Raw genomic sequence first — 49,275 nt, 5'->3', positions numbered from 1 at the left:
GAAGTGGGGGATGCGGGGGGAGCGGGGGTGATGCTCGCCCCTTTTTTGTGCGGCTGGGGCCATGGTCAGGCGGCTGAGGGGGAACTAGGGTCCGTTATTTTCGCAGATTTGGGCCATATGGTGGGTGTAGAGGAACTCTGTTCCTCTATTTTTCTTTTTTTGGCTTTAAACACGGTTGGATGGACAATTAAGACCCTGTAGTTCCACCTGGCAGTCGAAACTTGCTGATATTGCATAAATAGGGGACTCCAGTTCCCCATATGGGAGGTGGGCGATGCTGCTTCCGCGGAGATCCACGAACCCGCCTGGTCCAGGCAGTTTATAAATTTTTAAGAATTGTTTTAGGCGAGGTTAATAGCTGTTTTAGCGGCAATTAAGATCGGAGGGATAAGATGTATACATGGAAGCGTGGAACGCATCCAAATTAGATAAAGCGTGAGAAGACGCGGAGGCCAAAAGATATGAACAAGAAATTAGCAATGATAGGTTTAGGCGTGGCGGTAGGCAGCATGATGCTGGTGACATCTGTATATGCAGGCGTGGGCGATGCACCGGGATATGAGACTTTCAAATCAGCCGTGAAACAAACAGCAGCTGTGCATAATGTAACACGACAAGTAAATGTAACCCTGCAGGACAACGGAGCTCAATTGCTGAACGTAAAATCGACCATTAAGAGCAGCGGTGATAATCGCGCGGGAAGCGCAGAAGTGACCGTGAACAGCGGCACAGACGAACAGAAGATTCATTTCTACAACCAAGACGGCAAGCAAATTATAAAAACAGACGATTCCGACGTCTACAAAGTACTGGAAGGAAACGACAGAGGCGGCAAGTTCAAAGACCGTGAAGGCACTGCGCACACACCGGACCCGCAAGTCGTCAGCGAAGTGGAAAATGTGGTCGACGCCATCGTCGGCAACCTCAAAAACTATGTCACCATGGATGAAGCCGCGGGCAACGTGAAGGAGATTCATTTTAAATTGACAGGCAGTCAAATTTCTCCGGTTATAAACACGCTTGGCTCTCTGGTTATTAAGCACGGCACGCTCGAGAAGAACGACCGTCCGCTGCCGTCGAAAAATGATACGCTCGGTATCGATATGACGACGCTGAAGAACAGCCTTCCGCAGTTAACGTCTGATATCAAGATGGATGGAGTGGAAGTGAACGCCAGTGTAGATGCGGATAATCACATCACCAACCAGAACGCCCAAATTCACATCTACGGCAAGGATGCGCAAGGTCAAGCGCATGATGTCGTGCTGAGCGTGGATATGACGTTGTCCAGCCTGAACTCGACAACTCCGGATAAGGTAGATTTGACAGGAAAGCAGCTGGAAACCGTGAAGTTTGACCCTGAGAAGTCCCACAGAAACTGGAGCGACAAGCAATAGTACAAAATGGAGGTGGCGGAGGCAACCGCTGACCTCCATATTCTCTTGAAAGGCGGATCATCCATGAGGCCAGTCGTCGAAATCAAAAGTCTTACGAAAGTTTACAATAACCTGCGCGGTATTCACGAGGTCAATATGACCGTGCAGCAAGGCGATATTTACGGGTTTTTCGGCCCCAACGGCGCGGGGAAAACGACCGTCATGAAAATCATGACCGGACTGATCAGAGCGCAGCAGGGGGAAGTGAAGCTGTTTGGTCATGATGTGTCCACACACTATGAGCAGGCGATGGCGAAAGTTGGCGTGCTGATCGAAACAGCCGAAGCGTACACCTATATGAGCGGAAGGCGGAACTTGGAGCTGGCGGCGAGATTTTATCCCGGAACCGATAAGAAACGCGTAGACGAAGTGCTGGAAATCGTCGGGCTCACCCCTTTTCAAAAGGAAAAGGTAGCGGGCTATTCGCTCGGCATGAAGCAGCGTTTAGGACTTGCGTCGGCAATGCTGTCAAAGCCGGAGCTGCTTATCCTCGATGAGCCGACGAACGGTCTGGATATCGAGGGGATGGTTCATATCCGCGAGATCATTATGCATCTGGCCCGCGAAGAGCGCATAACCTTCCTGATCTCCAGCCATCTCATTCATGAGATGGAGCTGATGTGTAACCGCATGGGCATCATCCATCAAGGAAGGCTTGTCCGCGAAGGGCTTGTATCGGAGATTGCCAGCGGCAGCGCGACATTGGAAGAAGCATACCTGCGCGAAATTCAAGAAGTGAGGAGGCTCGCCGCACATGCATAGCTTAACGGCCAACATTTGGAACGAAACCATCAAAATCACATCCAAGAAGAAGACGATCTTCTTCCTTGCCGTCACCCTGCTGCTTCCGGTTATTGCAGGACTGCTCTTGTCCCAATTCCAAAGCGGCATTGGTATCGGAGCGATTGCGTCGCAAGATTTTCCCATTATTATGCTGGGTTTGCTCACGAGCATTTTCCTGCCTCTCTTTGTTTTCATGGGCGCTGCGGACGTATTTTCCGGTGAAATGGGAGACCGCACGATGAAGAACACGCTGACGCGGCCCATCACACGCTTCAAGGTGTTCGCCTCCAAGCAAATTGCGCTCGGCGTTTTTATTGCGCTGTACTTAGCTGCGGGTCTGCTGGCTTCCGCTATTTCGGCGTTGTTTTTCCAGCACCTCGGAGGCTTCGGGACCGTCGTAAATTGGCTCCTCGCGTATGGCGCGGCTTTTCTACCGCTGCTTGTGCTCAGCATTGCCGCAGTCTGTCTGGCGCAGTTCTTTTCCAATGCTTCCTCCGCATTGACGGTGAGCATACTGCTTTATTTGGCGTTTAAGGTGGCAGCTTTCTTTATCCCGCAGATTGCAACGTACTCGCCTACAGCCTATACGGATTGGCATATGCTTTGGATTGGCAGCAGCTTGGCGGCCGGCAAGGTGGGCAGTATCTTTATGTTTTTGATAGCGTGTAGTATATTGTTTTTTACAGCAGGATTTTATTTGTTCGATAAAAAGGAGATCTGACCACGATGTCGATTCGCTTACGGCTGGTACTTTCATATATCGCCATGCTGCTTGTACCTCTTTTCCTTTCAGGGATGGCCGTGATCCTAATCTCCATCGCAACGTTCGGTAGTTTGAAGTCCGGTTTTCAGGTCGATTTCTCGCAGGGCAACCCGATCAAACGCGTCGTTGAACAAGAACTCGAAAATGTCGCTTACATGAAAGCCAAAACAGAAACCGAGCCGGACGCTTTTCTCGATCCCGTATTTGTTAAGGACTTGGAGGACCGGTTCCACAAAATCAATATGGGTATTATTATCCGCAAAGATAAAGAAATTACGTATAGTTCTCCCTATCTGAAAGAGGCGGAGGCGCAGAACAGCTCCAAGCTTCCTACTTTCGGCACCTCATCCGGCAAATTTCAGCGCAATCAAGGTTCTCTGTGGATAACTCGGCAGCAGGATTTTCTGTTTTCCGATAACAGCAAAGGGTCCGTCTTTGTTTTTTTGGATGGAGGTCCTTTTCAGAAATATTTGCACCAGTTTTCAAAATCGGTCATTTTAACCTTTGTGCTCATTCTCGTCGGTACGAACGGCGTGCTGACTTTCTTCGTTTCCCGCAGCATTATTAAACCTCTGAGAGCGCTCAAACGAGCCGCGGAGGAAATAAAAGAAGGCAATCTCAACTTTGAAGTGGTGCCCCAGTCCGATGATGAAATCGGGGAGCTCAGCAGGGCTTTTGAGGAAATGCGGCGCAAGCTGAAGAAATCGGTTGAAGTTCAACTTCAATACGAAGAGAACCGCAAAGAGCTGATTACGAACATTTCGCATGATTTGAAAACGCCGGTTACGGCTATCAAAGGATACGCCCACGGCATTATGGACGGCGTCACGAATTCTCCGGATAAGCTGGAGAAATACATTCGCACCATTTATACGAAAGCGGAGGATATGGATCGGCTCATCGATGAGTTGTTTTTATTCTCCAAGCTGGATCTGGGCAAAGTTCCCTTTCAATTTGAAACGGTGGATCTGGGCCAATACGTGCAGGATTGCGCGCAGGAATTACAGTTCGATATGGAGAAAAAAGGCGTGCATTTCGCGCTCACCGAGCTGCCGAAAGAGCCTTTGATCGTAACGGCGGACCGTGATAAGCTAAGGCGAGTGCTGCTGAACATCATCGAAAACGCCATCAAATACAGTGAGGAAGGCAATTGCCGCATCACCTTAACACTCAGAGAGATCGACGGCTATGCCGTCATTCAAATAAAAGACCGGGGCCAAGGCATATCGGAGGAGGCGCTGCCTCATATTTTCGACCGGTTTTATCGCGCCGACCCTTCGCGAAACTCCGCGACCGGAGGCAGCGGGCTGGGCCTTGCGATAGCCAAACAAATCATGGAAGAGCACGGCGGACGCATCGGCGCCACCAGCATGATCGGGCAGGGGACGACCGTCTACATGGCATTACCGCTTAACAAGCAGGAGGAGAGTCAAGGATGAGTCGGATTTTGATCGTTGAGGATGAACAAAGCATTGCAGAGCTGGAGCGGGATTACCTGGAGATCAGCGGCTATGAAGTCGATATCGAAAATAGCGGAGATAAAGGTCTCCAACTCGCGCTTTCCACAGCGTATGATCTCATCATTCTCGATTTAATGCTGCCGAAGATCGATGGTTTCGAAATTTGCCGGCGCATTCGCAGTGAGAAGGACATTCCCATTCTGATGGTTTCCGCCAAAAAGGAAGACATCGATAAAATCCGCGGCCTCGGCCTCGGCGCCGACGATTATATGATCAAGCCCTTCAGCCCCAGCGAACTGGTGGCCAGGGTTAAGGCGCATCTTGCCCGGTACGAAAGACTGATGGGCCGGCGCGAGACCAAGAACGACGAGGTGCGTATTCGCGGCTTGATGATCGATAAAACGGCGCGCCGCGTCTTTGTGAACGAACGGGAGGTTATTTTCACGACCAAAGAATTCGACCTGCTTACGCATCTGGCGATGAATCCGAATCGCGTATACAGCAAAGAGCAGCTGTTCGATCTCCTCTGGGGGATGGACGCCATGGGCGAAATCGCGACAGTTACGGTTCATATCCGGAAGCTGCGCGAAAAGATCGAGCAGGACCCGTCGAATCCGCAATATATTGAAACGATCTGGGGCGCGGGGTATCGGTTCCGGATTTAATAGGAAGCCTTGCTGGAGTGTATAACTCTGGTCGGGCTTTTTCGTTTCTTGGTAAAGAAAACTGCTCTAAATGTAAATACTTGCCAATTCAGATGCGCTTACTGTAAAATCTATTAAAAAGGAAATTTTTTCATAATAAGGATTATTATTTCCGTTGTGAGAGGGCGGCCATATGAATATTTTTAGCGGGGAAAGGGATTCGGAGCACTTGTGGATCCGTCTATCGGAAATAGAAGCCAAGAAAATAGCACTGTGGAATGCGACATTCACCGAAACAGGAATAGACCGAGATATTTCGACTTTGCCGTTTCGCTTAGCAGAGATACAGAGTGAAGAACAAATTAAGAAAGAATTATCTCTTATTTTAGCTGCAAAGGAAGAGATAGCTTCTCTCTCGAAAGCGATATCGAATCCGCACTTAATCATTTTTACAAATCAGAACGGAGTGGCACTAGTCTTTACTGGGCCAGAAAATATAGTAAATACATTGGAGTCTATGAATGTTGGTATGGGGACATCCTTTGCTTTAGAGCATGCTGGCATTAACGCTATTTCTCTTTCTATGCAATTGAATGCGTTGGTAGCGGTACAGGGATTAGAGCACAGCTTGACGTTTTTTTCGAAATGGAGTTGTATGTGCTCTCCGATTAAGCATGGAAATGAAATAGGAGGTTACCTGAATATTTCCGTTTCACTGACTGAGAATCTAAGTTTTATTGCCTCGCTATTAAGACGGATGATAACCGATATAGAATCTCGAATGATGTTGGCTGACCCAATGAGTAGACAGGCACTGATCTATGAGCATTTTGATCTTTTTTCTCTAACAAAACGCGAAAAGGAAATTGGTTTTGGCTGGTTGCAGAACCAAAGTGCTTTGCAGATTTCACTTGCACTAGGCATTTCAGAGGCAACGGTGAGGCACACACTTAAGAAGGTTTATAGCAAGACGAAGTGTCATGATCGAGGGGGATTTATTAAGAGATTTATGATATGAAGTACCCTATTTGTGGTATTTAATTACAATTTAAATGAAGTTAATATAAATACTAACAGTATGAATAGTATGTTTGACGATCGTAGCAGCTCTCGTGGCTTTTGCAGCTTTGCTTGAGTTTAATTCTAGGGGATGAAATTCTGCAATGTTGGTTCATTGGATTAAATGGAAAATTTATATTCGCTGGAAAAACGAATGGAAGAAGTTAACGCCGACTTATATGCTCATACTTTTAGTTGATGTATTGAAAATGATGGTTTTTTTTTCTTTATCTCTGTTCATTCTGGATATTCTCATTTACCCGCCCGAAGAGGCATCTAAACTGCTTAATGACTATGCAGGGGGAATGGCTAAGGAACTACTGCAACAAGCACTGTATCTTGAGGCAGATACCAAGTTAGTCTATATTTGGACCTTATTGTTCATACAACTAACAATCATGTCTATTATTTCAGGCGTGGAAGCTTCTAAGTGGGAATTGAGCCACAAGGACGACCTGATCCTGCATAATCTGGCGTGCAGCGAAAGACAAAGAAAATTACTTTTATACACCGAACAAATCGTCTGGCGCTTCAAACAACTGATTACTGGATTCATGCCAATCTTACTAGCATTGCTTTTTCTCGTTTCATCCAGCTTTAGTCATTTTTTTGTCTTATTATTTATCATTTTCTTAACTTATTTCGTCCAGTCTCAATTTGTTTCTAACTTACATAATTTGACTACCTTCATAAAAATGAGAAAAAGAGAATATACCCAATTTATTATTTTCCAATCTTTTATCTTCAAACTGTCTGTGGCTGGTTTGGGCTATCTGTTTGGGACAACATTTATTCCATGGGTTAATGCCTTTCCGCTAATAGGCAAACAAGTAGATGTACAAGCCTTTAAGGATTGGCAACTAAGTGGACAACAACTTTTCTTGCAACAAGTGTCTGGATTTTTTCAGTTCTTCCTACATGATTACTGGCCGCATACACTATTAGCCAGAACTGCTGTTGACTCAGCTCATTTGCTTGGATGTATTTATTACATTTTCATTGTAACACTTCTGACCTTATTGCTAGCAATGTGCAACGCAAAAACAAATAAAGAACGCCAAATGAAAGATAACCCGGTTTTCGAGAAAATTTTTCTTGCTATTGGTAAATATTTAGGGATTTCTGATTCTTTGATTGCCACCAGGATTAAACTGATGTGCAGATCTCAACAATTGCTGCAACGTCCTGCAGTTTTATTGGGAGGAGCCATAACTTGGAGCGTTGTTGGGGTATGTGCAGCTCTGCTTAGTCATACAGACTCCGTAAAAGTATTTTATTTAGTTTTGACCCTATGTATATACATGTTGACTTACTTTCTCTCTACATTATTATTTGATGACTTGTCCAGCCAGTTTTCTTTTGATAGTGATGGCAGGCAGCTATCCCAATTTATTTTTGCCGGGTTCACATTATGGCACGTGTTTACACAAAAAATCCGAATATTTTTAATTGCTTCTGTGCCCATGTTTATACTAACTCAGCTCGTAATTGTAAGCAGCCTAACTCTTGTTAGTTGGAAGATAATTATTTTAATTCTGATAGTAACTATCATTAATTATGTTGCCTTTGCCTTTGTAAATTATATTCCAAGCATAACGCGCCCACATTTCGACTTTATGCATGTCGAACAACTGGATGATTATACAGATAGAGGGATGATTAAGGCCATCCTAAGAACGATGCTCTTGGGGTTCATAATACCCATTATGCTACTGCCCCTTGCTTTTTATCTGGCTAACAATATAAATGAGCATTCCTTCGTTTTTTTACAATTAATCTGTGTTCCTTTACTTACGATCGTGGCTGTTTGGTTAGGAGCCTGGTTGATAAAACGCAAACATAACCGTTTGTTTACGATTGAAGAATTAAACCTATAAGCAAAGAGGAAAACGCCAATGAATGAGATTCATGGACAGGCTCACACAAGTCTGAACTTTTGGAATGTTAGTAAAACCATTGGTTCTGCAAGCATCTTAACAGATCTAACTTTCAAAGTACCTGATAAACGTATCGTGGGCTTCTTGGGACCTAATGGTGCTGGTAAAACTACGACGTTACTAATTGCTGCTGGTTTAAACCATCCGACTTCAGGTCGTGTATGGATTAATGGAATTGATATGCAATCACAGTGGAAAGAAGCGAAAGCAAGGGTTGCTTTCATTGCCGAGCATCCTTTGTTATACGAAGAATTAACAGGGAAAGAGTTTTTGAGGTTTCATTGCGATTTATTTGGACTGCATATAGCCAAACACGACATTTCAGAGAAATCCGAACAGTTCCAGTTGACGAATGAACTCGATAAACACATCAAACATTTTTCACTAGGAAATAAAAAGAAGTTAGCGCTGCTTGCCTGTTTGCTGAGACAACCTAAATTGCTGCTCTTGGATGAATATATTTCTGGATTGGATCCAATAAGTTCACTGAACATCCGTTCCATTCTTACGGATTATGCAGCAAACCAAGGCTCCGTCCTGTTGTCCACTCATCAATTAGAGGTTGCCGAAAAATTTTGTGACGAATTTATCTTTATTGAAAAAGGCTGCATCGTCGATACAAGTTCTCGTAAAGATATATTAGCGTCAAATAAGTCCCTTGAAGATTATTTTATTCATCAAATCCACCGAATACGTTCAAACCAAGGAGACAATCGTTCTCATAAAAATCTTGATTAATGCAATGATTTTTATTATTGGCCTCCTTTCTCTGGCCTTTCAGTTCTATTATAGACACTGGTAATTGTCCATTTTCGTTCTCGTTTGCATGATTGTGATGCTCGTTACTACCAATTTAGCAATAAAGAAAAAAGTAGTTTGTAAAAATATGAAAGGGGGTGAAACAATGTTGGAACTTTTATTCGCTGATCTAACAACTTACGCAGGCATTTCTGCCACATGGGCTACTGTAATAGTTAATGCCATTAATGTAGGCTCCACCGTAATCGCTCTGGCTTCCATTTTTGCGTCTGCTGGCTTGAGCGCTGGGCTCATTTTAGTTGTTAAACAGTTTGTTGCAAAAAATGGAACAAAAGCTGCAATAGCTTGGTAATAAGGGTTACTAAGCTATCGTAAGAAACAGTACGAGAATGGGATGAGATAAGAGGTTGCTACCTTTATCTTATCCCGCTTTTATTTCCCAGTAAAGATGATAAGGTGCGGCTATGAAAATAAAACATTACTTTTCCAAGTTAAGTTACCTCTATTTTAGCTCAACTCTGCTGTTATGCATTGGAGTGGTAACTGGGGCATTGTTCATCTTGGCAACGTCAGGCGCAACCGTTATTGAATCAAAAAATATAATAGTAAATCAAGAATCTGGTTCGCAGGCAGCCATACACATATTTATAAGGAATAGTTGCGTAGCGCTTATACTTGTACTAGGCTTGTTTTTTTTTGCTTTGCCTACCATTGCTATTTTATTTATAAACGGGCTTTGGATTGGTGCAGTAATCACCAGTAAGCTAATCGATGGGGCTTCATTATTCGAGATTGGAATAAAGATTCTACCGCACGGCATGTTTGAAATCCCGGCTTTATTGCTTGCTGGGGCGATAGGTTTAAAAGGCATTTATTTTTATTATAATTCTGATAAGCAGTGGGCCATTCATCTAAAGTACCTCATTTACGTCATCTGTTTCTTGTTTGTAGGTGCTCTTGTGGAGGGCTTTATTACGGCTAAACTTTAATGATTGGAGTAGAACTAATGAGCGCAATCGAACCTACATCAAATATAAAGACTGCATCTGGCCAAAGTTTACTTGATCTTGTGGCCGTTATTTATTCACCAACACTTACATTCAAAAAAATAGATGCTAACTATCGAATCCGATGGGTCATCTTATGTTTATTTATTATCCATGCTTCATTTTATTACTTTGTTTCCAACCGATTAATTGCAACGAATGAAATTCAGACATTGCTGCATCAAGGGGAAATCGCAATACCAACTTTAGCTACACAGATACTCAAAATTGTAATTACTATTTTTTCAACTGGCATCTATTTTATCACTGTACTAGTCTCACATTTAGCATTGTATGTGGTTTCAAAAGTCTTCAAAACAACGATTCAAAAAAAGATGCTTTTTGCAATTATTCTAATCTCTCAAGGTCCCGTATTTATCGGTAAAATATCCAAATTATTCTATGCGCATCATCAGTCTAGCACTACCGAAATTGCATCAAGTCAATCAATCACAAGCTTAGGACTACTGGCGAGCCAATTTTCTCAAAATCAAACTTTCATTAAAGTGTTATCTGGAGTTGATTTGATGGAAATATGGACTTATTCGTTAATTGGTCTTGGAATAGCAACAGTAGCAAATAGTTCTTTAAAAAAAGGACTTTTAACTGCATTCACTGTTTGGCTAATCATCTTTATTATTAATGCTTCTGCAGTCATTGCGATAACATAGTTGGGACAACTAGGGAGATTTAGTTATTCTCTGTACTCCATTACTGAATTTTAGATGTACTCAAGAAAAAATAAGGAGTTCTTAGGCTTGGATAAGAAAACTGGCTTTCTCTTTTTGAAGTTTATGGCATTTTTAACTGTAGTTTCGGTTATATCTATGCTTTTACGAGGAACGTTTGATTGGAGTTGGTTTACGATATCTGTCATTTTTATTCCGGCGATCGTATTAAGTATCTTTGTAACGATTTTTATAAAAAGAAGATAATAAAGATCCAAAGCTAAAGGCGGAGTCTATGAAGAAAAAGTGGTTAGTAACCATCATTGGCATTGGCATATTAAGTATAGTGGGAGTAAATGTATATTTAATAACAAAATCACAAAACTCTCACTCTAAAGTGGCAAACGTACAGGTCATTAAAGTAAATATGCAGCAAATGTCAGATACTTTGATTGCTTCAGGAATTGTAACACCAAGAGAAGAAGAGCGGATTTTTAAAAATGAAGCCATGGGAACCGTTAAAGATATATTCGTTTATGACGGACAAGTAGTTAATAAGGGTACTGAGCTGTTTCGTTATGACGAAAATGAAATTACGAATAAGATAACTCTGTTGGAAATTGAGAGATCACGCTTATCCCTTGAACTTGAGCAGCATCGTGAAAAGCTGGATAACCTGGAAGCAGACTTTAAGCATAATTTAAAAGATACATTGCAGGTCGAAGAGTCTCTTCGCCAAATAGAGAAAAATAAAAACGAACTCGATCGACAAGTAAAATATACGATGTTATCCATGCAACAAAATGAAATGGAAATGGCTAGTCTCTTAAAGAAGAAGGATAACTTAGTTGTCAAAAGCACGATGTCTGGAATTGTTAAGAAAGTTGCGAGAAATGCCAATAAAACAGCGACAGACCTACAAGAACCTATCATTCATCTTGTGTCCAACGAACCTTATAAAGTTAAGGGCACAATTACGGAGTTCGATTCTGTCTTTGTAAAAGTGGGTCAGCCCGTAAAAGTGAAAGCGAAAGTATTATCAAATGAAATGTGGGAGGGGAAGATTGAGAGTATCCAATTGAGTCCTTCTCAAAGTGTCCTAAATTCAGGTCTTGAAAAGAACACATCGGTTACTTCTTACCCGTTCGAGGTTGCTCTCATAGATAATCACAAAGGATTGCAAGATGGTTATCATGTGTCCGTGGAAATACAAATAAAAGCAAAAGAGAATGCACTTATCCTGCCTCATGATGCAACCTTTGCAAAGGATAGTAAAGAATATGTCTTTGCTGTTGTAGATAACAGGCTGCAAAAGAGAGAAATAACGATTGGATTGATGATCAATGAGCTTAAAGAAGTGATTGCAGGTGTTAACGAAGGGGACATTATTGTCAGACATCCGAAAGTAGAATGGAAAGACGGAATGGAAGTGAAAGTAGATGCTCCAGCTTCATAATGTTTTTAAAACGTATAAATCGGATGCCATTCAAGTCCCTGTATTACATCATTTAAGTTTGTTGATTGAACAGGGTGAGTTTGTTGCTATAATGGGACCTTCCGGCTCCGGCAAATCTACGCTCATGAGCATTATTGGGCTGTTGGATACAATAACCTCGGGTGCATACTTTTTGAATGGAAAGGATGTCTCAGCAGCCTCGGATAATGAATTGGCCAAATACCGCAACAAGCATATTGGCTTCGTCTTTCAACAATTTCACTTGCTGCCGAGGTTGAATGCATTAGCCAATACAGAGCTTCCTTTGATTTATGCCAGGGAAAAGAAAAAAATAAGAATGGAAAAAGCGCATAAGGCTTTAGAAAAGGTTGGTCTTAGCGATCGAATGAATCATTATCCAAATCAGTTATCAGGTGGGCAGAAGCAGCGTGTCGCAATAGCCAGAGCCATCATTAATAACCCCGATGTGATTCTTGCGGACGAGCCTACGGGTTCTCTTGATTCCAAGACAGGTGAACAGGTTATGAATATTTTCTCTGCGTTTAATCGGGATGGCAAGACTGTCATTCTTGTTACTCATGAACCGGAAATAGCTCGGTACGCCCAAAGAACCATTCTTCTTCGAGACGGAATTGTCATAGAGGACCGGAGGGTTTAGGAATGGAGTTATGGGAATGCGTGAAGATGGCCGTCACATCATTGTATGCGCATAAATTAAGATCGCTGCTAACGATGCTTGGAATTATTATTGCAGTGGCTTCTATTATTACCATTGTCGCAATCGGGCAAGGCGGCGAAGCAGCATTAAAAAAGAATTTGGTTGGCAATGGAAGTAACTCGCTAGATATACTTTATCGCAATCTTGAGACAGATGAAGAGGTTGAACAAAGTTTCGATGAACCTGCTGTTAGATTTGATGAGAGTGATGTTTTTGATCTACAAAAGCTTCCTGAAATATCAAGCATTATTAAGATGAATTCAGCTCCTTCAGTTTTACATTATGCAGATAAAATCGTAAATTCTCAAATAGTCGGTATGACGGAAGGATATTACGACGTGTACCCTCTTGAATTGATTTCAGGGCGTCTTATGACAAAAAATGAGATTCAACAAGGTCGGAAGGTTGCATTGTTAAGCGAAGATGTAGTCGAGAAATTAAGTAGAGGAACAAGCATCGTAGGAGAGATTATTGAACTAGAAGGAATATCTTTTAAAGTTATAGGTATTTATAAGGAAAAAAAGAAGAGTTTTCTAAATTTTGGAATGAGGAAAATTCTTGTCCCTATCGCTGTATGGCCTACTTTGTTCGGTGAGGATAGCATTCATTCGTTAGCCATTCAAGCCAAAGATCAGAATAAACTTAATGAAGCCGGGCAAAAGGCTGTAGATCTGCTTAATCTAAAATATCGATATAAGAAAATAAATGGTGAATACTATATTTTTAATATGGAACAAATTCAGGAATCCCTCTCGATGATTACGAAGACCATGACAGCTATTATCAGTGGAATAGCGGGAATTTCACTGGTTGTAGGTGGTATTGGTGTAATGAATATTATGTTGGTATCTGTAACCGAAAGAACCAGAGAGATTGGCATACGCAAAGCCTTAGGAGCCACGCGGGGAAGTATATTACTGCAATTCTTAATCGAATCCATGACTCTAACAACTTTAGGAGGCAGTATAGGTATTCTCATTGGAACAGGAGGAGCCTATTTAGTGTCGATGTTAACTCATTGGCCACCGCTAGTATCAGTACCAGTAATTATTGGTGGTGTATTATTCTCTATGTCTATTGGTATTCTGTTTGGCATGTTGCCAGCCAATAAGGCCGCGAAATGCGATCCGAATGAATCTCTGAGATATGAATAGAGCCTGGCAAGAGTGCACAACTCTAGCCCGGCTTTTTCGTTTTTGGGCATAAAAAAGCAAATCTTCCACTCATGTTCATTTACAACTTCTAATTGTTAATATATTGTAAAATCTATCTAACATAGAGGAGACAACAACGATGACGCTGTCTGTGGATATGCATGATTTAATGAAGTTAGGAATCGCTGCTATTTTCGGTCTAATTATTGGTCTGGAACGGGAAATCAGAAATAAGCCTCTCGGACTCAAAACTTCTTTAATTATTTGTCTCAGCAGCTGCTTGCTGACGATTGTGTCTATTGAATCTGCAAATAAATATGCGGTACCAGGGCTGCATGTTATGGACCCTATGCGGCTTGCTGCTCAGGTGGTCAGCGGAATCGGATTTCTTGGCGCAGGGGCGATTCTCCGGAAGCATAATGATGTCATTATCGGATTAACGACAGCGGCGATGATTTGGGGAGCGGCAGGATTGGGGATTGCGGTTGGGGCCGGGTTTTATGTTGAAGCGTTTTTTGGATTGCTACTGATTATGGTGAGTGTTGTTGTTTTACCTTATTATATTAAAAAAAGAGGGCCAAGGCCGCTGTTGATGAAGGATCTGCGCGTCCGGCTCGTCGTATCGCATGAGGGCGATTTAACGATCATTATCAAGGATATCATTGCCAGAGGGTACAAAATGAAAAGCGTACACATTAAAGAGCTGAATCATGAGCTGCAAGAGCTCAATTTCATCGTGTTCATTGACCGCAAGTATGCTTCGGAAGTATACGCTGAGTTAAAAAGCATGGCATATATTGAATTCGCCGAAGTGGAGACGCTGTAGAAGCTAAGGATTGGAGCATCGGCCTAGTGCTGCGTTCTGATCCTTTTTGTTTGGGGCTTGATTGGGCCATGGGCGGAGCTTCGTTGCACAAAATGCAACGTAAGAGTAGGTTTTTGCTCTACGGAGAGCAGTTTGTTGTACAAAATACAACGATATCAGCCAAATGGCCGGTAAAAGGCAAATTTCCGCTAAAATGGTTGCACAATGTACAACGTGAGGTTATGACTATGCTTAATTTGAGCAATATGATTGTAGAAAGTGCAACATAGAAGAGATGAGCGAGTTTTGTATGGCTTAGCCGCAGTAATGTTGTAAGCACAAAAGCAGCGTACAGCCTTGCAGCAACAAGAAGCGAGCTCAGCGAAGCGCCAAAGCCCGCCAGCATGTTTTAGGCCGTAATTGCGACGGCAGCAGCGAATTTCGCACCCAACTCACGGCATAATTTCTTTTGCTCGCTGGTGGGATTAAATTCGATTTTCAAACCGTCAAACACTTTCTCCGTACCGAGCTCGGCAAGCTTAGCTTCAATGGTATCCACGGCAGCGCCGAAGTGCGTATAGGAGGAGTCGGCTGAACCGAATGCGCCGGATTTACGGCCTTTAAGATCCAAATCCTCTAATTCATCATAGAAATCCTCGAATTCGTCAGGCAGATCGCCATCGCCCCATGTATAGGCTCCAAGCAGAATGCCATCGTAGTTTTCCAGCTCTACGCCGCTTGCATCTACAACGGATTTTACAACCGGCTCAATGCCTGCCTCACGGATACCTGTCGCGATTTCTTCAGCAATTTCCTCCGTATTTCCTGACATGCTGGCGTACACAATAATGATTTTTGGCATGGTGTTCCCTCCACGGAATGGTTTTATAGGTATGTAGTCATCTTGTTAACGTCTTGGTGCTTCTAATCATTTTCATATTAAGTGATAATGATTATCATTGTCAACATTTAAATGAGAATGCAATGAGAATAAAAAGTTTTCGCTCAGATGCGCAGCAGGGAAGGACTATACGACTGTGAGGAAGAAATCATGATACAATATCGAAACATGAACTTTACGCGGCATACGGAAAAGGGGAACTGGCATGGAGGATATTCATCTGCATTTGAAAAATCTGGGCTTCACCGATCTGGAAGCCAAGTGCCTGCATGTGCTTGCTGAATGCGGTACGCAAACGGGCTATGAAATCGCGAAGCAGCTCGGCGTGTCGCGTTCGAATGTCTACTCCGCGCTGCAGAAGCTGGCGGAGAAGGGCGCGGTGCTCACCAGCCACGGTGAGCCGACGCACTACCAAAGCGTGCCGATCGAAGAGATCGGCGAGCGTGTGGAGGCGGAGCTTCAGGCATCGATCCGCTACGTGAAAGAGCACATGCCGAAGCAGGGAGCGCATCGTGCCGAGTACTTCAGCTTGGAAGGCGACGCCAAGGTTCTGGATCGCATCCGCACGGAGCTGAGGAAGGCGAAGGAGGAGGCGCTCTGTGATCTGTGGGCGCAGGAAGCGCAGCTGCTGAAGGACGAGCTGCGGCAGGTGCCGGCACAAGGCGTGCGCCTGCTTGTTTCGACGATCGGCGATAGCGGGCTGCCGAGCGGTGTGCATCAGTTTCCGCATAAGCGCGATGCGGCATGGAGCGACCGTAAAGGGCGGAAGTTTACGCTGCTCATCGACCGTAAACTGGCTATTGTCGGCACGCGAGGCGGCGATGAGCCGACGCTTGCCATGCTGACGGAGCATCCAGCGATGGTGGAGCTGCTGCTCAACAGCTTTTGGCGCGATGTGGTGATCCACGAGCTGCAGCAAGATATGGGCGCGAAGCTGGAAGATAAATACGGGAAAAATTTTAAGAAGATTATCCAGAAGTACACCGAGGGAAAAGAGAAGGATAATCAGCCGGGCGATGCCGGGAAGCTGTTAGAGGGCAAGCTAAGTGAGAGTAAGAATGGTGAGGGTAAGACAAAGGAAAGTACCAGTGGTGAAGGCAAGGTTCAGGAAGGCAAAGCTAGCGAAGAAAAGTCGAATGAAAGCAAATCCGGTGAAGGAAAGAGGAAGAAGAAGAAATGACGCAGCGTGACGGAGAACACTTAACGAGAGAACAGCAAGAACACATCCTGCTCGCGGCGGAGGCGCTGGTGAAGGAAAAGCTGGAGCGCGATAGCAGCGGCCACGACTGGTGGCACATCTATCGCGTCGTGAAGACGACGAAGCGCATCGCCGCCCAGGAGGGCGCCGACGCTTTCGTCTGCGAGCTTGCCGCGCTGCTTCACGACGTCGTCGACGAGAAGCTGAACGCCGATCCAGCCGCCGCGCAGCGCGAGCTGGAAGATTGGTTGGCCGCCAGCGGTACCCCGGCGGCCGCGGTAGATCACGTGCTGGAGATCATCGGCACGATGTCGTTCAAGGGCGGCGCACGTCCGCCGATGCGCACGCTGGAAGGGCAGGTCGTGCAGGATGCCGACCGGCTGGACGCGATAGGCGCGGTGGGCATCTCGCGCGTCTTCGCCTACTCGGGCTGGAAGGGCCGCCCGATTCATGATCCTACCGTCACGGCGCGCGAGCACATGACGGAAGCGGAGTATCGCGCGGGGAACGACACCGCGATTAATCACTTCTACGAGAAGCTCCTCAAGTTGAAGGAGCTGATGAATACAGCCTATGCCCGCCAGCTTGCGGATGAGCGGCACCGCTTCATGGAGCAGTACCTCGGGCAGTTTTACGCGGAGTGGGAAGGCGAGCGGTAATTTATGCTGCTACGAAATTAGGGCCGCATGCGGCACCCTGGATTCGCGGAAAGAATAAACCGTCTAGGCGAGAAGTACGCCTGACGGTTTTTCTGCATTTAAGCTCATGAAAAGTTGCTCCCAGGCATCTTAACTTGGTCCCAAACCCTGCCGTTACTACGCCTGCCAAATTGAATTGAACAGATTCAGTTTCGAGATCAGCTTTCGTCGGAATTTGTGGTAATATAGAACGAAGATGATGTTGAAATTCGAGCAGAAAGAGATGTTGTGACGATGAAAAAAGAAGCAAAGTATATAGCGACAGTCTCCTTAGGCGTGATGGGAGCAGGTTTTGTAGCTACACTTCCCGTAGCTTCCACGGTGTGGGGAGGATTCTTGCAAGGCGGCTTTGAAGCTGGCGTTGTAGGCGGATTGGCTGACTGGTTTGCGGTTAGCGCCCTGTTCCGTCACCCGCTGGGCATTCCGATTCCGCATACGGCGCTGCTGCCGAAGAATCGCGAGAAAATTACGAAAGCGCTTGTCTCCACGGTTGAGAACGAGCTGCTCTCCAAAGAAACGATCCGTGCCCGCTTGCAGCAAATTCGTTTTCTGGAGCAAGGGTTCGAGCTGGCGGAAAGCCATCTGGACAGCGAGGCGCTTCACAAAGGCCTTGGCATGCTTGCCAAACAAGCGTTAAACGCGATTGATCTTGAAAAATTAACGCCGCTGCTGGCGGAAGAGATCCGCAAAGCGCTCCAGGACCTGGATACGAGCCGTCTTGTGCGCGCGCTTGTCGATACGGTTATGGAAGGCGGCTATGATGGCAAAACGTTGGACTTTATTCTTGATAAAGTGGAAGCCTGGGCGTTCAAAGCAGAGACGCGCGATCAGCTCGGAGCGATGGCGCTCAAAGCTTTCGAGGGTCTGCAGTCCAATGGCTTCATGGCGTTCGCCGTGAACGCGTTTATCGGCATGGTCAATGAGGAGAAAATCGGTGGCATCATCCAGAACTTCTTGCTTTCCTACATTGAGCAAATGCGCATGAATCATCATCCGCGCAGGGAGGCCGTCCTTTCCTTCATCCGCAGCGAGCTGAACAAGCTGGAGAGAAATCCTAAGCTTTTGGCAGAACTTGAAGCGTTAAAAACCAAGCTCCCGGACATGTTCGATCTGGACGCTAAGCTGGCGGGATTGATTGTGCGGCTGAAGGCTAAAGCTGTGGACTTTGTGGAACAGCCTGATTTTGTACCTGTGTATGTGGTGCCGATGATTCGGAACGTGCTTGCGACTGTGAAGGCAAATGAAGCTTTGGTGCAGCGCGGCGAAATCTGGGTGCAGGAGCAGATTGCCGCTTATTTGGAGAAAAACCACAGCAAAATCGGCCAACTGGTCAAAGAGAATCTGGATAAGTTCGACAATGAGAAGCTGACGGAGCTTATGGAAGACAAGATCGGAAAGGATTTGCAGTGGATTCGCGTCAACGGGGCGATCTGCGGATTCATCATCGGGCTTGGCTTAGCCGGGATAAAAATGCTGTTTTAAAAGTGAACGACTTACGGGACATGCCCGAGGTGGAGGGATGCGCTTTGATCGAGATTAAAGGAGTCAGCAAGACGTTCGTGCAGCGAATCGGCGGCAATTACAAGGCGCTGGACAATATCACATTAACGATAAAAAAAGGGGAGTTCGTCTCCGTACTAGGGCCATCCGGCTGCGGAAAGTCGACGGTGCTGAACCTGGTCGCAGGCTTCGATACGCAAAGCGAGGGCACGATTGAGGTGAATGGCAAAAAGGTGACCGGCGCCGGGGCGGACCGCGTGGTCGTGTTTCAGGAGCACGGCCTTTTCCCATGGTTAACGGTGCTGGACAATGTAGCTTTCGGCCTCAAACAGAAGGGCATTCCCAAAAAAGAGCGCCACGAGCTCGCGATGGAGCAGATCAAAGCCGTGCATCTCAGCCGCTTCGCGGACCGCTATCCGCATGAGCTTTCCGGCGGCATGAAGCAGCGGGCAGCAATTGCAAGAGCACTTGCGATGGACCCTGAGATTTTGCTCATGGATGAGCCGTTTGCAGCATTGGATGAGCAGACTCGCCTTATTTTGCATAAGGAATTGGAAGAAATCTGGATGCGGACGCGTAAAACGATTCTCTTCATTACCCATAACATCCGCGAAGCGGTGATCTTATCGGATCGTGTCGTGGTGATGTCCACACGTCCCGGCACGATTAAGAAGGAGTTTGCCGTACAGGCCGCAAGACCTCGGGATATCGCAGATCCTTTGCTGCATCACGTGGAGAATGCGGCGCTGGACGCGCTGGCGGATGAGCTTGAGAAGGTGGTAAGAGAGGAGACGGGCGATGAGTACCGCATTAAGAAGAACGATTTTTCTGGTACTGCTTCTGATAGCTTGGGAGGCGGGATTTAGACTGTTTGGCTGGGGCTGGAAGTTCCCTTCGCCGACTCAGACGCTGCAAGCGTTTTATGACGGATTGGTGCATGGCGAGCTGTTGGAAGCTACGGTAGCCAGTATGATTCGCTTGCTCGTTTCCTTCGCGATCTCTTTGGCGATCGGAACGACGTTAGGCTTCTTGTTCGCCCGTTACCGTCTGCTTGATGATACGCTCGGCTTTTTGGTTGTATCGCTGCAAACGATTCCGAGCATTGCTTGGCTGCCTTTTGCTATTATTTGGTTCGGTCTTAACGAATCTTCGGTTATTTTCATTACGACGCTGGGCGCAACCTGGACGATGGCTCTTGCGAGCCGCACCGGGATCAAGAACATCCCGCCGATTTACTTGCGCGCTGCGCAAACGATGGGAACGGGCAACGGGTTCAGGCTGTTTGTGCAAATCATGATTCCGGCGGCTTTCCCGCATCTCATCAACGGTGTCCGTACCGCCTGGGCTTTCGCCTGGCGTGCTCTCGTTGCCGGGGAGCTCATCGCCAAAGGGGCGGGGCTCGGTCAACTGCTGCAGGACGGGCGCAATTTGGGCGACACTTCGCTCATGCTGTGTATCGTCATTATTATTGCTGTGCTGGGCACGGTCTCCGACCACTTCTGCTTTAAGAAACTGGAAGATAAAGTGCTGGAGCGCTATGGCCTCGCCGGCTCCAAATCTTAAGCAGGGAGCGGGTCGCATGAGAAAAAAAGCATGGATGCTGCTGCTGCTGCTTCTGTTCGTCGTTACAACGCTGAGCGCCTGTGAGGAAAAGCTCACGGCTTCCGGCAAGCCTCAAACGGTCAGGGTCGGAGTTTTTAAAAATGTCACGCATGCCGCAGCCTATATCGCGCTGGAGCAAGGGTATTTCGCCAGGGAGTGGGGCAACGACGTGAAGATTGAAGTCACGGCTTTCGATAACGGCTCCGACTTGTCCATTGCGATGGCTACGGGGGATATCGATGTCGGCTTCGTAGGTCCCGGGCCTGCCACAACGTTCTTTTTGAAAAGCGGCAACTATCGCGTTGTCTCCGGCTCCAACAACGGCGGTGCGGTGCTTGTTGCACGAAACGGCGCAGGAATAAATAGCGTTAAAGATTTAGTCGATAAAACGATCGCGATTCCGTCCAAAGGGAATACGAATGAAATTTCGCTTCGCCTGCTGCTGCAGCAGGAGGGCATCTCGCTTGGCCGCAATACGGGCAGCGCGCATCTCATTGTGCGCTCTCCGTCAGATGCGCTCATTTCCTTCCGTCAGAAGGAAATTGACGCGACGCTTGTCCCCGAGCCATGGGGGACACAGATCGAGAAGGCCGGACTCGGCAAGGTCGTGGTCGATTGGCAGGCGGTCCCGCCGAATCACGGCGATTATCCGACGGTGATTATGGTGGCGAGCGATAAGTTTATCGAGCGCCACAGGGATATCGTGAAGGGCGCGATCCGAGCCAATATGGACGGCATCGCGTTCATTCAGAACAACCCTGAGCAAGCTTACGAGCTCATCAATAACCAGCTGAAGCAGTACAGCGGCAAAGGGATGGACAAGAGCTTGATCAAAGCTTCGCTCAGCCGTCTGAAGCTTACCACCGACGTTGACATCAAGGTGATGGAGGAAATGGCGAAGGTCTCAATCGCCGCAAGGTATATTAAGGGCATCAAGGCAGAGGAGCTCGATCTTAGCAAGTTCGTCGATCTCTCGATGCTGGCCGAGGTGAAGGCCGGCAAGTAGGCGGGCGGGGCAGGCAGGGACATCATACTGCATGAATAAAAGACCAAACGAACCTCACGGGTTTGTTTGGTCTTTTTAATGTGCCTTCCTTGACGCAACCCTTGAACATCGTCCGCTCTGCTACTGCTTCCGACTACTCTCGGCTAATTCCCGCCCGAAACCGCCTGCTGCTCGCTCTTCTGCTGCTTATGCGCCTTGGCGTCGATGACTTTGCCGCTGCTGCCGCCTTTGTCGCTCACCGCTGCGATTTGCATCGCGCTGCTGCCTTGGAAAACGCCGCCCTCCTGAACGATGAAGGAGCGGACATCGATATTGCCGACCAGCACGCCGGAGCTGGTGACAATGAGCTTGCCTTTGGTGTAGATATTGCCTTTTACTTTGCCGGCAATGATGACATCGCGCGCCTGGATGTTGGATTGCACGACGGCGTTTTCGCCAATCGTAATGTCGCCTGCGCATTCTATGTCGCCATGCAGCTGGCCTTCGATGCGAAGGCTGGCCTCGGACATGATTTTACCTTCGCAAATGGTGCTTCCCCCGATCAACGTATCCGTTGTTTTCGCGTCGATGCGTTTCAATTTTGAGCTTCCAAGCATTAGTGTTCATCCTTTCTATCGGTTATCAGATAAGGGGTGGGGTCAATCGGGACGCGGTTCTTCTGTACCTCGTAATGCAAATGGGAGCCCGTGCTTCGTCCTGTGGAACCGAGCAGGCCGATCTTTTGGCCCTTCGTTACGGAGTCTCCGCGTTTCACGAGCATTTTATTCAGATGCATATACCCGGTTTGAATCCCGCGCGAATGATCGATAATGATACGATTGCCGTAATCGTTATCGAAGCTGGCTTCAATGACTTTGCCGGACGCCGTCGCATAGACGGCATCATTGAGTTCGCCGTCGAGATCAAGTCCCGTGTGCATCGACGGCTTACCCGTAAACGGGTCTTTCCGAATACCGAAACCGGAGGTGAGGCTGTGCGTCATGACGGGCCAAAGTGTCGGCGTGATGCTGCGCAAGTACTCGGCTTCCTGCAAGCGTGCTTCCGACTTACTGAGATTAACAAGCAGCGCGTTGATATCTCCGACTAAAGTAGAGAGCCCTTGTTTGGTAGAGCTAACAAGCTGAGTGACATCTTGCGATGTGACCGGGACCTCGTTGCCGCCGACATCCGAGCTGTACCCTGTCTCGTTGAAGGCTGACAGTTTTTTGCTTGTCCTGTTCGGTTCTTCCGATTGGGTCATCAATTGTATGACATGATCGATTTTCTTGATTTCTTCGAGCTTGAGCTTAAACTCATCTGCTTGCTGGGATAAGTCAATCAAATTAGCTTGAAGCTCTTCCAGTTCATTATCTTTAAGTGTAATTTGATTAACCAGTTGGCGTTCTTGTCCATCGAACGTACGCTGCATGTCATCTTTCGTTTGATGGGAGTAGGTATTCATTAAGTAAATCGTGACAAAAAAACCAATCAGCACGAGCAGGATCACGCTGGGCACAATATATAAACTACTGTGCGGAAGCTTGAATCTTACGGTTCGGCGGTTGGCGCCCGGAATGATCATTAAGGTGAATTCTTTTTTACCCCATATGAATCTCAACCGATCCTCTTCCTTTCCGTAACAAAGTCCCCCTCCTTGATTGGATTGTATTCATGAAGAAGATGAGTCATGCCTAATTTATTATTTGGCCGGAAGTCCGTAAAACAATCTCTCCTTCATAGGGCATACTAAAATTGGGAAGGGGCAACTTGTCCAAGGGCTCAACTTTTCAACGCAAAGCTGCGTCTATAGGGATGAACGATGCAGTTAAGAACAGAAGGAGTGAAGATGATGTTGAAAAAATATATGCCTGTTCTGGCGCTTGCCGTCCTGACGCTTGCAGGATGCGAATCGTCCGGAACGACGAACGGTGCCGCGAATGTTTCCGATTCGCCGCAGCCGACAGCGGCAGCAACAGCGCAAGCAACGGCGCAGGCCACCGTACAGCCGGCGGCGACTCCCTCCGCTAAGCCGGTGACAGGCACTAGCGACAAACCGTCGAAAGTGGCGATGACCGGGGTGACGGCTGTCCGCTTGGCGGATGCCAAATCCGGCTGGATTGGCGGTAAAGGGTGGATTGCCCACACGGAAGACAGCGGTGCGAAATGGCAGATTCAATATGAGGGCAGCGGTGAAGTCAAACAATTATTTGCCCTGAACGGCAAAGAGGCTTGGGCGAGCATCGGGAATGAAGGCAGCTTGCTGAGCACCAAGGATGGAGGCCAGCATTGGACATCTGCCGGTAAAATGCCGAATGCCGCGTTCTTTCATTTTGTATCGAAAGGGGAGGCTTTCAGCGGGAGTGCCCATACCGTGGATGGCGGCGTAAAGTGGACGCAAATGCCAGTGCCTGAAGGGATTACGGGAGATGCCTATTTCCATGATGCCAATAACGGCTGGGCGGTTAAGCAGGTGAAGGACACCGTGGAGGTTCTGCGAACCAAGGATGGGGGCAAAACCTGGAACAGCGCGATGTCCCGCAAAAATGAAGCTTCGCTCACGGGCGCCGTGATCCGCTCCGCGGGAGCGAACGATGCGTGGATCCTCCTTATCGGCGATTCGGGGATGACCCAAACTTCGTATTCCTTGTTCCACACGAAGGATGGCGGGAAAGCTTGGCAGACGGTGCTGGCGAACAGCACCGCCGGAGGCGGACCCGCTCCCGGTATCCCTGCGGGCGACAACAAAGGGCCGAAGAACACGGGCACGAAGCCCGGACCGCTTTACGTCGTCTCTCCCGACGTAGCGTTTATGGGCGGGCAGTGCCCGAGCTGCGACAAGCCGAATTCCGTCGGATGGACGAAGGACGGCGGCAAAACCTGGGTGAACGGCAAAGAGACGTTCACCGGCTACGGCGAGCTGCTGCTGGCTATGGCGGACGCGAATCAGGGCTGGCTGATTACGAATGACAATACGCAGCCGAGCGCGATGTACACCACCGGCTCAGGCGGTGTCAATTGGACCAAGGTGCATACCTTCGATGCACCCAAATAACAGCAAAGCCTCACCGGAAGCAGAGAGCTGACGGTGAGGCTTTTTTATACCCATCATATTCCATCTGGCATGACCCCCTTTCTTAAAGGGCGAACTGAGAATGGTATGGGTATACGTTGTTATTTTGCATAGGAGGTCAGACATGCTAGCTCCCAAACAGACGATATCCGCGCTCGTCGTCGCACTTGCCGTACTGATTGGTTTTACCTTGCAAAATCCGGAAAACATGGCACTGAACGCAGCGCACTCAAATACGAGCGAAAATACGATAACAGCGGATTCGCCTCAAGCGGCGGAATCGGCAGAACCAGCGGAACCAGCAACCCTTGAAAGAGCACCTTCGGAAGCGGCGCCAAAAGCGGAGTCACCGCCCGTACCGGCACCTGCCGCGACGTCTCCGGCGATGACAGCTAAGCCAAAACCAACGCCAACACCTTCAGCGATGCCAAAGGCTTCAGCTCCCGTTGTTTCCCCTTCTGTCGCTGCGCCAAGTGAGAACTTGAGTCCTACGCCATCTCCGGTCCCTGCGGCAGCAGAAGAGAACGCAGCACCTCTTGTCAGCAGCTCGCCTTCCGTGAATAAAACGGAACAGATTCAGGAAGGGGACGACCCCGTTCCGAATGTAAAGAAGGTCAATCTAGCTTCAGCCGAGATCGTGAAAATTAAGGCACAATACGAACAGCTTGCCAGTTCAGATACCGATGAACCGGCGTGGAAGCGCAAAGCGGACCAACTCATCGTGAAAGGGATGAGCTTCCTTGGGACCCCTTATGTATTCGGGGCGAAGGGAGGCCAAACCGACTCGTTCGATTGCTCCTCTTTCCTGCAATACATATTCGATTCGCAAAAAGTGGCCTTGCCGCGCGATTCCAGGCAGCAAAGCCAACGGGGGACCGAGGTATCGATGGACGAGCTGCGCGAAGGCGATCTTGTTTTCTTCACCACGCCCAAAAGAAAAAACAAAGATGGTATCGAACGGATCGGCCATGTGGCGGTATATATAGGGGGCGGATTAATATTGCATACTTTCCGGCCGGGTATCGGTGTTACGGTGTCGGAGCTGGATGGCGCATGGAAAGACCGCTTTGTTACGGCCAGGCGCGTTCTGTCTTAATGAATTTTGGCTGGAATCGCCTTGTTATAGCTCAGGAGCTCCGATACCGTGATTAACTTGTATCCTCTGTTTTTTAATTCAGGCAAAATAATTTTCAAAGCTTGGATCGTTTGCGTAGGCCCTTCAATATAGTCATGAAACAGGACGATATTCCCGTTTTTCGCATTTTTCAGCACACTGTTCACAATGCGGTTGACGCCTGGCGTATCCCAATCTTTCGTATCGAGCTGCCAGCTCCACATGATCATTTTATACCCTTCATCCTTGACGACGGACACGAGGCGGTCATTGTAGAAGCCCCCGGGAGGACGAAACAATTGAGACCGCTGTCCCGTTTTTGCAATAATCAGTTCTTCGGTCGTGTTCAGCTCTTTCTTGATGTTGGTTTTGCGCCCTATGTAGGCATGGTTGTAGGTATGATTGGCGATCTCGTGGCCTTCCCGGGCGGTTCGCTCCAGAACATCGGGGTAGAGCTGGATTTTATTGCCGACTACGAAAAAAGTCGCTTTTGCCTCATACTGTTTGAGCAGTTCCAAAATTTGATCCGTATACTTGGGATGAGGGCCGTCATCGAACGTTAAAGCGATTACCTTCTCATCCGTGTTCACTTCCCACACAATTTCTCCGCGTGTTTCATAATAAGCTCGATCTTTCTTAGGGGCGGCGCTGGCGGCGACAGGCTGCATCAAAAACAAGCAAATACACAAAGCTGCAATGATTCTCATGATGTCTCCTTATTTGATTTGGTATAAGTAGCGTTTCCAATTACCAAAAAAGGAATTCAAGATTTCGTCGGATCTCCTCCATTTCCATTCCCGTTCCCATTTCCGTTGCCATTCCCGGTGCCGTTGAAGAAGGTTGTCGTTAATGCTTTTAATTTCTCCATGAACTTGCCATAGCCATATCCGGTCAAAAAAGCGATGGAGATGCGGGCGGACATCGAATTATCGACTTGCAGCAGCAGAATACCGCTTGCGAACAGGATGATTGTGATAATGGCAGAGCCGAAGCAGAGGACAGGCCTCATGAAATACCAGTACGTCCACTGTGGTGTAAACTCATGATAATGCTCATGGAACATCCTCAGCCCGTACAGCGCTCCGCCCAAAGCACCCGCAAAGCCGTAGCAGGCATAATCATGGAACTGGCTAATATTAATGCCGAGCAGCTTGCCTTGAACGGACCCGCTGCCAAGTATGGCCATCATCCAGAGACTGCCGATGAACCATGCGAGCAAATAAACGAAAATGATCTGTTTTAAGAAACGTTGAAAAAGGTTCAAAAAAAATCACCGCCCTATACATGGTTAATACCATTGTATGAGCGGTGTTGTTGTTGATGCCTGCAGGTATGGACGTTGATCGGATAACTTTAAATACTGAATGATCGCTCTGGAGCAATCCTGCGCGCCGAATTTCTGATGTTTGCGGATCGAGTCGCGGCGTTCGGATAGCTGGGGATACTGCTCAAGCAGCAACTTAAACCAATGATCGACCATTTCAAGCGAAGTAATCATTTGGCCGTAGCCTTGATCCTGGAAATACCGGCAATTCATTTCTTCCTGTCCCGGAATGGGGCTGTAGAACAACATGGGAATGCCTTTGGCCATGGCTTCCGTACACGTCATGCCACCCGGTTTGGTAATCAATAAATCCGAAATGTCCATCAGTTTGTTAATCTCGTTGGTGTACCCAATCAGATGAATATTCGGCTGCCGGAAAATTTCCTCCTCCAACAGCTGCTGCCGCGCTTTCTCGTTCGTCCCCAGGCAGATGAGAAGTTGAATATCTTTGCTCCAACTGGCCAAATAGGTCAGCAGCTCTTCTTTTTCTTCTTTCTTAAAGACGCCCCAACCGCCGCCCATCACCATTACCGTCGGCATGGCGCTAAGCCCGAACTGCTTGCGGGTCTGCACTTTGCTGTGTTCGAGGCGGAAGTTCGGATGCACGGGAATGCCCGTGACTTCAATGTGCGTCTCCGGCACGCCGCGGGCGATGAGGCGCTCTTGCACCTTCGAAGTCGACACGAGGTACTTATCCACGGCAGGGTCAATCCAAGTGCCATGCACGTCATAGTCGGTAATGACCGTAAAGAGGGGCACAGGCAATCCGGCACGCTTTAAGCGAGACACGATAATGCTTGGAAAAGGGTGGGTACACACGATAATATCCGGCTTGAGCTGCTTGATAATCGCTTTGGTTTGGGAATAAAACATGCGGTGCAGAAATAGTCCTGCCACGCGGTTAAGCGATTTTTCATATTGATTGCGGTAAAGCATACCATAGAGTTTGGGTTGTGAAGTAACCGTGCGGCGGTATGCCGAAAAGATCCAAGGTGCAAGGGTGGGGTGCAAAAAAGCGCCAAGCTCGATGACTCGCGTAATGACTTGGGACGAGTTTTGGCGGAGCTCGACCGAAAGTGCGTTCGCAGCTTGTGTATGACCTTTTCCAAAGCCCTCGGATAAAAGCAAAATCCGTTTTTTTCGCAAGGAACTCACCTTTCTTTGACGACCATATCAATCCTATCAAGAGTTTAGACGTAATTTGCGGGGAGATCCCTGCAAGTTACGAGCTTAAGCTTGCTTTGCGTTTGGATGCGTAGCATTTGCGGCAGACCGGAACATAACTCTCGTTCCCGCCGATCTGAATCTGCTCTCCATGGAAAATAGGTTCTCCGTCCTTGCAGCGCATATTCATGATCGCTTTCTTGTCGCAGTACCAGCAGACCGTTTTGATTTCCTCAATCGTGTCGGCCGCGGCGATCAGCGCCGTGCTTCCTTCGAATAGCTGCCCCATGAAATCCGCCCGCAACCCATACGCGATAACCGGAATGTTCAAATCGTCGACAATCTCGATCAACTGCGCTACCTGCTGCTTGTTCAAAAATTGCGACTCGTCTACAAGAATGCAGTTCGGAAGCTCGTTCTTAGCCAGTTCCACCATATCCAATGTGTCGTCTACGACGATGGCGTTCTTCTGCATGCCGATTCGGGATACGACTTTGCCGACGCCAAAACGGTCGTCTACAACAGACGTTAAAAGGAGAACTTTCTTGCCTTGTTCCTCATAATTGTGCGCTACGCGCAGTACCTCAATAGATTTGCCGCTGTTCATCGTGCCATAACGGAAATATAATTTTGCCAAGCTGGGCCAGTCCCCTCTGAAGATTTAAGATCGAATATCGTATGCCTATATGTTAAAAAAATAAGTAGCTGTAAGGGAATTAAGCTCTTCTAATTTCACTGCAGCTTGGAAGCTCGTTTCGCAAGCGGGCTTATCTCCGATCAACGGCTGCTTTTTGTATATTTTACGAATGTTGACTTCAATACTGCCCTTCACCGGTTCTTCCGTAATCCGAATGCGATGGGGTTCGTACATCAAAACATGCATGGTGTCTTTGGCTACCTCATTCGTACTTTGCAGCAGCTCTTGAATGAGCTCATGATCCAATAACGAAGGAAGACGTTCCTTCATGCCCGGGTTCGATTCGCAGTGATGAGCAGCCGCTTTGGCCAGCAGCGCATCCATGGCGAGAAACGAAGGGCTGAGGAAAATACGATGGTCTTCCACGACCGCATGAAGGAGAGCAGCCGCCGTTTCTTCATCTGTTTCTATGTAATTCCCGCGCAGGCGAAGCTTTCGGACAAGCTCGGAAGGCGGCATCAACTGCTGACCTGCATAGTAAGTATCCCGCAAGAAGCTGTCCAGATGATCGAGGCCCATCAGAGACGTTTTATTCGTCAAAGGGCTGTCCTGATTCAAAATGGAGACGATCGCTGCCGGAGAGATGTCATGCGCAGTCAGAATGTCGGCAATCGTTCCGCTGAGAATCAATCGTTCTGTATGCTGATGGTGGTCATAGCCCAGTGTTCTTTCCACCGCGTGGGAGAAAGGGAGATGACCGATATCATGTAAAAGTGCAGCGATGCGAAGCAAAGGTTCGTCCGGGCAAAAATGGGCCATTAAAGACCATACACCGACCGTATGCTCGAACCGTGAATGGGTCATTGGCGAAAAAAGCGCAGAAGCTCCGAAGTGATGCAAGAACTTCAAACGTCGAACCGGCTGCGATCGGAAAAGCTGGACTTCAACCGGGTGGGCTGGTATGTGCCACTTGTATAAGGGCTCCCAAATCATCCCAGTCGAAAAAGTATGCTGTAGACTCAAAGCAGCGTTCCTCCTAGGCTGTGAAATCTGGATGTATGTTTCATTGCAGCGTATTAGCTATCATAGCATGAAACATAGAAAGTTCGCTATCATGAGCGTATGAAAAAGAGGCGTAAAACATGCACGACAAACCACGGATGCGCTGCCGCAGTTTAGCTAGGGGATATGACCGCCGCCTTGCACCGGCGACTTTCGCGCGTCCGGGACCACGCTCGACGGGGAATTGAAGCTCCTCATTCAATGCTTCCTTTTTTTAGGACTATCTTATAAAAATATTAAAATGAAAACCTTTACATTTTCATTGAACTATACTATTTCTGGTGTTAATATAATATAAAAAATATTGAGACTATTTCGCCAATTTGTACTATTCAATATATTTGGTGAAATGCGAGTCGCTATGTTTCGGCAATTTCATACTTTAAAGCGTACATTGGACAAAGTGAGTCCAAAAACCAGAAAAGAAAGGTTGCACAACATGATCAAAAACGGGTTACCTCCCAAACAAGGATTGTACGATCCTCAGTTCGAGCGTGATGCCTGCGGTATTGGCTTTGTAGCGAATATTAAAGGTGTGAAATCGCATGAAATCGTCAAGCAAGCGCTTCGTGTACTTTGCAATTTAGATCATCGCGGCGGTCAAGGCAGTGAGCGGAACACAGGCGACGGAGCGGGCATTTTGATGCAAATCCCGGATAGGTATCTCCAAGCCGCTTGTGTGGAGGAGAATATCAAGCTTCCTGCAGCAGGGCACTATGGTGTGGGCATGGTCTATTTGCCTCAGGAGTTGGAAGCGCGCCAAGCGTGCGAGAAAATCATTGAGCGCATTGTTTGCGAGGAGGGGCAGCAATTCTTAGGCTGGCGAACGGTTCCTACAAATAATCGTTCACTCGGAGAATCCGCGAAATCGGCAGAACCTTTCGTACGTCAAGTATTTATTGGAGAAAGTACGGGACTAGCGGGCAATCTCGCATTTGAACGAAAGCTGTATGTCATACGCAAACTATCTGAAAACGCTATCAAAACGGCCCTTCAGGATGTGCAATTTTACTATTCTAGCTTGTCTAGCAGAACGATCGTTTATAAAGGCATGCTGACGCCTGAGCAGGTCGACGCTTATTACGTTGAATTGCAGGACGATAAAGTGGAGTCTGCGCTCGCGCTGGTGCATTCCCGCTTCAGTACGAATACGTTCCCAAGCTGGGAGCGTGCGCATCCCTACCGCTATCTGATTCATAATGGCGAGATCAACACGCTGCGCGGAAATGTGAATTGGATGTATGCGCGTCAGGCAATGTGCGAATCGGAATTGTTCGGCGAGGATTTCAAACGCATTCTTCCTATTATTGATACCGACGGCTCCGATTCGCAGATGTTTGATAACACCCTTGAATTCCTGATGCTTTCCGGACGTTCGCTGCCGCATGCGGCGATGATGATGGTACCGGAACCATGGTCCAAGCACGAGTCGATGGATGACGCCAAAAAAGCGTTCTACGAGTACCACAGCACACTCATGGAGCCATGGGACGGACCGGCTGCGATTGCGTTCACGGACGGCAGTCAAATCGGCGCCATCCTTGACCGCAACGGCCTGCGTCCATCGCGTTACTATGTAACTACGGACGATTTGATCGTACTGGCTTCTGAAGTCGGCGTTCTGGATATCGAGCCTGAGCGCATTTTATACAAGGACCGCCTCAGACCTGGGCGTATGCTGCTTGTTGATACCGTTGCAGGCCGCATTGTAGCTGATGAAGAAATAAAGAACGGCATCGCCGGCGAACAGCCTTATCGCGATTGGTTGAATGAGCATTTGGTTTCGCTGGAGGATTTGGCTGATGCGAAGGTCGTGCCCGGTTCCGATCATGACACGGTTTTGCAGCGTCAGCAAGCGTTCGGCTATACATTTGAGCAGCTGCGTAAAATTCTTGAGCCTATGGCCAAAACGGGGGTAGACCCTGTCGGCTCCATGGGGACGGATGCGCCACTCGCGGTACTGTCCGACCGCCCTCAACTACTGTATAACTATTTCAAGCAATTGTTCGCACAGGTGACCAACCCGCCGATCGATGCGAACTTTGAAGAAATTATTACGGCGCAGGGCACAACGATCGGACCGGAGCGTAACCTCATAAGCCCTGAGCCGGCAAGCTGCCGCCAAATTCGTTTGAAAACGCCTTTTATCACGAATGAAGAGCTGGCAAAGCTGCGCCATATTAAGCGCGAAGGCTTCAATACGGTAACGCTGCCTATGCTGTTCGAAGCGGCGCTAGGTACGGCGGGACTGGAAAGCGCGATGCAAGCCCTGTACTCAGCGGCTGATCAAGCTATACAAGATGGCGCTTCGCTGATCATACTCTCAGACCGTGGCGTGGACAGCCGCCATGCGCCGATTCCGGCGCTGCTCGCGACATCGGGGCTGCACCACCATCTGATTCGACAAGGCACACGAACCAAAGTGAGCTTGCTTGTCGAGTCCGGCGAACCGCGTGAAGTGCATCATTTTGCTTTACTGCTTGGCTATGGCGCAGGCGCGATCAATCCGTATCTGGCTTTGGAAACGCTAGATGACATGATCCGACGCAATCAGCTTGTCGGCGTTGATCATGATAAATCAACTTATCATTACATCAAGGCTGTGACGAAAGGCGTCGTAAAAGTTCTGGCGAAAATGGGCATTTCCACGATTCAAAGCTATCGCGGAGCGCAAATTTTCGAAGCGATCGGCCTCAGCCAAGAGCTGGTCGATACGTATTTTACATGGACCTACACGCCTGTTGGCGGCATAGGCATCGATGTGGTGGCCAAGGAAGCGCTGCTTCGCCACAACCGTGCTTTCTCCGAGCGGGAAGGGCGCGATAAAGTGCTCGATACCGGCGGTGACTTGCAGTGGCGCCGGGATGGGGAAGATCATCTGTATACACCGGAAACGGTGCATGCCCTGCAATCGGCGGTTCGTACGAATAGCTACGCCATGTACAAGAACTTCTCGAAGCTCATCCTGCGGGAAGATGATAAATATATGGCGCTGCGCGGGCTTCTGACGTTCAAGGAAGGCCGTCAGCCGGTCCCGATCGAAGAGGTGGAGCCGATCGAGTCGATCTTCAGGCGCTTCAAGACGGGAGCCATGTCCTACGGCTCCATCTCCAAAGAAGCGCATGAGACGATCGCGATTGCGATGAACCGCATCGGCGGCAAGAGCAACACCGGCGAGGGCGGCGAGCATCCGGAGCGCTTCACGCCGGATGCCAGCGGCGACCTGCGCCGCAGCGCAATCAAGCAGGTGGCGTCGGGCCGCTTCGGCGTCACAAGCCATTATCTCGTCAATGCCGACGAGATTCAGATCAAGATGGCGCAGGGCGCGAAGCCCGGCGAGGGCGGCCAGCTTCCGGGCACCAAGGTATACCCTTGGGTTGCCGAGGTTCGCGGCGTTACGCCGGGCGTAGGCTTGATTTCGCCGCCGCCGCATCACGATATTTATTCGATCGAGGATCTCGCCGAGCTGATCCACGATCTCAAGAATGCCAACCCGCGCGCACGCATCAGCGTTAAGCTGGTATCGGAGGTCGGGGTTGGAACCATCGCCGCCGGCGTGGCCAAAGGGAAAGCCGACGTTGTTCTGATCTCCGGCTACGACGGAGGAACGGGCGCGTCGCCGCAGACGAGCATTCGTCACGCGGGGCTGCCTTGGGAGCTCGGCCTCGCGGAGACGCATCAAACGCTCGTGCTCAACAACCTGCGCAGCCGTATCACCGTCGAAACGGACGGCAAGCTGATGACGGGGCGCGATGTTGTCGTAGCTGCGCTGCTCGGCGCCGAGGAGTTCGGCTTCGCGACAACTCCACTTATTACGATTGGCTGCGTGATGATGCGCGTATGCCATCTGGATACTTGTCCGGTCGGGGTTGCTACGCAAAATCCGGAGCTTCGCAAGAAATTTGCCGGAGATCCGCAGCATGTCGTGAATTTCATGACGTTCATCGCGCAGGATGTTCGCGAGCTGATGGCGGAGCTTGGCTTCCGCACGATAGAGGAAATGGTCGGCCGTACGGATGTGCTAGAATCGAAGCAAGCCGTAGCGCATTGGAAAGCCAAAGGGGTTGATTTGGCGCCGCTTCTGCACCGCCCGGATGTTGGCGAGGACGTTGGCCGCTTCTGCCAAATGGCGCAGGATCACGGTTTGGATCGCTCTTTGGACGTTACGAGGCTGCTTGAGATTTGCGAGCCTGCGATTGAGCGCAAGGAGCATGTGCATGCGATTTTGGAGATCGCCAACACGAACCGTGTTGTCGGCACGATCGTGGGCAGCGAGGTTACGCGCCGTCATGGCTTGGAGGGCTTGCCTCACGATACGATTCGTCTTCACTTTAACGGCTCGGCGGGTCAAAGCTTCGGCGCTTTCGTGCCGAGGGGGATTACGCTTTCTTTGGAAGGAGACGCCAATGATTACGTGGGGAAAGGCTTATCCGGCGGCAAGTTGGTCGTTTTCCCGCCGACCCGGTCCTCTTTTGTCCCGGAAGAGAATGTAATCATCGGAAATACAGCTTTCTATGGCGCAACCGACGGAGATGCCTATATTCGAGGCATTGCGGGCGAACGTTTTTGCGTAAGAAACAGCGGCGTGCGTGCCGTTGTCGAAGGCGTAGGCGACCATGGTTGTGAATATATGACAGGTGGTCGTGTCGTTGTTCTGGGATCGACCGGCCGCAATTTTGCCGCAGGGATGTCAGGCGGAATTGCCTATGTGCTCGATGAGAAAGGCGACTTTGCCGATAAGGTGAACAAAGAGATGATTCATCTCGAGCATGTCGAGGAAGTATTTGAAATGAACGAACTGAAAACGATGATTCAACATCATGCCACATTTACGGATAGCAGCGTTGCCCACCGCGTCATACAGCACTGGGAAGAATACGTTTGGAAGTTCGTGAAGGTCATACCGAAGGACTACAAGCGGATGTTTGATGCCATCGAGAAGGTGAAGCGCTCCGGACTGGGCCAGCAGGAAGCTATTATGGTCGCTTTCGAGGCGAACATGCGGGACATTTCCCGTGTCGGTGGAAACTAACGAATCAGAGCAGAGGCTTACGACGTAAGTTTTGCTGAAGCAAAACTCTTAGGAGGGACTAAACGTTCATGGGTAAACCAACCGGTTTTATAGAGCATCGCCGTGAAGTGGCCGCTGAAGCCGCTCCGCTGGTTCGAATTGGCCATTGGAACGAGTTTGCGACGCCGCTGTCGGATGACAAATTGCAGACGCAAGGCTCAAGATGTATGGATTGCGGCATTCCGTTCTGCCACACGGGGGCATTGATCAGCGGGATGGCCGCCGGCTGCCCGGTCAATAACCTCATTCCGGAATGGAATGATCTGGTCTATCGCGGACAATGGCGGGAAGCGCTGGATCGTCTGCACAAAACGAACAATTTCCCGGAATTTACGGGCCGTGTTTGCCCGGCGCCATGCGAAGGCTCCTGTACAGTGGGTCTCAAGGACACGCCGGTCACGATCAAAAGCATTGAGAAAGCCATCATTGACAAAGGCTTTGCCGAAGGCTGGATTAAGCCGGAGCCGCCGGAAGCGCGCACCGGGAAGAAAGTTGCCGTTGTAGGCTCGGGTCCTTCCGGACTGGCGGCCGCAGCGCAGCTAAACAAGGCTGGACACTGGGTTACCGTGTTCGAGCGCGCGGACCGCGTGGGCGGACTGCTGATGTACGGCATCCCGAACATGAAGCTGGACAAAAAGTACGTCCATCGCCGTGTAGATCTGCTTGAAGCGGAAGGCGTCACGTTCATTACCGGCGCTCACGTCGGTGTGAACTATCCGGTTGAGAAGCTTCAAGAGGAGTTCGATGCCATCGTGCTGTGCGGAGGAGCCACCAAGGGCCGTGACCTTCCGATTGAAGGTCGCGAGCTGGGCGGCATTCACCTGGCGATGGAGTTCCTCAGCAAGAACACGAAAAGCTTGCTGGATTCGGAGCATGCCGACGGCGAGTTTATCTCCGCCGAAGGCAAAGATGTTATCGTGATCGGAGGCGGCGATACGGGGACGGACTGCGTGGGCACGTCGCTGCGCCACAAGTGCAAAAGCGTGACGCAGTTCGAGATCATGCCGAAGTCTCCGGAAACGCGTCCTGCGAACAATCCGTGGCCGGAGTGGCCGAAGGTCCTCAAAGTCGACTACGGCCAGCAAGAGGCAGCAGCCGTTCAAGGCGAGGATCCCCGCCAGTATTTAATCAACACGAAGAAATTCGTGGGGGATGAGCACGGCAACTTGAAGGAGCTGCACACGGTGTTGATCGAGTGGCAAAAGAACGAGAAAGGCGCATTCGTCCCTGTGGAAGTGCCGGGCAGCGAGAAAGTGTATCCGGCGCAGCTGGTGCTGATCGCGATGGGCTTCACAGGACCGGAGAACACGGTGCTGGATCAGCTTGGCGTCGCCAAAGACGAGCGCTCGAACGCGAAAGCGGAGTACGGCAAGTTTGCGACGAGCGTGGACGGCGTCTTTGCTGCCGGAGACATGCGTCGCGGGCAAAGCCTTGTCGTCTGGGCGATCAATGAGGGGCGCGCCGTGGCTCGCGAGGTTGACCGGTATTTGATGGGATCGTCGAATTTACCTTAGGCATTGTGGAGAAAGGCTGTCCCGGAAGTCATCGTAGATGACGGAGGGGCAGCCTTTTTGCATGAGGTTCGTGGAGGGGAACTACAGGGCGTTATTTGAACTAAATAGTCTGTTTTTAGGCTGCAGACGGAACTACAGGGTCTTAATTGCACTATGAAACTATCATGTGTCCAAATTACATAAAATAGGGGATCGTAGTTCTCTTCAGCTTGTAGAAATGTTGGTTACTAGGAAAATAGAGGATCAGAGTTCCCGTAAAAGTAAAGCCAAAGGGGTACCTGCTTCACAATATTCCTCTTAATTTTATTTGTTATAAGTAAACCATTTATCAAATTCTTCATTAATACCGCGGTGAAACGGATATTTCTGTTTGATAGCGGATAATTGATCTAAAGCTTCCGTACGGTTGCCGCGGGCGTAGTCAATCTGACATTTGAGGAGCAAGACTTGCGGATCTTCCGGATTAAGAGCAATAGCCTGATTGATTTCATCTTCAGCAATAACGATCGCATTGCCAGCCTGTTTTGAATCGAGATATTCCTTTGTGAGTAGTCTTGCTATTTTCTCATGCTGCTCTGACGGGAAAACAGCATACTGTTCACTTTGTTTCAGTAAACGAATAGCTTCTTTCGTATATTTCTGATTCATAGATATTTGATCGGATTTGAGAATCAACGATTCGGCCATACCGCATCGAACGCTGAAATACGTAATTAGGAGGAAACTCGCGGATAACGCGATTCGGCTTACCCGGCCGTTGCTTATATGTTTCGACTGTGGATGATTAGTTTCAAGTGGGCTGTCAGAGAATAGCAGTAACAAAGTCCAGAGCGCAAATAACAACGGATAGCTAAAGGTAAAGTCAACTGCAGAGTGACATAAGAGAGCGATACCGGCAAGAACGCAGCCGATTCTCCAAGTTTTGGAGTTTCCGGTGGCTGTTCTGTACTTTATGACGTTGTTTAGAATAAAACAAGCCGCTAATGCACTAAAAAGAAGCAGACCTGGTAAGCCGGAATCAATCCAAATCTCTAACCAGAAGTTATGCAAATACCGCACCGTATAGTCTGCTGTTTGATATTGGTACTGAAGGATATGCCAGGCTCCGCCGCCATACCCGAGAGTAGGAGAATCCATAATCATCGACCAAGCATCTCTATAATAACCAATCCTTGATGTCCATTCTGAAGCTTGGGGCGTAATGTGAGTCAATCGTTGCAGCAAACCTGTTTGGCGTGAAATCAGTACTGCATAAGCGAGAAGAGAAAGCGATAAGGCTATGCTCGCCGTTATCCAACGCATTTTGTTTTGAACAAACAATGATTTCCAATGGCTTTTTCCAATTAGAACCAGCTGCAGCGGTATCAGAATTAACATAAGCACTAGAACAGTCCGCGAGCCACTTAATAAAATGCCGCCAATTAGTAGAAGGCCGACCCCTAAGTCTACTTTTTTCCTGTCGATGACAGATACTGCGATATGTAAGATAAGAGCTGTAAGCAGTAGTATTCCCCATGCATTTGCATATTCTAAAGCCCCTTCCAAACGGCCGTTTCTGTATTGTTGGAACAAAAGGCCGATTATCACCCATCCTGCACACAAATAAATCATAATTCGAGTAAGAAGCAATCGATGTTTTCCCGTAAGCTGTGAAGCAAGGATCACGAAGGGGAGCGTTAGCGAATAACGCAAAGCAGTGTTTAACGCATCCTGCTTGTTAATGGCATATAAAATTGCCAAGTAGGACCAGACAACAAAAGCGATGAGAAGGTAAAAGAATAACGATTTAGGAACAACTCCTCGAATTAACAGTAGGCTAGCGCCGATATAAAGAAGGCTGCCAATTAATAAATATTCAGGCTCAAACAATAATCCATGTTGAATGAATGATAGGAATAGAAAGAGAGTAAGCAGAGAAAGCGATAAAGTCGAAGTCCAGTTCATGTCGTTTTTACGTGCAAAATGTTGACGAGGCATCTAAGGGGTACACTCCACTCGAAAATTTAGTTGAAAATTAATGATATGTTCCTATTTTTTTGGATGATTTGCGTGGTGTAAATATTGTCGGATTTTGGTATTTGAAATATTATTAAATTAATATTTTAACATATATCCAATTTATGGAGGGGACGTTTTGTTATTGCAAAATAATTCAAAGAAAAGGTTTGTGAGTCAAGTATCGGCAACGCTCGTACTTGCTCTGATGTTGAATTTGTTTACCCCGCTGATCGCATCAGCGGCATCGTTTTTTAACTTTCAATTCAATCCTGTGTCTGGAGAGGTATATGGGTATATCTACTCGGATAAACCATCTGTTTCAATTAGCGTGTACGATGAGACTTACGGGACCAAATCAGTTGTCCAAAATTTAAATTATTCTGATTATCTGAGCAATAGTTCCTACTACTATAGCTTAGACGGCATAGCGAATAGTGGTTTGAAGGGGCTTAAGCCAGTTACAGCGACAGTATATGAAAATCCTTCCACACCTATTGTATCAACTTTAAATAATGTTTCTGGCAATGTCTATACATATAGTAATAATAATTATACACTTTCACCGCCGACCGGACTTCATGCAGAGTATAGTCAGGGAAATTGGAGAATAATGTGGAATTCAGTTAACTCACCCATTATTAATGGAGTTAGAGAGTATAAGAATGGAAATTTATACAGAATTGGCACGGGGATGATACCATCTTCTTGGTTAACGGAATATGCATTCGGCAGCGGGATTTCTGAATACCAGTTCAGTCTGGTAGATGTGTTTGGCAATGAATCTCCGCTTAGCGAAAAGCTAGTTTTACAAGCGGACGAGAAGCCGGACGGATATGTTTATCGTGGAAGGATTTATCTTAACGGGTACCCCGCAGCAGGAACGAAGTTTGTAGTGAAAGATAAGGACGGTAAAATTGTCTACAACATAAATTATGAGGATCATTCATTTTTAGAGAAATCAGATTTAGGCAGCTATGGCATCTTTGATACCGCATGGAGCACGTATCCAACTGATTCAGATAAATATTTGGACTGTTACTTCAGCTTGCCAAGCAGTGATTACCAAGTAGAAGTAACGAATACAGCCGGAGATACATATAAGCCTAGGAGTTATCCAACAAAAGTGGGGTATCCGAGTCCGGATGAGGGTAAGTTTTCGTTAGTTGAATTACCTAATGTAATTATGAAAAAGAGTTTTAAATCCAACCCTATCTTCCATTTCAATAATAAAGAAGTAGGTCACTGGCTTGCACCCAATGAGGATATTGTAAGTTTTACTCCTTCCAGAAGCAGCGGAAACCATTTAACTGTGTATTTCCCATATGACCGTTGGCGTACAACGGAGTTTGGAGCTAACAATTCTACTACCATTCAAGAAGATAAACTAGTAGCATCCGACGTGCAATTAATTAAAAAATCGGATAAATCCATTGTACCTATCTCAAATTGGATGAATGCTAAGAACTTTTACCAAAGAGGGCTCATTACTTTTGTTTTGGATAAAGAATTGGAAGCTAATGAAGAGTACGTATTGAGAATGTCGCCGACAAGTTCAGCAGATGAAATTAGATTGCCGACTTGGTCAGGATCAAAGTTTAGTGCAGGAGTAGCAACATCGAATTACCAATTAAGCTATTTTCATGAGTATGAAACAAATGCTTATGAAATGTTTGAAACATTTGAAACCATAAATATTAAAAGTCCTACAATTGTTCCGCAGCCGGTTGTTCCTGGTGGTGGTGGAGGAGCAGGAGGATTCGTTAGCGAACTACACGAACTCACCGCGGATGGTGCCAAACTAAAACCTGAAGCGATGACGATCAAAAAAGAAAAAGGAACGGATGGGAAAGAAGTTTCCGTTATACAGTTTAAATCGGACTCCATTCGTAAAGCGATACAAGCGCTTCGAGCGAAAGAGAACAATAATACTAAGTTAACGCTGGATGCAATAGACGATGAGAATGGAGCTGTAATGGAAATCGCAGCAACTGATCTGCAAGATGCAGTCACTTCTCAGTCAGATGTGCTTCTCTCTATTCAATCTGGAGCGGGAACCTATCATGTACCGGTTCGTATTTTCAGTGAAATTGCGGATAAGGTTCATGGAGATATGAAAGACGTGAAGTTGACGATTTCCATAACCAAAGCTTCTGAAAAGTCTTATGAGGCATTAACCAAAGCAAATCCTGATGTAAAAACTTTACTGGCAAATCCAATTGAGTTTATTATAACGGCAAAAATGCCGGATGGATCTAAAGTAGAGGTAAGTGATTTTGGCGGAACTTATGTTGAGCGAATTATTGTTGTACCCGATACGGTAGATGCCAATAAAACAACGGCGGTTTCCTATGATCCTGTTACAGGCAAAATGGTTTTCATTCCTGCAGTCATTCGTCAAGCCAATGGGAAATCCGAAGTGACAATCAAATCTACCCATAACAGCATCTACACGCTGGTAGAATTAAAGAGATCTTTCCAAGATGTTCAAGGTCATTGGGCGCAAAATGAGATTGAGCAATTAGCATCTAAATTTATTGTTCAAGGTACAGAAGAAAATTTATTTACACCAAACGAGTATGTCTCCCGTGCGCAGTTTGCAGCTATGATGGTCTCGGCATTAGGATTAACACCCGATGCTAAGGGGGCAGCTTTTACTGATGTGAAAGCAGACGAATGGTTTGCAGGCGCAGTAGGTACAGCTGCAAAGAAAGGGCTGGTTCAAGGCGATGAGAATGGGCAATTCCAGTCCAATCAGCTCATTACAAGAGAACAAATGGCGGTTATGATTTCAAGAGCCATCAAATTTGCAGGCAAGGGAGAAGCCTTGGCGAAATCACAAGAAAAGCTATCCGGCTTTACAGATAGTGCTGTAATTAGTGATTGGGCTATCGCTGCTGTCGGGCAAGCAATGGAAGCTAATATTATCAATGGTCTGAACGACTCATTATTTTCTCCCAAAGAGCCTGCGACAAGAGCACAGGCCGCTGTAATGCTAAAAAGATTTTTGCAATACGTACAATTTATTAATTAGGAACACCTAAAAAAGAGGCTGCTCAAAGTTATCGAATAACTGAGCAAGCCTCTTTTTCTACTGAAACCGGCGAATAGCCGGCACACACAACACACTGCCGACAATGGCCAAGCCGATCGAAGCAAATATCGTAATGGTGATGACACCTCCGATTTGGTCGGCAATCCAGCCGACGAGGAAGTAGCTCAGCGGCAGCAAGGCAAAGGACCCCAACAGATCCAGGCTGACCACCCGTCCGAACGCTTCCGGAGGTACAAGCTCCTGCAGGCTGGTCTCCCAAATGAGACCGAAGATCATGAGTCCGAAACCTTCGACGGCCATGAGCGCCCAAAGCAGGATCGGCTCCGTTGTAAAAGGCATCGCCAGCAGGGCAGCCCCGCTCAGAATCACAGCGCCATAGGCAAATAGGCCACGGTGCTGCCACTGAGTCCTCGATCCAAAAATAAATGCCGCCGCAATCGCCCCGGCTCCTGAGCAAGTGATTCCGATCCCGTACATAAGCGGATCCAGCCCAAGATGTACTTTGAACAGCCAAGGAACAAGAATGACAATAATGCCGCTAAAGCAAATATTACTGAAACAGAAGGCCAGGATGGTGATCCATAGCCAAGGATGCCCCTTGAGGATCGTGATGCCTTCTAGCAGCTCGCGCTTCCACGAGAAAGATGGATTGCTTTGTGAGGAAGCCGGTTTATTTTGCTGGACATACAACGCTTTTTTCACCAAGAACAATAAACACAAATAGGAGAGTAAATAGGTTAACGCATCCAAGCCGAACCCATAACTGGCGGACATGGAAGAAACGATCAAACCACCCAGAACGGGGCCGATAATCCGGACCCCTTGATTGCTCATTTGTGTCAATGCATTGGCGGCATTGCGAATGTCCGGCGTAAACACGGTTGCGCGTACGGCGGAGTAGGCAGGGTGAAATAGCCCTTCCATGAGGCCGTAGATGGCCACCAGTCCGAACAACATTTGGACGGATAACGTGTCCGAGAAAATAAGCACGGCTATAGCCAGCATGACGATGAAGCGGACGATATCGGAGAGCATCATGATCTTCACGCGATCATAACGATCGACGACCCAGCCCGACAGGGGGAGCATGATGACGTAGGGCAGCATATAAGCAGTCATGACTAAGCCCATCATCGTTGTTGATCCTGTGAGCGAGTAAACGACCATTGGTAAAATAACGGTTGTAACAGAGCCCCCAAGCATGGAAATTAACTGGCTGAGCCATAAATAAGGGAAGGAGCGCGATTTGATAAATGGAAGCAGAAACTGGTCCAGCATGCGTGGCTTCTTGGGAAGTGGAGCTTCAATTTGCATAAGGGTCTGTCTCCTTTGATAAGCTTTTTTAGCAAAGAATGGCGGCGACATCTGTGAATATATAAGCAAAAGGTATCAATAGATTTAAAAACATAAGACACTCAGTATCTTAGCACACTTAAGACGCGAATTCGATTACTAGCAATCGTTATATCCTATATGGGATATAGGAAACAGACTTGTTTATCCGATATGATAGTTAGTGATAGTGTTATTCAAGTATTTTCTAGACAATGCTCCTATTCTATTATTTAAGCAAGTGAGGTGGTATTCATCGGCAAGAGAGGTTGGGCTTTAACAATTATGGGCGTTCTCCTATTTATTCTGATCATCATTCTAGTGTTTAAGGCAACCTCGTGGAATGAAGAGCTCGGAAACGGAAAGAACAAATGGGATGAAGCAGTTGTTTCCGGGAATGGGAAAAATAAAATTGTTCAATTAAGCGTGGAAGGAATCATTGCTGAGAAATCTAGCTTTTCAAGCAGTTTTAGCTCTGAAGCATTCATTTCTCAACTAGAGCAAGTTAGCCAAGACCCTAATGTAAAAGCATTAGTCATACGAATTAATAGTCCTGGAGGCGAAGTGGTGGCTTCGGATGAAATTCATTTGGGCATCGAGCGTGTGAAACAAGCCGGTAAAACAGTGGTTATCAGCATGGGTGCTGTTGCCGCTTCAGGAGGTTATTATATATCCGCTCCAGCGGATTACATTTTCGCTAATCGCTCAACGCTTACAGGAAGTCTAGGTGTCATCTTTTCTTTGCCCAATTATGAGAAGACTGCAGAATTATTAGGTTATAAACAAAATAATATTAAGAGCGGAGAATTTAAAGACATTGGGAGTCCTCTCCGTGAATTAACACCAAAGGAGAAGGATATTTTTCAATCTCTGGTGGACGAAAGCTATCAACAATTCATATCGGTTATCGAAAAAGGCCGTAAACTATCCCGAGATGATGTTTTGAAGGCGGCAGATGGCCGTGTATATTCGGGTCAGCAAGCTAAAGCACTGGGGCTTATTGATGAATTTGGCACGTTGGACGATGCGATAGAATATGCGAAACAAAAGACAGGATTGGAACATGTTGAGGTGGTTAAGTATGAGCCCAAGTTTTCATTGTTTTCTGCTTTGAATGGGTTTAATCAACAGCTAAAGTCACCTGCGGCACAACTGATGGAGCAAGTGCTGCCTGCAGCTTCTACGACAGGACCACGCTTGTTGTATCTATTCCAACCATGAGGAGGAAGAAGCGTGGTACAAAATATGGATATAATTCAGGATCATAGTGGAAGTGCACAAGCGAATTCAGAAACGAGAATATATAAGGAGAGAAGCTATGCGGGCTTCTGGATTCGTTTCGTGGCTTTGTTGATTGATGCGGTTGCACTTCAAACTGTCTTTGTCATTCTTAGTGTTGTGACTGATACAAACCCTCTTAAGCCTCCAGCAAGTTTAAGCATTATTGAGTATTTAATTGCTTGGATCTACTACGTAATATTAACGGTTTATTTTGGCCAAACGCTAGGGAAAATGATTCTTGGTGTTCGCGTCGTTCGCAATGACGGAATGGCACTTTCATGGGGCGCCGTTTTGCTTCGAGAAATACTTGGGAAAATCGTCTCGGGAATTATTCTATTAATTGGTTATCTCATGGCGGGAATAGATCCAGAGAAGCGCGCTCTCCATGATCGAATGGCAGGTACACGAGTTGTAAAGGAGAATAGTAAGAATTGATTAGCACGGATGAGTCATAGTCAACATTTGGTCTTATATAAGCGTTTTATTGCAGGGTCAATTCCTTATATGGGGAATTGATCTTTTTTTAGCATAATTTAGTTAATATTTTGGTTTATTCTCCAATTTTCGACAAAAATCAACAGTTTCTATGTGTATAATTATTGTAAACCAGATAACGATGGAGGTACCTATCTATGAAGCGAATAGCAGATTTTGGCCCTATGCAGAGCGCTCTTGAACAAGGAGCTAAGGATGCATTAATCGATATTGATAATACATTAGCAAAGGCAAAAATAACAGATCTTTATATTTGGATGAAACGAAAAGAATTCAAAAGTATTCTGCTATGGCGGGCATGGCTCATTTATTTTGCTGTATGCTGGGGGCCGGTTTATTTATTACTGGATTTCATTCATCGTGACTGGTTCCAACGAGCTTTTTACCGCAGGTTCCACCGCTATTCGTTATGTGAAATTGAGACTAACGCTGTGGAGCTATTTGAATCGAAGTATAAGCAGGGCTTTATTCGTTATACACACGATTTAATTTTCTATCTTAAAGAGAACAACGTCAATGTAACGTTACTTTCAACTAACATTACTCCTATTGTAAGGCTGTATGGGCAATACTTTGACGTCCCCTATATTTGTCTCCGAGTAGACAGTTATGAAACAGGTCTTAGAGTTAACCTGGATGATCTGAAAGATTTTAAAATTATTGCTGCAAAGGCATATGATCCTTTTAAGACAATTGCAGTTGCTGATTCAAAGCACGACTTGCCCGTGTTGAATTATGTTCAATATCCGTTTATTGTTTCGAATAGAAAAAAGAAGTGGATGTCTAAATTGCGAAATGAAGTGATTTTAATTTCCGAAGATTTAAAATAAAGGGGCACGGCTAAAGATGATTTTTACCTTTATAGTACTATGGTTAATTACAATTATTTTAATTGTAAACAACCCGCGTAATGAGTCTACGCGCTGGGTGGCTTTGGTTACATTTTGCGGAGGCACAGGCGGTTTCGTACGAGCGGCGATAGAGAACTTTTTGCCTTACCTATCTATACATGGGCTAATGAACACAAGTATTGAAGCGAAATTTTATCAAATCTACAGTATTGGATCGTTCACTAACACGTATGGATTACCTTATTCTTATTTGATATTTTGTCTGTGCTATTCGGAGTTGTTTGGAAACAAGCTAAAATTAATACTGAAAGTTACTTTCCTTTGCCCTGTCATCCTCATGTTCTTTATAACCCCTCTTACCCCTGTAATCGTTCATAATTATAAAGTCGCAATCCTATGGGTGGCCCCCTACATCATTGCCGGAAGTTGTTTATTGTTATTTACCTATGTGAAGGAATCAAATCCATTCTCAAAGAAACGGAGACTGCTTACAAATTTAATCGCATTACCCCCTGTACTCTTTCAATTGCTATCCAATTATATATTTCGCTTATTTCATTTTAATGAAGTATGGAGATTGAATGCGATTATGATGTTTTTCTTATTTGTACTATTTATTATTTTCATCATAAAATTTGATTTTTTTGGTGTACAGCTAAAATTTGAGCGACGAAGAATTGATAGTACATTAAAAGCTGTCACTTCTGGAACAAGTTTTCTCAATCATGCTATTAAAAATGAAGTTGGAAAGGTGAACATTCTAGCTGAGAATATCAAATATTTATCTATGGGTATCAAGGACAATGAAATTGACATTCACGCATCTCAAATTCTCTCGTCGACCCATCATTTGTTAAGCATGATCGATCGCATTCAACACCAGATTCAGGATGTAAAGTTAATAAAAAATAAAGTTAGTGTGTCAGGCCTTCTGCATGAATGTGTTCTTAGGAATGAATCTCTTTTCAAGAAATTTAGTATTGCTGTTGAGGAACATTATACAATGACTCCCTTTATTGAATGTGATCAAATTCATCTAAAAGAAGTGATTAGCAATCTCTTCATCAATGCCGTAGATGCAATGAAAGTCGGTGGTTTGCTTCGAATTGAAACTTTTGAATCAAGAAGTCAGATTTGTATTTTGGTGAAGGATAGCGGGGAAGGCATTTCGAAACATGATCTTGATCATATTTTCGATCCATTTTATACAACGAAATTAAACAGTAAAAATTATGGGTTGGGTCTGTCTTACTGCTTTAATGTCATTCAGAAACACGGAGGGAGAATTGAAGTTTTTAGTGAACAAGGTTGTGGAGCTACAATCAAGATAAGTTTGCCCGCAGCTTAATGGTTGAAAGCAATATGAGGGGGACTTTAATATGAAGAATTTAAAAATACTTATTGTTGAAGACGATCCGGTATGGATAACATGTATCTCTAATTACTTGATACGTGAGCCTGATTTGCAATGTGTATATAGCGCAACAAATAAAGAAGAGGCCCTACAGTTATGCACAGCAGTAAATCCCGATGTTGTTCTTATGGACATCCATTTATCAGATGGGAAGTTGGATGGCATAGATGCTGTTTTAGAAATTTCAATGGTGATTGAAACAAAGATTATTATGCTCACTTCTTTTAATGTAAAGGAATTGATCATTCATTCATTAGCCGCTGGAGCTGTAAGCTACGTTGCAAAAACAGATTACAATAAATTGCCGAGTGTCATAAGGGCGGTAATGTGTGAAATAACACCGGTTCAAACATTAATGAATGAGTACATGAGACTTAAGAAAGATGAGTTGCTTGCGTCTCTGACGAATGCAGAAAAAGAAGTATTCGAGTTGATTGAGGCGGGGCTTACGCAAACGCAAATCGAGAAAAAGTTGTTCAAATCAGGAAGTACGATTAAAAACCAGGTTAACCGGATACTGAAGAAGTTGAATGTGCGGAACTCAAGGGAAGCAGTTGAAAAGGTAAATAACAGGTTCTATAAAATTTAGTACTAATGGAATATTTATGAAAAGTATATACTGGGAGCATAGGATTTATATCAGGAAAGGAGCTGGGCCCGTGAGTGTCTTTGCTGAGATGAATATACACCCAAAAACCTGGATTCATTACAATGATCTGTCCGTAATTGAAAAAAGCAAACTCCGACACCTTGTAGAAACCTACCAAATAGACGCATCAATTGCTGTATTGCCTAAAGTAAAGACTATGAGTGAAGAAAATAGTTTTATAGCCCTAGTTCTGGAGGAAATCAAACCCCTCTCGCTGGCTGTTCCTATCACTCATTTCTTTATACTGGCTAATACAGAAGGTACTGTAATCCATTTCGAGGGAACTAAGCCTACTCTTGATGCACTTAAGCGTTCACAGATTGTCCCAGGGTGTTCATTTGCACTTGATTCGGCTGGAATTAATGGTATTTCTTTAGCCATGCATCTGGGCTGTGCTGCGGTTGTTGAAGGGGCGAGTCGTAGTTTGCAGATGTTCTCAGATTGGACTTGTATTTGTCATCCGATTAAAGTTAACGATCAAATTGTGGGATATTTGGATTTGACGATGAGGGAGGGCATTGAGGTTAGTTTTGCTGCTGTTTTGGTTAAGCGATTAGTTGATACAATCGTTGCTAGACTAGAGAATTTGGATCCAAAATTCAAAAAAGAGGCACTAAATAAACAATTTGAGGGATATAAACTTACCTCTAGAGAAAGAGAGGTAGCTCACGCTTGGCTCGCTAATCAAAGTGTTTTGCAAATTGCATGTAATATGGGAATTACAGAAGGTACAGTTCGAAACATGCTAAAAAAAGTTTATTCGAAAATGCAAGTTAGAGATAAAGGGCAGTTTTATCGGAAATTTTTGATGTAGATACTAACTGTATTATTTTGATCTATCTAACGGAACAGTTCTCAAAGTTATCTTATAGAACTGTTCCGTTTTTTTAATAAGCTGTAGCAACAAGTGAAGCAATACGGCAGGCTAGTAAAAGGGAATGGCACTTGCAAAAATACTTTACTTTAAAGATTTCCATGGTCGCCAATAGGCGCCAACAAGATTGCAAAGGATTATAGCTGCAATTATTCCTATGGCATTAGATATTATAGGATGATTTGAGAATAGATAATTGGGAAGTATGAAAATACAGAATAAAGAAATGACCAAATTTAATATGTAAGAAACTTTCTTATTCTTGCGCGGGTTTATGTTCAATCGGATAACCTCCCTGGTTTTAATGTAACAATTTACACTATTTTAAAGTATCATATTTCCAGAATATAATCTATGTGGAAATAAAATGAATAATTGTATATATCCCATATAGGTAATTTAATACATTATTGTAATCGATTATAGTGAAAAAGTAAGAGAAATATTAATTGGGAGGAATTTTAAATGTTTATTGAGTTAACAAGTGTAGAAATGAATGATGTAAATGGAGGAAACAAATTTACTGACTTTGTTAAAGAAGTGTATTCTGCAGCAAAAGAAGTCAAAGTATTAAACCCAGTGGCAACAGGTATTCAACTAGGAAATACAATTTCCAATATTATTCAATGTGGGTCGCCCACAATGTGTAAATGCCAATAATTAATAACAGTGAAACATTTTATTGTGGCCTTGAGTAGGAAATTAGAGGATATATCCTAGTTGGGATATATCCTCTTTACTACTAAATAAACTTTACTTGTTACAGTCTTTTCAAATGCTTTTATTTCAGGTCTATTATCA

The 49,275-nt window shown here is 46.4% G+C and carries 46 protein-coding genes; 36 read left to right on the top strand and 10 right to left on the bottom strand.

Annotated elements, in window-relative coordinates:
• The 18 genes from AC3WRW_RS27080 to AC3WRW_RS26995 form a co-directional block, all read left to right on the top strand.
• On the top strand, window positions 1-201 hold a 201-nt coding region (locus AC3WRW_RS27080; RefSeq protein WP_492549335.1), incomplete at its 5' end, for a hypothetical protein.
• Between the two features lie 260 nt (window positions 202-461).
• Complete coding sequence (locus AC3WRW_RS27075) at window positions 462-1,397, top strand: hypothetical protein (protein ID WP_492549334.1); 936 nt, start codon at window positions 462-464, stop codon at window positions 1,395-1,397.
• Window positions 1,398-1,460: 63 nt separating this feature from the next.
• Window positions 1,461-2,198 carry an ABC transporter ATP-binding protein gene (locus AC3WRW_RS27070; protein WP_492549333.1) on the top strand — a complete coding sequence of 246 codons (738 nt, stop codon included), beginning with the start codon at window positions 1,461-1,463 and terminating at the stop codon, window positions 2,196-2,198.
• A complete protein-coding gene (locus AC3WRW_RS27065; protein WP_492549332.1) occupies window positions 2,191-2,940 on the top strand; it encodes an ABC transporter permease in 750 nt (249 codons plus the stop codon). The genes AC3WRW_RS27070 and AC3WRW_RS27065 overlap by 8 nt, the downstream gene beginning before the upstream one ends.
• 5 nt (window positions 2,941-2,945) lie before the next feature.
• On the top strand, window positions 2,946-4,421 hold the full coding sequence (locus tag AC3WRW_RS27060) for a sensor histidine kinase (protein ID WP_492549331.1): 1,476 nt from the start codon (window positions 2,946-2,948) through the stop codon (window positions 4,419-4,421).
• Complete coding sequence (locus AC3WRW_RS27055) at window positions 4,418-5,107, top strand: response regulator transcription factor (RefSeq protein ID WP_492549330.1); 690 nt, start codon at window positions 4,418-4,420, stop codon at window positions 5,105-5,107. The genes AC3WRW_RS27060 and AC3WRW_RS27055 overlap by 4 nt, the downstream gene beginning before the upstream one ends.
• Window positions 5,108-5,279: 172 nt before the next feature.
• On the top strand, window positions 5,280-6,104 hold the full coding sequence (locus AC3WRW_RS27050; protein WP_492549329.1) for a helix-turn-helix transcriptional regulator: 825 nt from the start codon (window positions 5,280-5,282) through the stop codon (window positions 6,102-6,104).
• A 145-nt stretch (window positions 6,105-6,249) separates the two neighbouring features.
• Window positions 6,250-8,022 (top strand): hypothetical protein, encoded by a 1,773-nt coding sequence (locus AC3WRW_RS27045; protein WP_492549328.1) that lies wholly within the window; start codon window positions 6,250-6,252, stop codon window positions 8,020-8,022.
• A gap of 18 nt (window positions 8,023-8,040) precedes the next feature.
• A complete protein-coding gene (locus AC3WRW_RS27040; RefSeq protein WP_492549327.1) occupies window positions 8,041-8,820 on the top strand; it encodes an ABC transporter ATP-binding protein in 780 nt (259 codons plus the stop codon).
• A gap of 88 nt (window positions 8,821-8,908) precedes the next feature.
• Entirely contained in the window at window positions 8,909-9,193 is a 285-nt protein-coding gene (locus AC3WRW_RS27035) for an uberolysin/carnocyclin family circular bacteriocin (protein WP_492549326.1), read from the top strand.
• 112 nt (window positions 9,194-9,305) lie between these two features.
• Window positions 9,306-9,830 (top strand): stage II sporulation protein M, encoded by a 525-nt coding sequence (locus AC3WRW_RS27030; protein WP_492549325.1) that lies wholly within the window; start codon window positions 9,306-9,308, stop codon window positions 9,828-9,830.
• Entirely contained in the window at window positions 9,830-10,558 is a 729-nt protein-coding gene (locus tag AC3WRW_RS27025; RefSeq protein WP_492549324.1) for a YIP1 family protein, read from the top strand. The genes AC3WRW_RS27030 and AC3WRW_RS27025 overlap by 1 nt, the downstream gene beginning before the upstream one ends.
• A gap of 87 nt (window positions 10,559-10,645) precedes the next feature.
• Complete coding sequence (locus AC3WRW_RS27020) at window positions 10,646-10,822, top strand: hypothetical protein (RefSeq protein ID WP_492549323.1); 177 nt, start codon at window positions 10,646-10,648, stop codon at window positions 10,820-10,822.
• Window positions 10,823-10,850: 28 nt separating this feature from the next.
• Window positions 10,851-12,011 carry an efflux RND transporter periplasmic adaptor subunit gene (locus AC3WRW_RS27015; RefSeq protein WP_492549322.1) on the top strand — a complete coding sequence of 387 codons (1,161 nt, stop codon included), beginning with the start codon at window positions 10,851-10,853 and terminating at the stop codon, window positions 12,009-12,011.
• On the top strand, window positions 11,995-12,669 hold the full coding sequence (locus AC3WRW_RS27010; protein WP_492549321.1) for an ABC transporter ATP-binding protein: 675 nt from the start codon (window positions 11,995-11,997) through the stop codon (window positions 12,667-12,669). Before AC3WRW_RS27015 ends, AC3WRW_RS27010 begins: the two co-directional genes overlap by 17 nt.
• A 2-nt stretch (window positions 12,670-12,671) precedes the next feature.
• Window positions 12,672-13,883 (top strand): ABC transporter permease, encoded by a 1,212-nt coding sequence (locus tag AC3WRW_RS27005; RefSeq protein ID WP_492549320.1) that lies wholly within the window; start codon window positions 12,672-12,674, stop codon window positions 13,881-13,883.
• Between the two features lie 139 nt (window positions 13,884-14,022).
• Window positions 14,023-14,709: an MgtC/SapB family protein gene (locus AC3WRW_RS27000; protein WP_492549319.1), complete on the top strand. Its 687-nt coding sequence runs from the start codon at window positions 14,023-14,025 to the stop codon at window positions 14,707-14,709.
• A 26-nt stretch (window positions 14,710-14,735) separates the two neighbouring features.
• A complete protein-coding gene (locus AC3WRW_RS26995; protein ID WP_492549318.1) occupies window positions 14,736-14,978 on the top strand; it encodes a hypothetical protein in 243 nt (80 codons plus the stop codon).
• Window positions 14,979-15,097: 119 nt separating this feature from the next.
• Here the strand turns inward: AC3WRW_RS26995 and AC3WRW_RS26990 are convergent, their stop codons facing one another.
• Window positions 15,098-15,550 (bottom strand): flavodoxin, encoded by a 453-nt coding sequence (locus tag AC3WRW_RS26990; RefSeq protein ID WP_171683208.1) that lies wholly within the window; start codon window positions 15,548-15,550, stop codon window positions 15,098-15,100.
• Window positions 15,551-15,794: 244 nt separating this feature from the next.
• On the opposite strand from AC3WRW_RS26990, the gene AC3WRW_RS26985 reads away from it, so the two are divergent.
• The 6 genes from AC3WRW_RS26985 (at window position 15,795) to AC3WRW_RS26960 (ending at window position 21,593) form a co-directional block, all read left to right on the top strand.
• Window positions 15,795-16,769 (top strand): helix-turn-helix domain-containing protein, encoded by a 975-nt coding sequence (locus AC3WRW_RS26985; protein ID WP_492549317.1) that lies wholly within the window; start codon window positions 15,795-15,797, stop codon window positions 16,767-16,769.
• The gene (locus tag AC3WRW_RS26980; protein ID WP_492549316.1) at window positions 16,766-17,446 is read left to right on the top strand and encodes an HD domain-containing protein; all 681 of its coding nucleotides are present in this window, start codon (window positions 16,766-16,768) and stop codon (window positions 17,444-17,446) included. The genes AC3WRW_RS26985 and AC3WRW_RS26980 overlap by 4 nt, the downstream gene beginning before the upstream one ends.
• Before the next feature lie 273 nt (window positions 17,447-17,719).
• The gene (locus tag AC3WRW_RS26975; RefSeq protein ID WP_492549315.1) at window positions 17,720-18,967 is read left to right on the top strand and encodes a DUF445 domain-containing protein; all 1,248 of its coding nucleotides are present in this window, start codon (window positions 17,720-17,722) and stop codon (window positions 18,965-18,967) included.
• Window positions 18,968-19,011: 44 nt separating this feature from the next.
• Complete coding sequence (locus AC3WRW_RS26970) at window positions 19,012-19,851, top strand: ABC transporter ATP-binding protein (RefSeq protein WP_492549314.1); 840 nt, start codon at window positions 19,012-19,014, stop codon at window positions 19,849-19,851.
• Window positions 19,784-20,548 carry an ABC transporter permease gene (locus AC3WRW_RS26965; protein WP_492549313.1) on the top strand — a complete coding sequence of 255 codons (765 nt, stop codon included), beginning with the start codon at window positions 19,784-19,786 and terminating at the stop codon, window positions 20,546-20,548. Before AC3WRW_RS26970 ends, AC3WRW_RS26965 begins: the two co-directional genes overlap by 68 nt.
• Before the next feature lie 16 nt (window positions 20,549-20,564).
• Window positions 20,565-21,593, top strand: a complete 1,029-nt coding sequence (locus AC3WRW_RS26960) for an ABC transporter substrate-binding protein (RefSeq protein WP_492549312.1) — start codon at window positions 20,565-20,567, stop codon at window positions 21,591-21,593.
• A 143-nt stretch (window positions 21,594-21,736) separates the two neighbouring features.
• On the opposite strand, the gene AC3WRW_RS26955 is transcribed toward AC3WRW_RS26960, so the two are convergent.
• Both AC3WRW_RS26955 and AC3WRW_RS26950 read right to left on the bottom strand, forming a co-directional pair.
• On the bottom strand, window positions 21,737-22,189 hold the full coding sequence (locus AC3WRW_RS26955) for a bactofilin family protein (protein WP_492549311.1): 453 nt from the start codon (window positions 22,187-22,189) through the stop codon (window positions 21,737-21,739).
• Complete coding sequence (locus AC3WRW_RS26950; protein WP_492549310.1) at window positions 22,189-23,190, bottom strand: M23 family metallopeptidase; 1,002 nt, start codon at window positions 23,188-23,190, stop codon at window positions 22,189-22,191. Before AC3WRW_RS26950 ends, AC3WRW_RS26955 begins: the two co-directional genes overlap by 1 nt.
• A gap of 231 nt (window positions 23,191-23,421) precedes the next feature.
• Here AC3WRW_RS26950 and AC3WRW_RS26945 point away from each other — a divergent pair, with 231 nt between their 5' ends.
• Together AC3WRW_RS26945 and AC3WRW_RS26940 are read left to right on the top strand one after the other, a co-directional pair.
• Entirely contained in the window at window positions 23,422-24,624 is a 1,203-nt protein-coding gene (locus AC3WRW_RS26945; RefSeq protein ID WP_492549309.1) for a WD40/YVTN/BNR-like repeat-containing protein, read from the top strand.
• 142 nt (window positions 24,625-24,766) lie between these two features.
• Window positions 24,767-25,738, top strand: coding sequence for a C40 family peptidase (locus AC3WRW_RS26940; RefSeq protein ID WP_492549308.1), 972 nt, complete (start codon window positions 24,767-24,769; stop codon window positions 25,736-25,738).
• Here the strand turns inward: AC3WRW_RS26940 and AC3WRW_RS26935 are convergent.
• The 5 genes from AC3WRW_RS26935 to AC3WRW_RS26915 all read right to left on the bottom strand — a co-directional run bounded on the left by AC3WRW_RS26935 (window position 25,735) and on the right by AC3WRW_RS26915 (window position 29,904).
• Complete coding sequence (locus AC3WRW_RS26935) at window positions 25,735-26,463, bottom strand: polysaccharide deacetylase family protein (protein WP_492549307.1); 729 nt, start codon at window positions 26,461-26,463, stop codon at window positions 25,735-25,737. The genes AC3WRW_RS26940 and AC3WRW_RS26935 overlap by 4 nt on opposite strands.
• A 56-nt stretch (window positions 26,464-26,519) precedes the next feature.
• Window positions 26,520-27,020, bottom strand: a complete 501-nt coding sequence (locus AC3WRW_RS26930; RefSeq protein WP_492549306.1) for a hypothetical protein — start codon at window positions 27,018-27,020, stop codon at window positions 26,520-26,522.
• A gap of 24 nt (window positions 27,021-27,044) precedes the next feature.
• Complete coding sequence (locus tag AC3WRW_RS26925) at window positions 27,045-28,226, bottom strand: MGDG synthase family glycosyltransferase (RefSeq protein ID WP_492549305.1); 1,182 nt, start codon at window positions 28,224-28,226, stop codon at window positions 27,045-27,047.
• Between the two features lie 76 nt (window positions 28,227-28,302).
• A complete protein-coding gene (locus AC3WRW_RS26920) occupies window positions 28,303-28,881 on the bottom strand; it encodes a thymidine kinase (protein WP_492549304.1) in 579 nt (192 codons plus the stop codon).
• Window positions 28,882-28,926: 45 nt separating this feature from the next.
• Window positions 28,927-29,904 carry an HD domain-containing protein gene (locus AC3WRW_RS26915; RefSeq protein ID WP_492549303.1) on the bottom strand — a complete coding sequence of 326 codons (978 nt, stop codon included), beginning with the start codon at window positions 29,902-29,904 and terminating at the stop codon, window positions 28,927-28,929.
• A 478-nt stretch (window positions 29,905-30,382) separates the two neighbouring features.
• Here AC3WRW_RS26915 and gltB point away from each other — a divergent pair, with 478 nt between their 5' ends.
• Together gltB and AC3WRW_RS26905 are read left to right on the top strand one after the other, a co-directional pair.
• Window positions 30,383-34,975, top strand: a complete 4,593-nt coding sequence (gene gltB, locus AC3WRW_RS26910; protein WP_492549302.1) for a glutamate synthase large subunit — start codon at window positions 30,383-30,385, stop codon at window positions 34,973-34,975.
• Between the two features lie 68 nt (window positions 34,976-35,043).
• A complete protein-coding gene (locus tag AC3WRW_RS26905) occupies window positions 35,044-36,528 on the top strand; it encodes a glutamate synthase subunit beta (protein ID WP_492549301.1) in 1,485 nt (494 codons plus the stop codon).
• A 303-nt stretch (window positions 36,529-36,831) separates the two neighbouring features.
• On the opposite strand, the gene AC3WRW_RS26900 is transcribed toward AC3WRW_RS26905, so the two are convergent.
• A complete protein-coding gene (locus tag AC3WRW_RS26900; RefSeq protein WP_492549300.1) occupies window positions 36,832-38,505 on the bottom strand; it encodes an O-antigen ligase family protein in 1,674 nt (557 codons plus the stop codon).
• 157 nt (window positions 38,506-38,662) lie between these two features.
• On the opposite strand from AC3WRW_RS26900, the gene AC3WRW_RS26895 reads away from it, so the two are divergent.
• Window positions 38,663-41,557 carry an S-layer homology domain-containing protein gene (locus tag AC3WRW_RS26895; RefSeq protein ID WP_492549299.1) on the top strand — a complete coding sequence of 965 codons (2,895 nt, stop codon included), beginning with the start codon at window positions 38,663-38,665 and terminating at the stop codon, window positions 41,555-41,557.
• Window positions 41,558-41,614: 57 nt separating this feature from the next.
• Here AC3WRW_RS26895 and AC3WRW_RS26890 read toward each other — a convergent pair whose 3' ends face one another.
• Entirely contained in the window at window positions 41,615-42,892 is a 1,278-nt protein-coding gene (locus tag AC3WRW_RS26890; protein ID WP_492549298.1) for an MFS transporter, read from the bottom strand.
• Window positions 42,893-43,195: 303 nt separating this feature from the next.
• On the opposite strand from AC3WRW_RS26890, the gene sppA reads away from it, so the two are divergent.
• From sppA to AC3WRW_RS26855, 7 genes are all read left to right on the top strand, one after another.
• The gene (gene sppA / locus AC3WRW_RS26885; RefSeq protein ID WP_492549297.1) at window positions 43,196-44,131 is read left to right on the top strand and encodes a signal peptide peptidase SppA; all 936 of its coding nucleotides are present in this window, start codon (window positions 43,196-43,198) and stop codon (window positions 44,129-44,131) included.
• A 12-nt stretch (window positions 44,132-44,143) separates the two neighbouring features.
• Window positions 44,144-44,626: an RDD family protein gene (locus AC3WRW_RS26880; protein ID WP_492549296.1), complete on the top strand. Its 483-nt coding sequence runs from the start codon at window positions 44,144-44,146 to the stop codon at window positions 44,624-44,626.
• Between the two features lie 197 nt (window positions 44,627-44,823).
• Entirely contained in the window at window positions 44,824-45,516 is a 693-nt protein-coding gene (locus AC3WRW_RS26875) for an HAD family hydrolase (protein ID WP_492549295.1), read from the top strand.
• Window positions 45,517-45,532: 16 nt separating this feature from the next.
• Window positions 45,533-46,885: a sensor histidine kinase gene (locus AC3WRW_RS26870; RefSeq protein WP_492549294.1), complete on the top strand. Its 1,353-nt coding sequence runs from the start codon at window positions 45,533-45,535 to the stop codon at window positions 46,883-46,885.
• A gap of 31 nt (window positions 46,886-46,916) precedes the next feature.
• The gene (locus tag AC3WRW_RS26865; RefSeq protein WP_492549293.1) at window positions 46,917-47,540 is read left to right on the top strand and encodes a response regulator; all 624 of its coding nucleotides are present in this window, start codon (window positions 46,917-46,919) and stop codon (window positions 47,538-47,540) included.
• 70 nt (window positions 47,541-47,610) lie between these two features.
• Window positions 47,611-48,414 carry a helix-turn-helix transcriptional regulator gene (locus tag AC3WRW_RS26860; RefSeq protein WP_492549292.1) on the top strand — a complete coding sequence of 268 codons (804 nt, stop codon included), beginning with the start codon at window positions 47,611-47,613 and terminating at the stop codon, window positions 48,412-48,414.
• Window positions 48,415-48,939: 525 nt separating this feature from the next.
• Window positions 48,940-49,134: a hypothetical protein gene (locus AC3WRW_RS26855; protein ID WP_492549291.1), complete on the top strand. Its 195-nt coding sequence runs from the start codon at window positions 48,940-48,942 to the stop codon at window positions 49,132-49,134.
• Window positions 49,135-49,275: the final 141 nt, after the last annotated feature.

It is taken from the genome of Paenibacillus sp. FW126-R14 (genome assembly GCF_058789495.1).
The sequence above is the reverse complement of the archived record's forward strand: the minus strand, read 5'-3'. Positions and strand labels throughout refer to the sequence as shown.

Excerpts from the sequence above, each read along its gene's own strand:
- AC3WRW_RS26975 (WP_492549315.1), top strand. The coding sequence starts at position 17,720 with ATGAAAAAAGAAGCAAAGTATATAGCGACAGTCTCCTTAGGCGTGATG.
- AC3WRW_RS26900 (WP_492549300.1), bottom strand. The coding sequence starts at position 38,505 with ATGCCTCGTCAACATTTTGCACGTAAAAACGACATGAACTGGACTTCG.
- AC3WRW_RS26990 (WP_171683208.1), bottom strand. The coding sequence starts at position 15,550 with ATGCCAAAAATCATTATTGTGTACGCCAGCATGTCAGGAAATACGGAG.
- AC3WRW_RS27015 (WP_492549322.1), top strand. The coding sequence starts at position 10,851 with ATGAAGAAAAAGTGGTTAGTAACCATCATTGGCATTGGCATATTAAGT.
- AC3WRW_RS27025 (WP_492549324.1), top strand. The coding sequence starts at position 9,830 with ATGATTGGAGTAGAACTAATGAGCGCAATCGAACCTACATCAAATATA.
- AC3WRW_RS27055 (WP_492549330.1), top strand. The coding sequence starts at position 4,418 with ATGAGTCGGATTTTGATCGTTGAGGATGAACAAAGCATTGCAGAGCTG.
- AC3WRW_RS27070 (WP_492549333.1), top strand. The coding sequence starts at position 1,461 with ATGAGGCCAGTCGTCGAAATCAAAAGTCTTACGAAAGTTTACAATAAC.
- AC3WRW_RS26960 (WP_492549312.1), top strand. The coding sequence starts at position 20,565 with ATGAGAAAAAAAGCATGGATGCTGCTGCTGCTGCTTCTGTTCGTCGTT.
- AC3WRW_RS26940 (WP_492549308.1), top strand. The coding sequence starts at position 24,767 with ATGCTAGCTCCCAAACAGACGATATCCGCGCTCGTCGTCGCACTTGCC.
- AC3WRW_RS26890 (WP_492549298.1), bottom strand. The coding sequence starts at position 42,892 with ATGCAAATTGAAGCTCCACTTCCCAAGAAGCCACGCATGCTGGACCAG.
- AC3WRW_RS26905 (WP_492549301.1), top strand. The coding sequence starts at position 35,044 with ATGGGTAAACCAACCGGTTTTATAGAGCATCGCCGTGAAGTGGCCGCT.
- AC3WRW_RS27035 (WP_492549326.1), top strand. The coding sequence starts at position 8,909 with ATGATTGTGATGCTCGTTACTACCAATTTAGCAATAAAGAAAAAAGTA.
- AC3WRW_RS27030 (WP_492549325.1), top strand. The coding sequence starts at position 9,306 with ATGAAAATAAAACATTACTTTTCCAAGTTAAGTTACCTCTATTTTAGC.
- AC3WRW_RS27005 (WP_492549320.1), top strand. The coding sequence starts at position 12,672 with ATGGAGTTATGGGAATGCGTGAAGATGGCCGTCACATCATTGTATGCG.
- AC3WRW_RS27075 (WP_492549334.1), top strand. The coding sequence starts at position 462 with ATGAACAAGAAATTAGCAATGATAGGTTTAGGCGTGGCGGTAGGCAGC.
- AC3WRW_RS26870 (WP_492549294.1), top strand. The coding sequence starts at position 45,533 with ATGATTTTTACCTTTATAGTACTATGGTTAATTACAATTATTTTAATT.
- AC3WRW_RS26955 (WP_492549311.1), bottom strand. The coding sequence starts at position 22,189 with ATGCTTGGAAGCTCAAAATTGAAACGCATCGACGCGAAAACAACGGAT.
- AC3WRW_RS26985 (WP_492549317.1), top strand. The coding sequence starts at position 15,795 with ATGGAGGATATTCATCTGCATTTGAAAAATCTGGGCTTCACCGATCTG.
- AC3WRW_RS26875 (WP_492549295.1), top strand. The coding sequence starts at position 44,824 with ATGAAGCGAATAGCAGATTTTGGCCCTATGCAGAGCGCTCTTGAACAA.
- AC3WRW_RS27065 (WP_492549332.1), top strand. The coding sequence starts at position 2,191 with ATGCATAGCTTAACGGCCAACATTTGGAACGAAACCATCAAAATCACA.
- AC3WRW_RS26855 (WP_492549291.1), top strand. The coding sequence starts at position 48,940 with ATGTTTATTGAGTTAACAAGTGTAGAAATGAATGATGTAAATGGAGGA.
- AC3WRW_RS26935 (WP_492549307.1), bottom strand. The coding sequence starts at position 26,463 with ATGAGAATCATTGCAGCTTTGTGTATTTGCTTGTTTTTGATGCAGCCT.
- AC3WRW_RS27040 (WP_492549327.1), top strand. The coding sequence starts at position 8,041 with ATGAATGAGATTCATGGACAGGCTCACACAAGTCTGAACTTTTGGAAT.
- gltB (WP_492549302.1), top strand. The coding sequence starts at position 30,383 with ATGATCAAAAACGGGTTACCTCCCAAACAAGGATTGTACGATCCTCAG.
- AC3WRW_RS27050 (WP_492549329.1), top strand. The coding sequence starts at position 5,280 with ATGAATATTTTTAGCGGGGAAAGGGATTCGGAGCACTTGTGGATCCGT.
- AC3WRW_RS26965 (WP_492549313.1), top strand. The coding sequence starts at position 19,784 with ATGAGTACCGCATTAAGAAGAACGATTTTTCTGGTACTGCTTCTGATA.
- sppA (WP_492549297.1), top strand. The coding sequence starts at position 43,196 with ATGGGCGTTCTCCTATTTATTCTGATCATCATTCTAGTGTTTAAGGCA.
- AC3WRW_RS27045 (WP_492549328.1), top strand. The coding sequence starts at position 6,250 with ATGTTGGTTCATTGGATTAAATGGAAAATTTATATTCGCTGGAAAAAC.
- AC3WRW_RS26865 (WP_492549293.1), top strand. The coding sequence starts at position 46,917 with ATGAAGAATTTAAAAATACTTATTGTTGAAGACGATCCGGTATGGATA.
- AC3WRW_RS27000 (WP_492549319.1), top strand. The coding sequence starts at position 14,023 with ATGACGCTGTCTGTGGATATGCATGATTTAATGAAGTTAGGAATCGCT.
- AC3WRW_RS26980 (WP_492549316.1), top strand. The coding sequence starts at position 16,766 with ATGACGCAGCGTGACGGAGAACACTTAACGAGAGAACAGCAAGAACAC.
- AC3WRW_RS26945 (WP_492549309.1), top strand. The coding sequence starts at position 23,422 with ATGTTGAAAAAATATATGCCTGTTCTGGCGCTTGCCGTCCTGACGCTT.
- AC3WRW_RS27060 (WP_492549331.1), top strand. The coding sequence starts at position 2,946 with ATGTCGATTCGCTTACGGCTGGTACTTTCATATATCGCCATGCTGCTT.
- AC3WRW_RS27010 (WP_492549321.1), top strand. The coding sequence starts at position 11,995 with ATGCTCCAGCTTCATAATGTTTTTAAAACGTATAAATCGGATGCCATT.